Source organism: Pseudomonas sp. DSP3-2-3 (assembly GCF_049898225.1).
GTDB lineage: Bacteria > Pseudomonadota > Gammaproteobacteria > Pseudomonadales > Pseudomonadaceae > Aquipseudomonas.
In genome coordinates this window covers 1-48,550 of record NZ_JAFCXH010000035.1, presented here as the reverse complement: position 1 = coordinate 48,550, position 48,550 = coordinate 1, and the positions used below count along the sequence as shown (strand labels likewise).

General features: G+C 58.4%; 37 protein-coding genes, 1 tRNA gene, 1 rRNA gene and 1 pseudogene. 21 read left to right on the top strand and 19 right to left on the bottom strand.

Annotation, left to right across the window (positions count from 1 at the left end; all coding sequences use genetic code 11):
* Positions 1-218: 218 nt before the first annotated feature.
* The 3 genes from ACP7E4_RS26750 to ACP7E4_RS26740 form a co-directional block, all read right to left on the bottom strand.
* Complete coding sequence (locus ACP7E4_RS26750) at positions 219-1,496, bottom strand: MFS transporter (RefSeq protein WP_426118793.1); 1,278 nt, start codon at positions 1,494-1,496, stop codon at positions 219-221.
* Between the two features lie 664 nt (positions 1,497-2,160).
* The gene (locus ACP7E4_RS26745) at positions 2,161-2,835 is read right to left on the bottom strand and encodes a response regulator (protein WP_426118748.1); all 675 of its coding nucleotides are present in this window, start codon (positions 2,833-2,835) and stop codon (positions 2,161-2,163) included.
* A gap of 23 nt (positions 2,836-2,858) precedes the next feature.
* Positions 2,859-3,569 (bottom strand): Crp/Fnr family transcriptional regulator, encoded by a 711-nt coding sequence (locus tag ACP7E4_RS26740; RefSeq protein ID WP_426118749.1) that lies wholly within the window; start codon positions 3,567-3,569, stop codon positions 2,859-2,861.
* An 85-nt stretch (positions 3,570-3,654) separates the two neighbouring features.
* On the opposite strand from ACP7E4_RS26740, the gene ACP7E4_RS26735 reads away from it, so the two are divergent.
* Entirely contained in the window at positions 3,655-4,179 is a 525-nt protein-coding gene (locus ACP7E4_RS26735; RefSeq protein ID WP_426118750.1) for a DUF962 domain-containing protein, read from the top strand.
* 106 nt (positions 4,180-4,285) lie between these two features.
* On the opposite strand, the gene ACP7E4_RS26730 is transcribed toward ACP7E4_RS26735, so the two are convergent.
* The 6 genes from ACP7E4_RS26730 to dibA all read right to left on the bottom strand — a co-directional run bounded on the left by ACP7E4_RS26730 (position 4,286) and on the right by dibA (position 10,671).
* Entirely contained in the window at positions 4,286-5,272 is a 987-nt protein-coding gene (locus ACP7E4_RS26730; RefSeq protein ID WP_426118752.1) for a sulfate/molybdate ABC transporter ATP-binding protein, read from the bottom strand.
* Between the two features lie 3 nt (positions 5,273-5,275).
* Complete coding sequence (cysW, locus tag ACP7E4_RS26725) at positions 5,276-6,148, bottom strand: sulfate ABC transporter permease subunit CysW (RefSeq protein WP_426118754.1); 873 nt, start codon at positions 6,146-6,148, stop codon at positions 5,276-5,278.
* Positions 6,149-6,161: 13 nt separating this feature from the next.
* Positions 6,162-6,983: a sulfate ABC transporter permease subunit CysT gene (cysT, locus tag ACP7E4_RS26720; RefSeq protein ID WP_020293747.1), complete on the bottom strand. Its 822-nt coding sequence runs from the start codon at positions 6,981-6,983 to the stop codon at positions 6,162-6,164.
* A gap of 221 nt (positions 6,984-7,204) precedes the next feature.
* Complete coding sequence (locus tag ACP7E4_RS26715) at positions 7,205-8,212, bottom strand: sulfate ABC transporter substrate-binding protein (RefSeq protein WP_426118756.1); 1,008 nt, start codon at positions 8,210-8,212, stop codon at positions 7,205-7,207.
* 181 nt (positions 8,213-8,393) lie between these two features.
* The gene (gene oscA / locus ACP7E4_RS26710; protein ID WP_020293745.1) at positions 8,394-8,576 is read right to left on the bottom strand and encodes a sulfur starvation response protein OscA; all 183 of its coding nucleotides are present in this window, start codon (positions 8,574-8,576) and stop codon (positions 8,394-8,396) included.
* A 163-nt stretch (positions 8,577-8,739) separates the two neighbouring features.
* Complete coding sequence (gene dibA / locus ACP7E4_RS26705; protein ID WP_426118757.1) at positions 8,740-10,671, bottom strand: phosphodiesterase DibA; 1,932 nt, start codon at positions 10,669-10,671, stop codon at positions 8,740-8,742.
* A gap of 156 nt (positions 10,672-10,827) precedes the next feature.
* On the opposite strand from dibA, the gene desA reads away from it, so the two are divergent.
* Both desA and ACP7E4_RS26695 read left to right on the top strand, forming a co-directional pair.
* Positions 10,828-12,012 carry a delta-9 fatty acid desaturase DesA gene (desA, locus tag ACP7E4_RS26700; protein WP_426118758.1) on the top strand — a complete coding sequence of 395 codons (1,185 nt, stop codon included), beginning with the start codon at positions 10,828-10,830 and terminating at the stop codon, positions 12,010-12,012.
* Positions 12,013-12,148: 136 nt separating this feature from the next.
* The gene (locus tag ACP7E4_RS26695; protein WP_426118760.1) at positions 12,149-13,141 is read left to right on the top strand and encodes a GGDEF domain-containing protein; all 993 of its coding nucleotides are present in this window, start codon (positions 12,149-12,151) and stop codon (positions 13,139-13,141) included.
* A 111-nt stretch (positions 13,142-13,252) separates the two neighbouring features.
* Here ACP7E4_RS26695 and ACP7E4_RS26690 read toward each other — a convergent pair whose 3' ends face one another.
* The 3 genes from ACP7E4_RS26690 to gabD form a co-directional block, all read right to left on the bottom strand.
* Entirely contained in the window at positions 13,253-14,554 is a 1,302-nt protein-coding gene (locus ACP7E4_RS26690) for an HDOD domain-containing protein (RefSeq protein ID WP_426118761.1), read from the bottom strand.
* A 159-nt stretch (positions 14,555-14,713) separates the two neighbouring features.
* Positions 14,714-15,994, bottom strand: coding sequence for a 4-aminobutyrate--2-oxoglutarate transaminase (gene gabT, locus ACP7E4_RS26685; RefSeq protein ID WP_065835214.1), 1,281 nt, complete (start codon positions 15,992-15,994; stop codon positions 14,714-14,716).
* A 138-nt stretch (positions 15,995-16,132) separates the two neighbouring features.
* The gene (gabD, locus tag ACP7E4_RS26680; protein WP_426118764.1) at positions 16,133-17,575 is read right to left on the bottom strand and encodes an NADP-dependent succinate-semialdehyde dehydrogenase; all 1,443 of its coding nucleotides are present in this window, start codon (positions 17,573-17,575) and stop codon (positions 16,133-16,135) included.
* A 339-nt stretch (positions 17,576-17,914) separates the two neighbouring features.
* On the opposite strand from gabD, the gene ACP7E4_RS26675 reads away from it, so the two are divergent.
* Positions 17,915-17,991: transfer RNA gene (locus ACP7E4_RS26675), tRNA-Arg, on the top strand.
* 150 nt (positions 17,992-18,141) lie between these two features.
* Here ACP7E4_RS26675 and ACP7E4_RS26670 read toward each other — a convergent pair.
* Positions 18,142-21,642 carry a glycosyltransferase gene (locus tag ACP7E4_RS26670; protein ID WP_426118766.1) on the bottom strand — a complete coding sequence of 1,167 codons (3,501 nt, stop codon included), beginning with the start codon at positions 21,640-21,642 and terminating at the stop codon, positions 18,142-18,144.
* Positions 21,643-22,008: 366 nt separating this feature from the next.
* Between ACP7E4_RS26670 and ACP7E4_RS26665 the strand changes: the two genes are divergently transcribed.
* From ACP7E4_RS26665 to ACP7E4_RS26635, 7 genes are all read left to right on the top strand, one after another.
* Positions 22,009-23,265 (top strand): M20/M25/M40 family metallo-hydrolase, encoded by a 1,257-nt coding sequence (locus tag ACP7E4_RS26665; protein ID WP_426118768.1) that lies wholly within the window; start codon positions 22,009-22,011, stop codon positions 23,263-23,265.
* A 748-nt stretch (positions 23,266-24,013) separates the two neighbouring features.
* On the top strand, positions 24,014-24,298 hold the full coding sequence (locus tag ACP7E4_RS26660) for a DUF3077 domain-containing protein (protein WP_426118769.1): 285 nt from the start codon (positions 24,014-24,016) through the stop codon (positions 24,296-24,298).
* 769 nt (positions 24,299-25,067) lie between these two features.
* Complete coding sequence (locus ACP7E4_RS26655) at positions 25,068-26,465, top strand: cytochrome c (protein ID WP_426118770.1); 1,398 nt, start codon at positions 25,068-25,070, stop codon at positions 26,463-26,465.
* 16 nt (positions 26,466-26,481) lie between these two features.
* Entirely contained in the window at positions 26,482-27,024 is a 543-nt protein-coding gene (locus ACP7E4_RS26650; RefSeq protein ID WP_426118771.1) for a sugar dehydrogenase complex small subunit, read from the top strand.
* Positions 27,021-28,655 (top strand): GMC family oxidoreductase, encoded by a 1,635-nt coding sequence (locus ACP7E4_RS26645; protein ID WP_426118774.1) that lies wholly within the window; start codon positions 27,021-27,023, stop codon positions 28,653-28,655. The genes ACP7E4_RS26650 and ACP7E4_RS26645 overlap by 4 nt, the downstream gene beginning before the upstream one ends.
* A 181-nt stretch (positions 28,656-28,836) precedes the next feature.
* Positions 28,837-29,568, top strand: coding sequence for a hypothetical protein (locus ACP7E4_RS26640; protein WP_426118775.1), 732 nt, complete (start codon positions 28,837-28,839; stop codon positions 29,566-29,568).
* Between the two features lie 407 nt (positions 29,569-29,975).
* A complete protein-coding gene (locus ACP7E4_RS26635) occupies positions 29,976-31,322 on the top strand; it encodes an MFS transporter (RefSeq protein WP_426118777.1) in 1,347 nt (448 codons plus the stop codon).
* Positions 31,323-31,481: 159 nt separating this feature from the next.
* On the opposite strand, the gene ACP7E4_RS26630 is transcribed toward ACP7E4_RS26635, so the two are convergent.
* Complete coding sequence (locus ACP7E4_RS26630; RefSeq protein WP_426118779.1) at positions 31,482-33,104, bottom strand: acyl-CoA synthetase; 1,623 nt, start codon at positions 33,102-33,104, stop codon at positions 31,482-31,484.
* Positions 33,105-33,732: 628 nt separating this feature from the next.
* Between ACP7E4_RS26630 and ACP7E4_RS26625 the strand changes: the two genes are divergently transcribed.
* The 4 genes from ACP7E4_RS26625 (at position 33,733) to ACP7E4_RS26610 (ending at position 37,299) form a co-directional block, all read left to right on the top strand.
* Positions 33,733-34,428, top strand: a complete 696-nt coding sequence (locus ACP7E4_RS26625) for a sulfotransferase family 2 domain-containing protein (protein ID WP_426118781.1) — start codon at positions 33,733-33,735, stop codon at positions 34,426-34,428.
* The gene (gene cysC / locus ACP7E4_RS26620) at positions 34,421-35,068 is read left to right on the top strand and encodes an adenylyl-sulfate kinase (RefSeq protein ID WP_426118782.1); all 648 of its coding nucleotides are present in this window, start codon (positions 34,421-34,423) and stop codon (positions 35,066-35,068) included. Before ACP7E4_RS26625 ends, cysC begins: the two co-directional genes overlap by 8 nt.
* Before the next feature lie 141 nt (positions 35,069-35,209).
* Entirely contained in the window at positions 35,210-36,340 is a 1,131-nt protein-coding gene (locus ACP7E4_RS26615; RefSeq protein ID WP_414705896.1) for a mechanosensitive ion channel family protein, read from the top strand.
* Between the two features lie 140 nt (positions 36,341-36,480).
* The gene (locus ACP7E4_RS26610) at positions 36,481-37,299 is read left to right on the top strand and encodes a mechanosensitive ion channel family protein (protein WP_426118783.1); all 819 of its coding nucleotides are present in this window, start codon (positions 36,481-36,483) and stop codon (positions 37,297-37,299) included.
* A 51-nt stretch (positions 37,300-37,350) separates the two neighbouring features.
* Here ACP7E4_RS26610 and ACP7E4_RS26605 read toward each other — a convergent pair whose 3' ends face one another.
* Positions 37,351-38,838: a YdgA family protein gene (locus tag ACP7E4_RS26605; protein ID WP_426118784.1), complete on the bottom strand. Its 1,488-nt coding sequence runs from the start codon at positions 38,836-38,838 to the stop codon at positions 37,351-37,353.
* Between the two features lie 313 nt (positions 38,839-39,151).
* Here ACP7E4_RS26605 and ACP7E4_RS26600 point away from each other — a divergent pair, with 313 nt between their 5' ends.
* The 4 genes from ACP7E4_RS26600 to ACP7E4_RS26585 all read left to right on the top strand — a co-directional run bounded on the left by ACP7E4_RS26600 (position 39,152) and on the right by ACP7E4_RS26585 (position 42,401).
* Positions 39,152-39,844, top strand: coding sequence for an HAD-IA family hydrolase (locus ACP7E4_RS26600; protein ID WP_426118785.1), 693 nt, complete (start codon positions 39,152-39,154; stop codon positions 39,842-39,844).
* A gap of 480 nt (positions 39,845-40,324) precedes the next feature.
* Complete coding sequence (locus tag ACP7E4_RS26595; protein WP_426118786.1) at positions 40,325-41,518, top strand: PepSY-associated TM helix domain-containing protein; 1,194 nt, start codon at positions 40,325-40,327, stop codon at positions 41,516-41,518.
* Positions 41,515-42,075, top strand: coding sequence for a thiamine pyrophosphate-binding protein (locus ACP7E4_RS26590; protein ID WP_426118787.1), 561 nt, complete (start codon positions 41,515-41,517; stop codon positions 42,073-42,075). The genes ACP7E4_RS26595 and ACP7E4_RS26590 overlap by 4 nt, the downstream gene beginning before the upstream one ends.
* Positions 42,072-42,401 (top strand): hypothetical protein, encoded by a 330-nt coding sequence (locus ACP7E4_RS26585; protein ID WP_426118788.1) that lies wholly within the window; start codon positions 42,072-42,074, stop codon positions 42,399-42,401. The genes ACP7E4_RS26590 and ACP7E4_RS26585 overlap by 4 nt, the downstream gene beginning before the upstream one ends.
* Positions 42,402-42,447: 46 nt before the next feature.
* Here the strand turns inward: ACP7E4_RS26585 and ACP7E4_RS26580 are convergent, their stop codons facing one another.
* On the bottom strand, positions 42,448-43,413 hold the full coding sequence (locus ACP7E4_RS26580; protein WP_426118789.1) for a LysR family transcriptional regulator: 966 nt from the start codon (positions 43,411-43,413) through the stop codon (positions 42,448-42,450).
* Positions 43,414-43,515: 102 nt separating this feature from the next.
* Between ACP7E4_RS26580 and ACP7E4_RS26575 the strand changes: the two genes are divergently transcribed.
* Positions 43,516-44,721: an MFS transporter gene (locus ACP7E4_RS26575; RefSeq protein WP_426118790.1), complete on the top strand. Its 1,206-nt coding sequence runs from the start codon at positions 43,516-43,518 to the stop codon at positions 44,719-44,721.
* A gap of 1 nt (position 44,722) precedes the next feature.
* Here the strand turns inward: ACP7E4_RS26575 and lapD are convergent, their stop codons facing one another.
* Positions 44,723-46,669, bottom strand: coding sequence for a cyclic di-GMP receptor LapD (gene lapD / locus ACP7E4_RS26570; protein ID WP_426118791.1), 1,947 nt, complete (start codon positions 46,667-46,669; stop codon positions 44,723-44,725).
* A 23-nt stretch (positions 46,670-46,692) separates the two neighbouring features.
* Positions 46,693-47,388 (bottom strand): cysteine protease LapG, encoded by a 696-nt coding sequence (lapG, locus tag ACP7E4_RS26565; RefSeq protein WP_426118792.1) that lies wholly within the window; start codon positions 47,386-47,388, stop codon positions 46,693-46,695.
* 229 nt (positions 47,389-47,617) lie between these two features.
* On the opposite strand from lapG, the pseudogene ACP7E4_RS26560 reads away from it, so the two are divergent.
* Positions 47,618-48,345, top strand: a pseudogene (locus ACP7E4_RS26560) (GntR family transcriptional regulator).
* A gap of 103 nt (positions 48,346-48,448) precedes the next feature.
* On the opposite strand, the gene rrf reads toward ACP7E4_RS26560, so the two are convergent.
* Positions 48,449-48,550 (bottom strand): 5S ribosomal RNA (rrf, locus tag ACP7E4_RS26555); the annotation flags it as partial.

Genomic DNA, 48,550 nt, shown 5'->3' with positions numbered 1-48,550 from the left:
CCCAATGTTGGCCAGAAGCCGATGATGCTTCCTCGAATAGGCCTTATACATAGATGCAACCGGGTAGCAGTGTTCAAAAGCAGGTTGAAAGTGTGGGCGAGTCCATACATAGGAGCGAGCTTGCTCGCGAAGGGCACTTCAGGTTGCATTCGGCAAATTTCCCGACCTGAGATATCGCTTTCGCGAGCAAGCTCGCTCCCACATTAATTACCGCGCTGTCACGCAGTCGGAAGCAGCGGCGCATTCCCTGGCTCGACAGCAATCGGCTCAGGCTGCTTCGGCAATTCCCGGGCAACGTTCCACACCACAATCGCAGCCACCACATCGAAGATGGCCAGCACTACGAACAGCGGGCTGTAGCCGATCTTCGTCACCAGCACGCCAAACACCAGGGTGAACGCCGCTGCGCCGAGATAGCCGAACATGCCGCCCATGCCGGTTGCGGTGGCCACTTCGTTTTTGCCGAACGAGTCCGAGGTGATCGAATACAACGCGCCGGAAAGCGTCTGGTGCGCAAAGCCACCCACACACAGCAACGCGATGGCGGTGTACGGGCTGTCCACCAGACCGATGCACGCCGGGCCGATCATGCAGGACGCGCCAAACAGCAGCACCAACTTGCGCGAAGTGAACAGCGAGACTTTGCAGTACTTATGGAAGAACGGGCTCAAGTAGCCGCCCAATACGCAGCCGACATCCGCCGCCAGGAACGGCAGCCAGGCGAACATGGCGATTTCCTTGATGTTCATGTGCCGTTCGGTCATCAGATACAGCGGAATCCAGGCGTTGAACGTCTGCCAGGCAGGCTCGGAGAGGATTCGCGCCGAAGCGATTGCATAGAAATTGCGGCTGGTGATGATTTTCTTCCAGCTGCCTTTCTGGGTTGGCACATCCTTGAGGTGCGATTCCTGGCCGCTGAGGATGTAATCGCGCTCGGTATCGCTCAAGCGTTTTTGATCACGAGGATGTTTGTAGAGCAGCAACCACAGGCCGCTCCACAGAATGCCCAGCGCGCCGACGATCAGGAACGCCAGCTCCCAGCCACTTTGCAGAATGGCCCAGACCACCAGTGGCGGTGCCAGCAGCGCGCCCACGGACGAACCGATGTTGAACCAGCCGATGGCCACCGAGCGCTCTTTGGCCGGGAACCATTCCGTAGTGGCTTTGACACCGGCCGGCAAGCCTGCGGCTTCGGTCAAACCCAACATCCCGCGAAAGATCGCCAGGCTCTGCCAACCTGTGGCAAACGCTGCCGCCGCACAGGCGGCAGACCAGGCCACGGCGAATATCGCGAAACCCATCTTGGTGCCGATGGCATCAATGATGTAGCCCGCCACCGGTTGCATCAGCGCATAGCAAACCTGCCAGGCGACGACGATATGCGAGTACTGCTCGGTGCTGATGCTCAACTCGCTCATCAGCGTCGGCGCGGCCACGGACAACGTGTTGCGCGCGAGGTAATTGACGATCAGGCCGGCCGTGACCAACCCGACCATCCACCAGCGTATTCCTTTGATTTTCATCTCTTCACCCTGTTGTTTTTGGAGTGGTGGCGAGCGTCTCCCGGTGAATACCGGGGGGCGTTTGTATTCAGTTATGAGTGACCGATTGCCGCGCGCGAGTCGACCGCGCCGAATGGGCGATGAATGAGGCGCTGCAGGGAAAATCCCACCCGAGGGTGAAGAAAGGGACGTTCATGACGTTGTTACCATTTGTATTATTTTTATGGTGGACGAAAGCCGATTTCGCCTAGTCATCGTATGACTTGAGTGATTTAAAGACACATCCTGTAACAATGTCAACAGGAGAAAACCGGGGTACGACTATTGGCTATAGGGTTTTGGGGGGTTGCGGAGGGGAAGGATTTGGTGACGACGTTATACGACGACTAATGACTGAGCGGTCATGATTGATGTAGCAAGACCTGCTCCCCCCGCTGGAGATTCTATGTCCGGGGGCAACCGCCAGGCGCCAGACGTATTGTCTGAACCGACGCCTTCCCGGCTAAAGCCGGCCCCACTGTGGGACCGGCTTTAGCCGGGAATACGGCATTCCAGTAGACGCAAATGCATTGGCTGTACGTCCAGATCCGTTGGAGATTCTATGTTCGTGAGCAACCCCCAGACATGAAGTTTGGGGTGTACTCCGTTTGGTTTTTCATTAGCGCAAATCAAACGCTTCCAGCACTGCCAGCTGATAGCCCACGTCACCCACGGTATGGATCAGCTTGGGCAGGTAGCGTTCGTCGATCTTCGAGCGCAAGCGATGCACGGCGACGTCGATGGGGCGGGTGTCGCCAGCGAAGATCTGGGCTGCGATAAGCGTGCGGGAAAGGACATCGCCTTGGCGACTGGCGAGCAATTGCAGTAAGGCGAATTCGTTTTCACTCAGGGAAATCCGCTGCCCGCCCCGGCTGACGCGCTGCCGGGTCATGTCGATTTCAAGGTCGGCAATGCTGTAGCTCGCGGCATCGCCGGTCGGCCCGCGACGCAACAAGGTACGCACGCGAACCAGCAAGTCATCGAAAGTGAACGGCTTGAGCAGATAATCGTCGGCACCCAGTTCCAGGCCGCGCAAGCGATCTTCGATGGCGTCGGCGGCGGTCAGGAACAACACCGGCGTGGTACCGCGCTGACGTATCAGTTTCAGCAATTGCCAGCCATTGAGGCCCGGCAACATCACGTCGAGGATGATCAGGTCGTAGGTTTGCTCTTCGACAAAGTGCCGGCCGTCCAGGCCATTAAGCGCCACATCCAGGGTAAACCCCGATTTGGAGAAGCCTTCAGCCAGGTTGTTTGCCGTCTTGGCATCGTATTCCACTAACAGCAGCCGCATGACTCACCTCGTTGTCTGAGCCGTCAGCATAACGATTTGGCACGCATGAAGTTGGCTGCCTTGCGTAATTTCACCACATCGAAGATTTCCACCCGGTCCGCATCGAGCCGCAGGATCTTGCGCGTGTGCAGTTCCTGAAGCACTTCAAGCAGCGCCGGACGCGACAAAGCCGCTGTGCGCATCGACTGTATATCGTCCAGCGTGATCAAGCGCCGAGCGTGGCTCATGGGGCCATAACCTTCGGACAACAGCAGCAGCCGCCACGCGACCCGCGCCTTGGCGGGCAGTAGCTTGATGCGTTCGGAATGCAGCAGCGTCAGGCCCAGTTTCTGACTGAGCAACTCGGCAAAAAAACGCCAGTACGCTGGGTTTTTTTCCAGGATATCGATCAGCACCGCATGGGGAATATGCAGAAAAATGCTGTTGCCCTGGGAATACGCGTCATGAGTGCGCGACAGGCCGTCAAACAATGAAACCTCGCCAAACCAGTAAGGCATGCGAACCTCTTCCAGCCTCGGCGCCAGGCGCTGATCCACAACGCTGCCCATGCGAAACCCGCCTTCGAGCAGTACGTAAAAACCACAAGGCGCGTCGTCTTTTTCAAAGAGCAATTTGCCAGGGGTTCTGCGGCGCTGCCGTGAAGCGTTCAACAGGCTATCCTGCAAATCGGCGGGAAGATTGGCGAACCAATAGTCGGTCATCAATCGCGACCGCCATGCAGCTCCGTTTGACATGTTTTCGCTTGCTCCCTGTGACGCCAGATATTTTTTATGGCCGAAACCGTAGCAAACTCCGAGCGTCAGCCAAAGAGGAAAAATAATGAAAAACCTCGTCGATCACCTCAGCCAATACGCGTCCTACCATCGCGATTCCCGAAATATTGTCAGCCATTTCATCGGTATTCCGCTGATCGTTCTGGCGGTTGCGGTCCTGTTGTCGCGGCCTGGCTGGCTGTTGGGCGGTTTGTGGCTGTCGCCGGCAGCGCTGGTGAGTCTGGCGTCGGTGATCTTCTATCTGCGTCTGGATGGTCCGTTCGGCGTGGTGATGGCGGCATTGCTCGGACTATGCGTTTGGCTAGGCGCGCATCTCGCGCAGCAGTCGACCTTGATCTGGCTGAGCGCGGGCGTCGGGATGTTTCTGGTGGGATGGATCATCCAGTTCATCGGCCATTATTACGAAGGCCGCAAACCGGCGTTTATCGATGACGTGACCGGCTTGATCATCGGGCCGCTGTTTGTCGTGGCCGAGCTGGCGTTTTTGCTGGGGCTGCGCAAGCCGTTGCAGCATGCAATCGAGGAAAGGGTTGGGGTGGTGCGCAAGCGCACGTTAAAGCCAGTTATCTAACCGACCCAGTGGGAGCGAGCTTGCTCGCGAAAGCGTCAGATCAGGCGATACAGATGTCGACTGATAAATCCATTCGCGAGCAAGCTCGCTCCCACCGTTCGCCGACTTAAATATTCGCCACTTTCTGCCAGACCTTCGGCTTGAAGAACAGCGTTTCGCCACGCGTCAGGCCGACCAGGCTGTCGTGATCCTTGACCACTTCGGCTTCGATCAGCTCGCTCTGGCCTTCCACTTTCAGGGTTACCCGAGTCGTGGCGCCCAGCGGACGGATATCGCGCACCAGCGCAGCGTGGTGGTCTTCCAGCTCATGCCGTGACAACGACACTTCGTGAGGGCGGAACAACACCTGATCTTCGCCCAGGTGCAGGCGATTGGAGTCGCCCAGGAAGTGGTAGACGAAATCGCTGGCCGGGTTCTCGTAGACTTCGCCCGGCGAGCCGATCTGCTCAATCACGCCTTTGTTCATCACCACGATGCGATCCGCCACTTCCATGGCTTCTTCCTGGTCGTGCGTCACAAACACCGACGTCAGGTTGATGTCCTCGTGCAGGCGCGCCAGCCAGCGGCGCAGCTCTTTACGCACTTTGGCGTCCAGCGCGCCGAATGGCTCGTCGAGCAACAACACTTTGGGCTCTACCGCCAGCGCGCGCGCCAGGGCAATCCGCTGACGCTGGCCGCCCGACAACTGCTCCGGATAGCGATCAGCCAGCCAGTCCAGTTGCACCATGTTCAACAACTCATGGACCTTGACCGCGATCTGGGTTTCGTTGGGGCGCTGATTCTTGGGTTTCATACGCAGGCCGAACGCGACGTTGTCGAACACCGTCATGTGCCGGAACAGCGCGTAATGCTGGAACACAAACCCGACGTTACGATCACGCACGTCATGGCCGGAGACGTCTTCGCCGTGGAAGACGATGCTGCCCTGATCCGGAGTTTCCAGACCGGCAATGATGCGCAGCAAGGTGGTCTTGCCACAGCCGGACGGGCCGAGCAACGCCACCAGCTCGCCACTCTGGATGTCCAGATTGATGCAGTTCAGGGCCTTGAAGGCGTTGAAATTCTTGCTGACATTACGGACTTCGATCGACATGAATTATTCCTCCGCCGCACTTTGGCGCAGACGGTTAATGCGCGCTTCGCTCCACTGCTTGAGCAGCAGGATGAACAGCGCCAGGATCAGCAACAGGCTCGCCACCGCAAAGGCTGCGACGTGGTTGTATTCGTTGTAGAGGATTTCGACGTGCAGCGGCAGGGTGTTGGTGACTCCTCGAATGTGCCCGGAAACCACCGACACCGCGCCAAACTCACCCATCGCCCGCGCGGTACAGAGCACCACGCCGTAGATCAGGCCCCATTTGATGTTCGGCACTGTGACGTACCAGAACATCTGCCAGCCGTTGGCGCCGAGCAGACGCGCGGCCTCCTCTTCCTGCGTGCCCTGCTCCTGCATCAGCGGGATCAGTTCACGGGCCACGAAAGGCACGGTGACGAAGATGGTTGCCAGCACGATGCCGGGCAGCGCGAACACGATCTGGATGTCGTGATCCTGCAACCACGGCCCGAACAGGCCTTGAGCGCCAAACATCAACACATAGACCAGACCGGCGATGACCGGCGAGACCGAAAACGGCAGGTCGATCAGTGTCACCAGCATGCTTTTGCCGCGAAACGAGTACTTGCTCACGCACCAGGCCGCGCTGACACCGAACACCACGTTGAGCGGCACCGAAATCAATACAGCGATGACCGTCAGCTTCAGGGCTGACAAGGCATCTGGTTCGAGAATCGCAGTAAAGAACGCGCCCAGGCCGTTTTTCAAACCCTGGGACACCACGATGAATAGCGGCAAACCGAGGAACAGAATGAACACCAGCCAGCACAGGCCAATCAGGATACGACGCGACACCGCGCTGCCACGACGGGCAGCATTGGCGGAGGCGGCGGCTGAAACAGATGAATAGGACATGCTCTGCGCCTCCTCAGGATGGGGTTTCAATGCGCCGCTGCAGCAAGTTGATCAGCAGCAGCAGAATGAAGGAAACCACCAGCATCATCACGCCGATAGCCGTCGCGCCGGTGTAATCGTACTGGTCGAGCTTGACCATGATCAGCAGCGGCAGGATCTCTGTTTTCATCGGCATGTTGCCGGCGATGAAGATCACCGAGCCGTACTCGCCGACGCCGCGGGCAAACGCCAGGGCGAAACCGGTCAACCAGGCAGGCAACAACGCAGGGACGAGGATGTGGCGAAACACCTGCAACGGACGCGCGCCCAGGCATGCGGCGGCTTCTTCGACTTCCCGGGGGATGTCAGCCAGCACCGGTTGCACGGTGCGCACCACGAACGGCAGCGTCACGAAGGTCAGCGCCAGAGTAATACCCAACGGCGTGTAAGCAATCTTGAAACCCAGGTCCGCGGCAAATTGCCCGACCAGCCCGGTCGGCGTGTACAACGCGGTCAAGGCGATACCGGCCACGGCAGTCGGCAAAGCGAACGGCAAATCAATCATCGCGTCGATGATCTTGCGACCGGGGAAGGTGTAACGCACCAACACCCAGGCCAGCAACACGCCGATCAGGCCATTGATAACCGCCGCATAGAACGCGGTGCCGAAGCTCAGTTTGAGCGCAGCCAGCACGCGAGGCGCGGTGATGATTGCCCAGAATTGATCCCAGGTCAGCTGCGCGGCATGGATAAACATGGCGGCCAGCGGAATCAGCACAATCAGACTGAGGTACACCAAGGTGTAACCCAGCGTCAGCCCGAAGCCGGGTATGACGGGGGAGGTACGTCGCGACATAAAAGTCCTTGGTTGACACACGGAACCCGCAAACGAATGCGGGTCCTTTGTTCAGCTAATTGTGTGTGTTGGTGAGACCGCTTTTGTGCAGGCTGTGTGGGACCGGCTTTAGCCGGGAAGACCACATTGGCCTTAGCACACATGTGTTGAATGTACCGACCTCTTCCCGGCTAAAGCTGGTCCCACAGAAGCCGGTCCCACAGGCCCTCACAGGTTTTGCATCACTGCGCCTGATAGATCTGGTCGAACACACCGCCGTCATTGAAAAACCTGGGTTGAGCAGTTTTCCAGCCGCCGAAGTCTTTGTCGATAGTCAGCAGGTTCAGTTTCGGGAACTGCTTTTCATATTTGGCGGCGACTTCAGCGTTACGCGGACGGTAGAAGTTCTTCGCGGCGATTTCCTGGCCTTCCTTGCTGTACAGGTGCTTCAGGTATTCAGTTGCGATTTCGGTGTTGCCTTTCTTTTCAGCGTTCTTGTCGACAACAGCGACAGGCGGCTCAGCCAGAATCGACAGCGAAGGTACGACGATGTCGAACTTGTCCGCGCCGCCGTCTTCTTTCAGCGCCAGGAACGCTTCGTTTTCCCACGCCAGCAGCACATCGCCCTGACCGTTGTTGACGAAGGTGATGGTCGAGCCGCGAGCGCCGGTGTCCAGCACAGGCACGTGCTTGAACAGTTCTTTTACGTACTCGTTGGCCTTGGCTTCGCTGCCGCCGGTCTTCAGGCCATAGCCGTAGGCCGCCAGGAAGTTCCAGCGCGCACCGCCGGAGGTTTTCGGGTTAGGCGTGATGACCGAAACATCTTTCTTGATCAGATCACCCCAGTCCTTGATGCCTTTAGGGTTGCCCTTGCGCACCAGGAACACGATGGTCGAGGTGTACGGCGTGCTCGCATCCGGCAGGCGGGTTTGCCAGTTTTCCGGCAAGCCTTTGCCCAGTTTGGCGACCTCATCGATGTCACCGGCCAGGGCCAGGGTCACGACGTCAGCGCGCAGGCCGTCGATCACCGAGCGAGCCTGCTTGCCCGAACCGCCGTGGGATTGCTTGATGTCGACCTTGTCGTCCGGATGAGTCTTTTTCCAGAAGCTGATGAACTCGGCGTTGTAGTCCTGATACAGCTCACGCGTCGGATCGTACGACACGTTGAGCAGCTCGTAATCCTTGGCAACAGCGGAACCGGCAAACACGGCACTGGCGAGTGCGGCCAGCGCATAACGGCGAATGGACATGGATCAAGCTCCTGGAAATTCTGGTTGTGTTGGTTTTTCTAGTTTTAATGTGGCGGCGATTGGTGTTTGTGCGAGCGAGCTTGCTCGCGAATTGGGACTGTCAGACGCCAGGTTGGCTGCCTGATCTGACGCTTTCGCGAGCAAGCTCGCTCCCACAATGGATCTTGGACAACGAGGCTATTCAGCTCGGCTTGGTACCCGGATTCTGTAAACGGAACTTCTCTTTACGCTCGATCTGCACGACCTGTGCGTTGTGAACAGTGATTTCAACCGCTCCGAAACGCAGGTCGCGCAGCGCACTCTGAATCTCGCGCAGAATCGCCGCTTCGTCCTGACCGTCAACGCTACGCAGAGATGCGCTCATGATCGTGCTCCTTGAATTGAGAGGCCTGCAGTACCGGTTCTGGGCCCGGACTGCTTGTGGCATGGAGGCAATATTAGAGACGCGCGGTTATTCTTAAAAAGACTATTTAAGAATCTATATATAACCAAAGTGAATTTAGGTTAAAAACCGAGGCGCTGGAGGACTAGATGACAGGCTCGCGAACCCCCGGAGCGCGCAGCCAATCGATCTGCTCGGCCGGCATGGGGCGCGCAAACCAGTAGCCCTGGCCTAACTGACAACCGTTGGCCAGCAGGAAACTGGCCTGCTCGGCATGCTCGATGCCCTCGGCCAACACCCGCATGCCCATGCTTTTTGCCAGGGCGATGATCACCCGGACAATCGCGATGTCGTCTTCATCACTGGGCAGCCCGGCGACGAATCCTTGATCGATTTTCAGCTTCTGCACGGGCATCCGCTTGAGGCGCAGCAAGGATGAATAGCCGGTGCCGAAATCATCGATGGACAGGCTCAGGCCCAGGCCGCGCAGCCGGTGCATCTGCTCAATGGCTTGCTCTGGATCTTCCATGACCGCGCTTTCGGTGACTTCCAGCTCCAGATAAACCGGGTCCAGACCGGTTTCAGCCAGAACCTTCGCCACCTGGCGCTCCAGGTCGCCGCGACTGAACAACCGGCTGGAAACATTGACAGCCACAAAGGAAATCGCCACGCCCGCCGCCAGCCAGCGGGTCATCTGATAGCAGGAGGTCTTCAGCACCCAGGCATCAATGTCGGCGATCAAACCGCTTTGCTCGGCGATGGGGATGAATTCCCCCGGCGGCACCAGGCCGCGCTTCGGATGCTCCCAACGCACCAGCGCTTCGACGCCGATGATGCAGCTGTCTTGCAGATTATGAATGGGCTGATAAAAGACGCGCAGCTCCTGATTCTCGATGGCGCGGCGCAGCTCGCTGGCCAGTTGCACCCGTTGCTGGGCGTGGGCGGTCAACTCTTCGGTGTACAACGCATACCCTTCACGGCCGTCGCTCTTGGCCTTGAACAGTGCGGAATCGGCGTTTCGCAACAATTGTTCAGCGCTCAACGCATCACTGGGAAACAAACTGATGCCCACACTCGCGCTGATAAATAATTGCTGCTCATTGACCAGAAAAGGCGCCTTGAAGCCGTCGATAATCTGCTGCGCATAGCTGGCGGCCTGCACCACTTGCTGGCAGTTTTCGATCAACAAGCCGAATTCATCACCGCCCAGACGCGCCAGGGTCAGGGTTTTATCGAAAAAACCTTCAAGACGCTCGCCCACGGCCTTGAGGATTTCGTCGCCGACGTTATGTCCCAGGCTGTCGTTGATGTGCTTGAAATGATCGAGATCGATCAGCAGCAGCGCGCACCCGCGTTTGCTGGAACGAGCGGATGCCAGCGCCTGGCTGGTGCGGTCGATGAACAGCAGGCGGTTCGGCAGCCCCGTCAACGCGTCGTAATGCGCCAATTGCAGCAGCTCATGCTCAGAGCGCTTGATGGCGGTGATATCGGAAAAAACCGCAACAAAATGTTTTATCTTGCCGTTGTCGCCCTTGATGCTGCGGATGCTCTGCCATTGCGGGTAAATCTCGCCGCTCTTGCGCCGGTTCCAGATCTCGCCGCTCCACTGCCCGGCACTGAGAATCGAGCGGTACATCTGCCGGTAGAACTCAGGGCCATGCCGGCCTGACTTGAACTTGCTCGGATTCATGCCCAAGACTTCGTCCTGCTGATAACCGGTAATCTGCATGAAAGCGCGATTGACGTGGACGATGAGCCCCTCGCTGTTGGTGACCACGACGCCTTCGTGGGTGCTGTCAAACACCGCCGCCGCCAGGCGCAAGCGGTCATGATCTTCACTTTGACGGCGCAACTTGTCGTCAAAGCCCATGCATTTCAGCAGTCGGCCGCGCGCAACAAATACCAGAACGGCACTGGCCAAAACCCACGCGTAGCCGCTTATCTGCTGCGCGAAGGCCAATTGCGCGGGATTCTCGATGATATCCGGCAGCAGATAGTCGCAGAATGCCAGCCACAGGACGGATACCAGTCCGTACAACAGGGCCGCACACAGGGCGTCTCGGGAAGATTCAGTCATAAGAAAACGAAAAGCCTTACGAAAGGTAGGATTATAGAGTAAGAAACATCTGGCGACTCTTATCTGAAAGGCTGACTGGTTTTATCTGACGGCTAAGTGATAATGCGCACTGCTACTTTTTTCTTCACGCGCGTCACTTCGAGGGCAACACAGCCTATGTGGTACAACGGTCTGCTCGATCTTTCCGTCTGGCAGTTGGTGGCAGTCACTCTGGCGATGACCCATGTGACTATCGTCGGCGTCACGGTTTATCTGCATCGCTACTCGGCCCACCGCTCGCTGGAGCTGAATGCAGGTCTCAAACATTTCTTTCGTTTCTGGCTGTGGCTGACCACGGCGCAGAATACCCGCGAATGGACAGCTATCCATCGCAAGCATCATGCCAAATGCGAAACGGTCGATGACCCGCACAGTCCGGTCATCAAAGGCTTGTCTACCGTGCTGCGCAAAGGTGCGGAGCTGTATCGCGCCGAAGCGGAAAACCCGGACACCTTGCGCATCTACGGGAAAAACTGCCCGGAAGACTGGATCGAACGCAATCTCTATACCCGCTTTCCGCTGCTGGGCATCACCATCATGGGCGTTATCGACCTGATGCTGTTCGGCGCGCTGGGCATCACCGTCTGGGCGATCCAGATGATGTGGATTCCGTTCTGGGCCGCTGGCGTGGTCAACGGACTTGGGCATGCCGTCGGCTATCGCAACTTCGAATGCCGCGATGCCGCGACCAATCTGGTGCCGTGGGGCATCATCATTGGCGGCGAAGAGCTGCACAACAACCATCACACCTACCCCAACTCAGCCAAGCTGTCGGTCAAGAAATGGGAATTCGACATGGGCTGGGCGTGGATCAAAGTGTTCAGCGCCCTGCATCTGGCCAAAGTGCAGCGGGTTGCGCCCATCGCCCATCGGGTTGAAGGCAAAGGCAATCTGGACATGGACACCGCGATGGCGATCCTCAACAACCGCTTCCAGATCATGGCCCAGTACCGCAAGCTGGTGATCGGCCCGCTGGTGGCGCAGGAACTGGCCAAGGCCGACGCGTCGGTACGTCATCAATTCCATCGCGCCAAAGCGCTGTTGTCCCGGGAAACCAGCCTGCTGGACGACAAGCATCACCTGCACATCCAGTCCATGCTGGAACACAGCCAGGCGCTGAAGGTGATCTACGAAAAACGCCTGGCCCTGCAGCAGATCTGGCTCAAGACCAGCAGCAATGGGCATGACATGCTTGCGGCGATCAAGGACTGGATCCATGAGGCCGAAGCCAGCGGCATTGCCTCGCTGCGCGACTTCGCAGATCAGCTCAAAACCTACTCGCTACGTCCTGCCCACGCCTGACACCGTTGATCGGCGCGCCCTTCTCGGACGCGCCTTTGCGGAACTTCACCCCTTAAAATCACTCTGAACATCAGCCCATAACCTTCGTGGGAAATGTTGTGGCTGTGCGCCGCACTTCTTCTTGAGATGCAGTGCCATGGACAACCAGAACCCCGCTCCCCCCGCCTCGACTGTCGACATGCCCCCTGCAGCGGAAACACTGCTGGCGTTGATGCATGCCCAGGCAGAAGTCGCGCGCCTGAGCGAACGAGAGCAATTGTTCAGTTCGCTATTGGTCAGCGTTAACGCGGTCTTGTGGGCGTTCGACTGGGCGACTCAACAGATGATTTACGTCAGCCCGGCCTATGAACGGATTTTCGGGCGCTCGGCCGGCTTGCTGCTGGCCGATTACGGCGAGTGGCGTGACAGTATTTATCCGGACGACCTGAATTACGCCGAACGCAGCCTCAACGAGGTGATCGAAAAAGGCTCCATCGAAGATCGCGAATACCGCATCATCCGCGCCGATGGCGAAATACGCTGGCTCAGCGACAAATGTTTCGTCAGCCATCAGGCGGACGCCGGGCATCGCTTGATCGTGGTCGGCATTGCCGAAGACATCACCGAAAAGAAGCAGCTGGAGAGTGAATTACAGCGTCTGGCCACCACCGACGTGCTCACCCAGAGCAGTAACCGTCGGCACTTCTTCGAATGCGCCCAGCGCGAATTCGAACAGGCACGCCTCAACGGCACGCCACTGGCGTTCCTGCTGCTGGATATCGATGACTTCAAGCTGGTCAATGACACTTACGGCCACCAGGAAGGCGATCTGGTGTTGCAGCGCATCGCCGAGTGCGGCCGAGGAACGTTGCGCCGTGGTGATCTGTTCGGGCGCATTGGCGGTGAGGAATTTGCGGCGGTGTTCCCCGGCTGCGCACCGGACATGGCCAAACAGATCGCCGAACGCCTGCAACGGGAAATCCAGCGCCTGAGCTTCCAGCGTGACGGCGTGACGTTTGGCATCACCGCCAGCCAGGGTTTGACCAACCTGGGCGACGCCGATCAAAGCCTCGAAGCCCTGTACGGCCGCGCCGACGCCGCCATGTACCAGGCCAAACGCCAGGGCAAAAATCAGATCGTGTTGGTGTAACAGACGTCAAACTGTTGGAGCGTGGCTTGCCCGCGATTCAGGCGTCTCGGTGGAGACTCACCGCGTTAACGTTCTTCGCAGGCAAGCCTCGCTCCAACGCAATCCACGCAATCAGCCCTGCCCCGGCTCATCGGCAACTTCCGCTTCCGGCACAGCCTCCACCAGCATCACAACAGGCGCCAGCAGGCTTGGATCGGTGACGCCAGTCAGCTTTTTGCGCAGCCGCTGCAAGTCCGCAACGTTCATCTTCAGCAATCTGGCAGGCTTGGTCTTGAGCAAGGGCGTAACGCTGTCATCGTTGCCGAGCCGCGCCATCTGCCCAGCCAGGTTCATCACCAACACTTCCCGGGTGTAAACGCCGGTGTTGTATTGGTAAACCGCCGCAATCAGTTCTCGCAGCTCAAGGGGCAAACGCCAACGCCTGCGCAACGCAGAACCGAACGCTCCCGCATATTGCTCCAGTGATTGCCTGATCTGCTCATCATTCAGTTCGCCGCCAGCCTGCAACCATTCCTGCAGGCAACCCACCACAGCCAGATCGCCCAGCACCTGTAACAACCCGGCGCAAAAACAGCGTTCTGCATCCACCTCAAGCATGCGCGCCAGAATGCGTCCGTATTCAGCGGTACGTTGCGACAACGTCCACAGCTCACTGGCCTTGGCCAGCAGCGCGTCATTGGTCAACACCGACGTGCGCTTCTTTTCCAGCCCGGAAACGATGTCGGCGCCCTGCACACCACCCAGAACAGCCAAGGCTGCGGGCAGTGTCTGCACCGGCGTGCCCAGATGCTGCTCCGCGCTGTTGGCCGCCGCGATGAGCACCGCCGTGATATGCGGGTCGTTGCGCAGCTCCTGCTCCAGCAAGGTGGTATCGACGCGCGCGGCGACCTTGCTGAGTTTGATCGCCGTCGCGACATCCACGAACAAAGGCGCACCGTCGGTGGTATCACGACGTTGCTCCAGAAACCTGGCGAGTGTCGCACCAGGAATCAACGCCGGAACCGCATTCGGCATCGGACACACCAGCAACAGGCGCTCAAGGCGCAGGCGCAGCCCTTCGGTATTCAGGGGCTTGGTCAGGTAAGCCGTCGGCGCCAGCGGCACGGCCTCACGGACACTGGCGCTGTCGCTGCGATTACTGATCAGGATAAAAGGTATGACTGGCTTGCGCTGTAACCCGCGGACACCGCGCAACAGGCTCAAACCGTCGATGACAGGAAGTTCTCTGGCAGCAATCACCAAGTCAGGCAGCTGCTTTTTTATCCATTCGGCAGCCTGCTTGCCATCGGTGCAGATCTCAAGGTCGATATCAGCGCGCACGCTCAGGAGCAACTCACTCAGGGTTTCGCGAACCCAGGGATCGGATTCGGCAATCAATACGCGAGGTACCGCGGGTAAATCTACAACTGTCATCAGCAGTCTCCGACATCGATGCGTTCACCTTAGCCAATGCATCCGTTTGGAGATATACCCCAAAAGCGTTATCTGCCCCCTCAAAACGCAAAAAAACCCGCCGAAGCGGGTCTTTTTTGTCCATTTGGTCACATTTTAATCAATGCGACCCCGGCGCTCTCACGCCAGTTCAGCGAAGCACTCTTCAAGAATTGCCAAGCCTTTATCCAGTTGCTCGTCCGGCGAAGTCAGCGGTACCAGGACTCGCAAAACGTTGCCGTAAGTGCCACACGACAGCAGGATCAGCCCCTTGTCGCGAGCCTTGGCCACAACCTGCGCTACAGCCGCAGCGTTCGGCTTGTGGGTGTCGCCGTTTTCGAACAGTTCCAGCGCGATCATCGCGCCCAGCGCCCGCACTTCACCGATCACCGGGTACTTGGCCTGAATCGCCTTGAGGCCCGTCACCAGACGTTCGCCGACAGCCTTGCAGCGATCCAGCAGGTGTTCTTCTTCGAACACTTGCAATACCGCCAGCGCAGCCGCGCAAGCCACCGGACTACCGGCGTATGTGCCGCCCAGGCCGCCCGGAGCGATGGCGTCCATGTATTCAGCCTTGCCGCACACACCGGCCAACGGGAAACCGCCAGCGATGGATTTGGCGAAAGTGGTCAGGTCAGCGCTGACGCCCATCTGTTCCATGGCGAAGAAAGTACCGGTACGACCGGCACCGGTCTGCACTTCGTCAGCGATCAGCAGGATGCCATGCTTGTCGCACAACTCGCGCAGGCGAGCCATGAACGCCTTCGGCGCCACATAGAAACCACCTTCGCCCTGAACCGGCTCGATGATGATGGCAGCGATGTCGCGCGGCTCGGCGTCGTTCTTGAAGATGCGCTCGATGCTGGCGATGGAGTCGTCGACGCTCACGCCGTGCAGCTCACACGGATAGATCGCGCGGAAGATGCCGCCTGGCATCAGGCCCATGCCGGCCGAGTAAGGCACGACTTTGCCGGTCAGGCCCAGGGTCATCATGGTGCGGCCGTGGTAAGCGCCGGTGAACGCGATCACGCCGGTACGCCCAGTGGCGGCACGGGCGATCTTCACGGCGTTTTCAACCGCTTCGGAACCGGTGGTCACCAACAGGGTTTTCTTCTCGAAATCACCTGGCACCTTGGCGTTGATTTTTTCGCACAGCTCAACGTACGGCTCGTAAGCCAATACCTGGAAGCAGGTGTGGGTCAGCTTGGTCAGCTGCTCTTGCACGGCGGCAATGATTTTCGGGTGCAGGTGACCGGTGTTCAGTACCGCGATACCGCCAGCGAAGTCGATGAATTCACGACCTTCAACGTCGGTCACGGTAGCGTTCTTGGCCGAAGCAGCGAAGATCGGGTGGATCTGGCCAACACCGCGTGGAACAGCGGCTTCGCGGCGTTTCATCAATTCTGCGTTTGTTTGACTCATGGTTTCCTCATTCGCCGCTCATCGGTCGGCGTTGGTCAAGGATTAAGCAGTCGGGGTGGGTTGCAGCAGCATACGATGATCGACTGCTGCAACTTCCGGCTACCGGATGGAATTGCGTGTGAAGCTACTGCGCGGGCGTTAAACGCTCAGGCACAGGTATTTGATTTCCAGATAATCTTCGATGCCGTACTTGGAGCCTTCGCGGCCCAGGCCCGACGACTTGATCCCGCCAAACGGCGCGACTTCGTTGGAGATCAGACCGGTGTTGATACCCACCATGCCGTATTCCAGCGCTTCAGCAACACGGAACACGCGGCTCATGTCGCGAGCGTAGAAGTACGAAGCCAGACCAAACTCGGTGTCGTTGGCCATCGCAATCACTTCAGCTTCATCTTTGAAGCGGAACAGCGGCGCCAGCGGGCCGAAGGTTTCTTCTTTGGCGACGGCGGCATCCTTCGATACGTTGACCAGAATGGTCGGCTCGAAGAAATTGCCTTGCATGCTGTTGCCACCCAGCAGCACTTTCGCGCCTTTGCCGACGGCGTCAGCAATGTGCTCCTTGACCTTGTTCACGGCCTTTTCGTCGATCAGCGGACCGGTCGTGGTGCCCTCTTCCAGACCGTTGCCGATCTTCAGCTTGCCCACCGCGGTTTTCAGCTTCTCGGCGAACGCGTCGTAAACGGCGTCCTGCACATAGATGCGGTTGGCGCAGACGCAGGTCTGGCCGTTGTTGCGATATTTGGAAATGATCGCGCCTTCAACGGCCTTATCCAGGTCCGCGTCGTCGAACACGATAAACGGCGCATTGCCGCCCAATTCCAGCGATACCTTCTTGATGTCCTTGGCGCATTCGGCCATCAACTGACGACCGATTTCAGTCGAGCCGGTGAACGATAATTTGCGCACGATGGGATTGCTGGTCAGCTCGCTGCCGATATCGCCAGCGCTGCCGGTCACCACGCTGAACACGCCAGCCGGGATGCCCGCACGCTCAGCCAGTTCAGCCAGGGCCAATGCCGAGTAAGGCGTCTGCGACGCAGGCTTGAGGACCATGGTGCAACCAGCGGCCAGCGCCGGACCGGCTTTACGGGTGATCATTGCTGCCGGGAAGTTCCACGGCGTAATGGCCGCCGTCACGCCAATTGGCTGCTTGAGCACGATCAAACGCTTGTCCGGCTGATGGCCCGGAATCACATCGCCATACACGCGCTTGGCTTCTTCAGCGAACCACTCGATAAAGGACGCCGCATAAGCGATCTCGCCCTTGGCCTCGGCCAGCGGCTTGCCTTGTTCGAGCGTCATCAGGCGCGCGAGGTCGTCCTGATTCTCGATCATCAGCTCAAACCAGCGACGCAACTTGTTGCCGCGCTCTTTGGCGGTCAGCGCACGCCAGGCCGGCAGCGCCTTGTCAGCAGCTTCGATGGCACGACGGGTTTCGGCAGCGCCCATTTTGGGCACAGTGCCAAGAATTTCGTTGTCAGCCGGGTTGTTGACCTTGATCGTCTGACCACTGTCCGCGTCCAGCCAGACACCATTGATATAGGCTTGTTGGCGGAACAGTTTCGAGTCTTTAAGCTGCATGTCGGCCTCCTAAACAGCACCGCGCAAGAGGCGGAGCAATTATTGTTGTGCAAAGGCGCCTCGAACGAGACTGCCGTCAGGAAATATTCGCCGGGCTCCGCAACGAAGGGTCGCCAAAAGTGCGGGAGAACCGGACAAGAGCGTTTGAAATCTCAAACGAATCCTAGGGACTGCTGGGGTAAAGGACAATAGGCTGTTCGAAAAAAAGAACGCATTTGCCAGATTCCTGCAGATTTTCTGATAAACGTCATCCACAGCCGCAAAAACGTGCGAAATCAACAACAGCCTCTCGCCAGCATGGACGCATGCCAATCAGATGAGTATCATGGCGGCCGCATTGCACCAGTAGCTCAGCTGGATAGAGTACTGCCCTCCGAAGGCAGTGGTCATGGGTTCGAATCCCGTCTGGTGCACCAAATTCGATGTCAGGACGCGTAAGCAGTTCTGAGACTTTCAAAGCCCGCCTTGTGCGGGCTTTGTTGTTTCTGGTCTCCAGTCCTTTGTGGAAGAGGACTTGTCCTGGTAGACACCGGGGGATGCACGCTGCGAAACGCTGGCATTTTTGTTCAATCCACCAACCACGCATTTCGCCACGCAAACAGGTGTTCGTCCTTGAGCATCCAGTTGTCGAGTACCACGCTGCGCAGGGCATCTCCGGCGCTGGCGTTGGCGTCGGGTTCAGCGAGGTGTTCGCGAATGGCGGCGATCCAGTCTTTCGGCTTGTTCCTGACCCTGGTCACCGGGAAGTCACCGTGATAACTGAGGATGTCCGAGCAGATCACCGGGAAGCCACAGGCACCGTATTCCAATAGCCGTAAATTGCTTTTGCAGACGTTGAAAACATTGTCTTTCAAAGGCGCCAACGCCAGGTCCAGGTTCAAGCTGGCCAGGCGTTCCGGGTATTTCTCGATGTTCACGCCCCTATGGAATTCGTGGACAAAGGGACGCAGCGTCGGTGGGCACATGCCCATGAACACCCATTCCACTTCCCCTGCCAGTTCACGAACCACTTCGGCGAGGACGTGCAAATCATCGGCGTGGCCCGAACCGCCTGCCCAGCCGACCCGAGGCTTGCGGCCTTGTTGGCGATGGCTGGTCAGGTCGCTCCACCACGGGCTTGGCAGGCGATTCTCCACCACGCGAATGTCGGCATTAAAACCTTTCAGCGCATTGGCCAGCGGTTGCGTCGACACCACCAGTCGGTCGCACAGACCCACGGCTTTCTTCAAGCGCTTGGCAATATCCTTGGGAAGCAGTTCGCGGCCCGGGTTGCCGGTGGGCATGTCGAGAATGTAGTCATCCAGTTCGTAAACCTTGAAGGCCCTGGAGAACGCCTTGGTGCTCTGCATCAACTCCAATTGAGGCGTCGTGTACTGTCGCTGGTAAATGATCGTGTCCGGCGCCAGGCGTTCCAACTCTACGGGTTGAAGCCCCCAGTCGCTCATCGCGCCGTCGACCAGCTGCGCGGCTTTCATCGCAGCGAAGGGCTGGCGCACTCGATAATGTCCGCAGCCGGAAAAGTCGCCGGGATAGCACAGTGCAAAAGGCAAAGCGCGACTGGCGAACGGTTGCCAGCCAGCCTCGCTGCGGCAATTGGGGGCGAACCCACTGCCTTCCAGGGTCAGGTTGCGGTTGTAGGCCGGGTCGTTGGCGAGCAGCGGCAGCCAACGCTGGTACATCACCGCTTGTTCGCGCTTGAAGCGTTCGCGCTTGGCTTCCTGCCTTGTGGTGTCGACCTTGTGCTGGCTCACGCTGGATTCATGCATGAGCAGCGCATAAGGCGTCCAGACAATCAGTCGCCCGGCCTGGCCGACTTTCAGGCACAGATCTACGTCGTTAAAGGAAACCGTCAGGTCGGCTTCGTCCAATCCGCCCACCTGATGGTAGAGCTCGGTGCCGATCATCAGGCAGGCGGCGGTCACCGCGCTGTAGTTCTGGTCAACCTGCAAACGGTGAAGGTAGCCGTTGGACTGCATTGCATCGCGCAGGAACGGGTGGTCTGCGACACCACGCAAGCCAAGTACCACGCCCGCATGCTGAATAGTCCCGTCGAGGAATAACAACTTGGCGCCGACTATCCCCACTTCCGGCCGCTGGGCGTGATGGAGCAGTGCGTCAAGCCAGTCGCCATCAATGACGGCGGTGTCATTGTTGAGCAGCACCAAGTATTCGCCAAGGGCCTGACTGGCGGCAAAATTATTGATCGCCGAATAGTTGAACGGGTGGGGGTAACGCAGGATGCGCACCTTGGCGTCGTTCAAGCTCTCCACGCCCGTGAACCAATCCCGGGCTTCGGCGGTTTCACTGTTGTTGTCGACGATGATCAGTTCGTAATTCGTGTAGCGGGTTTTCTCCATGATGCTTTCGATGCAGCGGATCAGCATCGGCAGGCAGTCCTTGGTGGGTATCACGATGGACACCAACGGCTGCCCGGCGTGTTGGTAAACCACGCGGTTGATCATCGACAAAGGCCCGACACGCAGTTCATGAGCCACGCCCAGGCGCTGCAAGTGCGCCTGAACTATCGCCGCGGAGTGCGCGCTGACCTGGGGTTCGCCGAGCCACTGGCCGAAGTTGATTGCCTGATGCACCAGCACCTCGGCAAAGTGCCCGACGGTGCCCAGCCCGTGAGTTTCAATCAGTCGATAGAGCAGGTCATGGGGCGCCAGTTCGGCGAAGGCGGGATTGAAGCCATCCACAGCCAGCGCGGCCTCGAGACTGAAAGCCAGGGCTCGGCCAACATACGGATAGCTGCGCAACAGATCCAGGTTCAGGTCCGGCTTGAATACCGGGTCCTGGCAGCCGGTTGCGGTCAGCGAATCTTCATCGCTGTAGCAAGCGCTGATGCCAGGATTCAGGGCGATGCCTTCGGCGAGCAATAGCAGCGCGTGGCGATCAAGTTGGTCGCCGCCGCGCAGCAGGTAGCACCAGTCGACCTGGATACCCTGCAGCAACTCATTAAGCTGGCTCGGCCAGGATTCAGCCAGCGGTAGCCAGACCAGGTTGTCGGCCGGCGTCACCCCAACCGGTTCGGTATTGGACAACACCACGATAGCCGCCGCCCGATAAAGCTGGCGGTCGATGCTCTCCAGGCTGGAGCGCAACAACGCGATGTCACCGGTGGTATCGGTCAACACCAACATCACGTCCGGTTGCAGCGGCCAACTCGCAAGTCGCGCCGGCAAACCTTCCCGCTCGGCAGCAGCCAGTTGCCGGGTGTCCAGCCAGCGCCGATACAGATCGATATTGCGCTGCTGTTGGCCAGCATCCGCCAGCATGCCGAAAAAGCGTTCCAGGGCATATGCCAGGGTGCCTTCAAGCTGGCCGTCTTCAGTTTCGAAATCCTTGCCCGTCAGGTGCATCTGCTCCAGGGGAGCCAATGCCTCGGTACGCATAAAGAACATCGTGCCGACAAAAAAATGCGCATCGTCGATTGCTCGCGGGTCAAAGCCGGCACGCTCGGACAGGGTGACCAAATGTGTGCGGGTGCTTTGATCAAGGTTTTCGCTGACCGGCAGCCAGTACTTGTCGCTGCCGAGCAATGGATGGCGCGCCGGGTCGGCAAGATGTTCCACAGATTGGCGGAAGCGTACGGGGCTTAGCAGCTCATCGAAGAGGTCATGGGCCAAGGAGTTCGCCACGCTCAGGCGCACCGCGCTCTGGGTATGCAGCTTGAGCAGTGTGTGAATGTTATCGGCACGTAAAAATGGCAGCACCTGCAGGAATGGCAAAACATCCCTCCCGTGATCGGGCACCCGGTACAGCGAATAACTCAGCCCACTGGCCGCCAGCTGTGCACGCACCGTATCGTCACGGCCGGCCACGCAGGTGACGTAAAGGTGCAGGCGTTCATGCAGGTCAATCAGACGGACCAGAATGTCTCGCAGCACATCGGGGTGATACGCATGGATGACCACGCCAACTGGCGGCTCGCCGTCTTCGAAAAGTGGCTGCTGCACGACCAGCACTTCACACGCCTCGGCCAACGAGCCTGCGCTGCTGTCTGCGCCGATGGGCAGCGTTTCAGAAGCCAGGTAAGCATCTTGGCCAGATGGGGTATTTGTCATGTTCACACCAATTTGAATAACCACTGGTAAAGAGCCAGTCGGCTGAAGGGCAAGCGCGTTCAGGAAGTTCTGGATATAAGCTTGCAGCGGGTGTTTGTCGGGGGACCGGCACTGTATCGAAATCGATTTCGGCGTGATGCAGCCCATTGAACAGCAGCCGGTGAAAATGCCCCGGCACCCAACCGTCAATGAAATGTTGCTCGTTGTTATCCAATAAGAGGCCAAGCAGGAAGCGTTCCAACTTCGAGCATTGACGCCAGTAGCGATTGCACTCGGATCGTCAGCCGACGATCATTTTCAGATGCGCAACGTCGCGAGAATCGTTAGGGTGGTTTGGATCAATCCAGCCCATTCAAGGACCGACTCATGCCGTTGATATTTTCGCGCTCTGCCCTCGCCTCCGCTCTGGCGCTTGCTGTCACTTTTGGTGGCGGCTCCCTCGCTCAGGCGGCGACTCCCGACAAACTGGTTCAGGCTGGCGCCGAGCAATCCAGGGAGCCGGCGCTGAAGCTGTTGGAGCAACTGGTGAATATCGATTCCGGCTCCGGTTATGAGCCGGGTCTGAGCAAGGTGAGCGCAATTGTCGTCGAGGAACTGAAAAAGCTCGGTGCGACCATTGAGACTTTTCCCAATACCGCCCCGGACAAAAGCAATCATGTAATTGCCACGCTCAAGGGCACAGGCAAAGCGAAAATATTGCTCATGGCGCACATGGATACGGTGTTCAAGGAAGGCTCGGCGGCTGCACGTCCTTTCCACATCAAGGACGGACGCGCTTATGGTCCGGGCGTCATGGACGATAAGGGCGGCATTGTTGCCGGCATCTACGCGCTGCAGATTCTGAAAAATCTGAATTTTACCGACTACGCGCAGATCACCTTCCTGTTGGACGCCAGCGAAGAAACCGGTTCGGACGCAGCAACCGACCTGATCAAGAAAACCGCCAGGCAGCACGACGTGACATTGAACCTGGAGCCAGGTCGTCCGGCCGATGGGCTGGTCGTCTGGCGCAAAGGCAGTGCGACCGCAGTGGTCGACGTGAAGGGCAAAGCCTCCCACGCGGGCGTCGCACCGGATCTGGGCCGTAACGCGGCGATGGAAGCGGCGCACCAGATCCTGCAGCTGGGCAAACTGGGCGATGCCGAGAAGAAGACTACGATCAACTTCACTGTCATCAATGCTGGCGACCGCACCAACGTCATTCCTGATCAAGCCACCGCCAAGGCCGATGTGCGTGCTGCGGTGCCGGAAGAATTCGACCGGATCGAGAAGGATCTTGCGCGAGTTTCGGCGGACAAACTGATCCCGGAAACCGAAGTGTCGACGAAACTGATTCGTGGCCTGCCACCCATGCCGCAGACCGCCGAAAGCGACAAACTGGTGGCTATCGCCCAAGGCATTTATGGCGAACTGGGCCGCACGCTGACCATCGAAGGCAGCGGCGGCGCAGCCGATGCGAGCCTGGCCGCCAGTGTTGGCGTGCCTACGCTGGATGGTTTCGGCATCGTCGGCGGCAACATCCACACGCCCGAAGAATACGCAGAAGTCGAAAGCGTCTCGCCACGGATTTACCTGCTGACACGCATGATCATGGAGCTTTCACGCGCCACACCTAAGCAGTGATTGAGCGGCGTTTGCGCAGGGAGCAGTGGCTACTGCGCAGACGCTGAACATAGCATTTGGGCTGTTCGTTACTGGAGCGGATGGCGTAACGCGCTGGCGAATTCAGAGGCGCGGGCGGATGTACCGGCCTCTTCGCGGGCAAGCCTCCAACGGATCTACGCAACGTTCGCGATAGGACATACAGCCGATGCATTTGCGTCTACTGGAATGCCGTCTTCCCGGATAAATCCGGTCCCACAAAACCAGCGCGATCTAGTGGGACCGGCTTTAGCCGCGAAGGCGTCGGTTCAGACAATACATCTGCGGCGCCTGGCGGTTGCCCTCAGACATAGAATCTCTAACGGAAATTGCGCAGTTTCTGTAGGAGCGAATTCATTCGCGAGGCGGTTTTTTGAGTTTGGAAGTGGGCGGATGTACTGGCTATAGATCGATTTACAGAATCGCCTGACAGCCTCCGTCTGCTTCGCATCCTTGTTGCTCCGGGGTCAGAGCTAATAGAGTTCGCCGGTCGCTGCAAACGTAGCGACCGGGCTTGGCGGCCCATACAGATATAGGCGAAACAAGCGCCCCGCTTTAAGATTGCAGGCGCTTTTTTACGCGTGTGGCACCGTTTAATGACGGGTTGCACGGGGACTCTTCCGAGAGTGCCGGGTCCTATATCTCCGGTCCGCCAACCCTGTGCAATCCGTCACCTTTTCCCGCTTGGCGGCGGGAAAACGACGGTTCATCAAGATATAGGAGCTTACCGATGACCATCCTTAATCAACCGCAAACCCTCGGCACCGTCACCTTCTCCACCTGCGGCGAAAACAACCAGCCGCTGTTCCGCATAAATCCCGAAATCCGCATCGAATCCGCCCTGGAACAGGCCTCAAATCTGTTGGCCTGTATCAGCGAAATCAACCTCGACGCAGCGCTGGGCGATGCAGGAAAACAAAGCGTCTGGGCGGCTCATTATTTGAGTGAGATGGCGAAGGCGATTGTTGATGACGCGTTGGCGAGTAGCGCAGCGGCCCGATGCGTCGAAGGTTGATCGCCTGAGCCGATGACGTCGACCAGAGCAATGCCACTTTTGTAGGAGCGAATTCATTCGCGAAGCGATTTATCCGTTTTCGCAGGACCAGCGCCTCGCCAACAAGTTGGCCCCTACGGTATTGCAGCTGCCCACCGTCTCGTTGGCGAGGCTTGCCCGCGAAGGCGGTGTTTTGAGTTCGGAAAAATGGGCGGATGTACCGGCCTCTTCGCGGGCAAGCCTCCAACGGATCTGGACGTACAGCCGATGCATTTGCGTCTACTGGAATGCCGTCTTCCCGGCTAAAGCCGGTCCCACAGTGGGACCGGCTTTAGCCGGGAAGGCGTCGGTTCAGACAATACGTCTGGCGCCTGGCGGTTGCCCCCGGACATAGAATCTCCAACGGAATTTGCGAAGTTCTTATAGCTTCCGTCTTGACCCTCACCTCACCAACAACCTGATTTCCACAGCTCTCCCTCAAAACAAATGGCACAAATGTTCAAAACCTCCATCCATTCGAACTCTTCAGTCATCGTACATCTAGGCCAGACGGGCTGCGGGTTTCAGCTGGGAAGCCCGTTCTAGAGCCCTGCGTGACAAGTGCATCAGATAGCACTTTGCCTGTTTTAGATGTTGCCGAATGTTTCGCGATGTGAAACATTCCCCTCGTTTTGTGCGACACCCTGTCGCATGCGCTGAGCCGATGCCACCGTGGGCGTTGGTTCTGACCAAGCGCGTTAGCCGAATCCGAACCTCGAAAAGCCAGGCCGCAACTGCCTAAGGTAAACAAATGTCACGTTACGCTCGTGAAGGACGAGGCCTGCCCAAGGCCTTTGCTGGATTGCTGTGCCTGCTCGTCTGCATGGCGGGATCGGCCTTTGGCCAGGAACTGGAGGCCACGGCTTCTGCCGGCAAGCGTCTGGCGGTCGCCGCCGACTGTGTCGCCTGCCACACCGCGCCCGAAGGCAAGCCTTTTGCGGGCGGTTATCCGCTCAGCTCGCCGATGGGGGTGATTTACTCGACGAACATTACCCCGTCGAAAACGGCTGGCATCGGCAACTATTCCAACGAGCAGTTCGCCCGCGCGGTGCGTGACGGCGTGGCGGCGGACGGCACTCATCTGTATCCGGCGATGCCGTACACGTCCTACGCGAAGATGACCGATAGCGATATCGCTGCGTTGTACGACTACTTCATGAAGGAAGTGCAGCCAGTCGACACGCCTTCGCCGAAGACCGCGCTGGCGTTCCCGTTCAACATTCGTGCTTCGATGATTGGCTGGAATCTGCTGTTCCACAGCGACGCCCGCTTCAAGCCGGACGCGAGCAAGTCCGCTGAAGTGAACCGTGGGGATTATCTGGTCAACGCCCTCGCCCACTGCGACACCTGCCACACGCCGCGCAATTTCCTGATGGGCGCCGATAATGGCAAACCACTGGGCGGCAGTTCGCTGGGCAGCTGGTACGCGCCGAACATCAGTTCGGACAAGATCAGCGGTATCGGCGCCTGGTCCAACGAGGAAATCGTCGCTTATCTGCGCACCGGTCACGTGGCTGGCAAGGCGCAAGCGGCTGGGCCGATGGCCGAGGCGATCGAGCACAGCCTGCAATATCTGGGCGACAGCGATTTGAAGGCGATTGCGGCCTATCTGCAGCAAACGCCAGCGGTCAAATCCGGCGAGAACAAAGCTCGTCACGAATTCGGCGCGGCCTCCACCGATGAGCTGACCTTGCGCGGCACCAAGCCAGAAGACAATCCGGGCTGGCATATCTTCAGCGGCACTTGCGCCAACTGCCACCAGGCCAATGGCCAAGGCACCCAGGAATACCCGTCGCTGTTCAACAACACCGCCACCACGCGCGCGGACAACCTGATCGCGACCATCGTTTACGGTGTGCATCGCACCGTTGATGGCGTTGCTGTGGACATGCCGGCTTTCGGGCCTGACGCGCTGTTCACTGATCGCCTCAATGACCAACAGATTGCCGACGTCAGCAACTACGTGCTGTCGCGCTATGGCAATTCAGAGCTGAAAGTCACGGCTGCCGATGTCGCCCAGAGTCGCGAAGGCGGCCCCAAGGCGCCGCTTGCCGTGCTGGCCAAATTCACGATCCCGGCAATCATTCTCGTATGCCTGCTGATCGGCCTGGTGGTGTGGATGTTCGCCCGCCGTCGCAAGGGAGCTTGAGCAAATGGATACCTCAATGAGCAACAAGCAGACCGCGACTGAATCTGCAACGCCAATGGGCTTGTCGCGCCGCAACCTGCTGCGCGGCTCGGTAACGCTGGGCCTGATGACGCTGGTGGGCAGCGTGCTGCCTTGGCAATCGGTGCTGGCCGCCGATGCGCCGACCGCCGATTTCATCGCGCTTTCGCAGTTTCTGGTCAGCCGTCCGGCCAACCCGGTTCTGGCGTCGCGCTATTACGCGGCTCTGGCCCGGCGCGCGCCGAACTTTGCCGGGAACGTGACGACTCTGAAGCAGTTGATCGCCGATAAGCAGCTCAAACACGTCGATGAGTATCTGGCGCTGCCCGACGCCGATCCGTCGCTCAAAGCCACGGCTGTCAGCATCATTTCCGCCTGGTACCTGGGCATCGTCGGCGAAGGCGCTGACGCGGAAATGGTCAGTTACTCCGAAGCCATGATGTACCAACCGACCCACGCCACGCTGATCATCCCCACTTACGGTGGCGGCCCGGCTACATGGGGCGCAAAACCAGCAGATACAAAGGATTCCAGACTATGAGCAACGCTGATTTCGACGCCGACGTGGTCATCATCGGCTCCGGCGTCATGGGCGGCCTGATCGCCAGTGAGCTGTCCAAAGCGGGCAAATCGGTGATCGTGCTGGAAGCCGGTCCTCGGGTTAATCGACGCGACGTGGTCGAAACCTTCCGCAATGCGCCGATCAAATTGTCCCTGGCCAATGCCAAGCTGCAAGGTGCCGGCTCGCCTTATCCGAGCCTGCCGCACGCGCCGTCCACCTATGGCGATTACCTGCAACAAGTCGGCCCGGTGAAATACAACACCTCGTACTTGCGCGTGGTGGGCGGCACCACCTGGCACTTCGGTTCGTCGCTGTGGCGCATGCTGCCCAACGATTTTCGCCTGAATTCCTTGTACGGCCGTGGCCGCGACTGGCCGATCAGTTACGACGAGCTGGAACCGTTTTACGCCCGTGCCGAAACCGAGCTGGGCGTGTCGGGCGTGGATGGTCAGGATGAAAGTGGTCAGGGTGGCGCGGCTTATCCGCCACGTTCGATTCCGTATCCGATGGAAGGGCTCAAACCGAGCTACATGTTCAAGCGCCTGACTGAGCTGCTGGGCAAAGGCGGCTACAACGCGATTCTGGAACCCAACGGCCGCGCCACTCGCCCTTACGGCAAGCGTCCGCCGTGCGCGGGCAACAACAACTGCAACCCGGTGTGCCCGATTGCCGCCAAGTACGACGGCTCCATGCACATCGACGAAGCCGAGCGCCACGGCACGAAAGTGCTGGAGAACTCGGTGGTGTACAAAGTCGAAGCAGGCGACGATGGCAAGATCACCGCGATCTGGTACATGCGCCCGGACAAGTCCCAACACAAACTGACCGCGCGCTATTTCGTGCTGGCCGCCTACGGCATCGAATCGCCGAAGCTGTTGCTGATGTCCACGTCCGATAAATACCCGAATGGCATCGCCAACTCGTCGGATCAGGTTGGTCGCAACCTGATGGACCACACCGGCATCAGCATGAACGTGATGACCAAGGAAGACATGTGGCCCGGCGAAGGTCCGACGCAGTTGCTGGTGTATCTGAATAGCCGCGACGGTGCGTTCCGCAAGGATTATCCCGGCTACAAGATCAAGGTGCGCAACACGGTGCCGACTTCACAGATCACCTCGACGCTGATCTCCAAGGGCGTGCTGGGTTCGAAACTCGACGAGCAGATTCGTCTGCAATCGGCGCGCTCGCTGAACTGGGCAGTGGACTTCGAAACCCTGCCGCTGCCGGAAAACCGCGTCACGCCGAGCAAGACCAAATTCGATGCGATTGGCTTGCCGGTACCGGAGATCTACTACAGCGTTCCGGACTACTGGCACGCCGGTAAAGAGAAGGCGCTGGAAGACTTCAAGCAGTTCGCCAAACTGCTCGATGCCGACATCCTCAGCACTGACGTCGGCTTCCAGAATCGCCAGCACATCATGGGCACGACGATCATGGGCGACGACCCGAAGAACTCCGTCGTCGACCGTGACTGCCGCACCCACGACCACCACAATCTGTTCATCGCCGGCACCAGCGTCATGCCGTCGTCGTCCTGCGTGAACCCGACCCTGACCGGCGCCGCGCTGAGCCTGCGGGTGGCGGATGCGTTGTTGAAGGAGGTTTAAAGGTCCGTTGGAGCGAGGCTCGCCCGCGAACGGGACGACTCGGACTTGCAGCACACCGCGTTAAGCTCTTCGCGGGCAAGCCTCGCTCCAACGAATCAATGCGATACTGGCAATAAGCCTCTATCCGGTCTAACCTTTGCCCCGAAGCGCAATGGATGCGCGGCCTATCAAGGACGGCTGTATGGACACGAGCAAGGATGACCCTGATTCATATGAGCGTTTCAGCGCTGATGATGATCTGACTCCGCGTGCGCGCCGACGTCGCCCGACGAATGCGTCCAACCTTTTGCGCAATGTCTTCGCGCTGCTGCTGTTTGCGACGGTCAGCGGCTACCTGTTCAGCCGCCACATCCCGGTTCCGCAGCTGATCCCTCAGGCTCGCATCGCGCCCGGCCCTTCCGCCGTCTCCAGCCCCGTGCCACCGATCTATACCGCCGACGCCCTGCTCCTTCCCAAGCCCTTGGCCGAGTGCATCAAGCCGGACAATATCATCGACGAAGCTGTTGCCACTTGCCGCTATGGCCAGTTCCCTCGTGCCAGCCAAAAAGAAGTCGCTCAGGGCATGGTTTCCGCCTCATACCTGGCCAGCTACAAGGCCGAGCAACAGCCAGCGCGCACCAAACGCGTGATTGCTCAGAACGTTGAGAGGGACACCGTTTGGCAATGGGACGGCAAGCGCACCTACGCTGCCCAATGGACGGTTATCGACGATCGCATCGACGGCACCAGCGTCTGCGCCAACTATCGGCGCGGGTCGATTGAATACCGGGAATGCCGCAAAGGCGCCAAAGTGTATTTCCGGGAAAAATGCCGGGAATGGTCGGCGCGTGCAAGCAAGGACCGCGCGGATTTCAGTCTGGCGATCAAGCAACGTTTTTGCAGCGCCGCAGACGGCTTCAATCCGTTGAGTTGAGCCTTGCAGACGTCTGCCTTGCGCGTTAGAGCTACGTACATCACCCTCAATGTGATTTTTTCTTCACTTTTTTTCGAAATCTTTTGTAACGGCTTAGCCCCCAAAAACAGGGCGCCATGTCCATACGAGTGCGACATCCGGTCACAGGTGGCGCTCGCTCATGCGGTTGCCACCATGACTTTCACATGGGATAAAAGAAAGGCAAAAGGGCTCGAAAATCTATAAAAAACATAGATTCATGGGTCAATAAAGTCGTATTCCGGCGATCCTGCATCCGATAAAAGTCCGACCGTTCTGCTCGCTCACTTGCGAGCTGCGCGTTGGTCAATCCTGCCTATCAACCTCATCGAGGCCATTCATGCGGCGTCACCAAACGCCGTGCTGTACCCAAAAGAAGGACCGGGAAATTGAGCGATCAATCCACTCCGAACACCGCACTCGCCAGATTCTGCGCTAAAACCGGCATTCCCTATCCCATGTTCTGGGGCTTCGTTGGCCTGTTGATCTTCATGATCGGCGATGGCGTCGAGCTCGGTTACCTCTCCCCTTTTCTCAGCGAACGCGGCATGCCCGCCGATGAAATCGCCATGGTGTTCACCACCTACGGCATCACTGTTGGCATCTCGTCCTGGCTGGCTGGCGCACTCTCGAATATCTGGGGCCCCAAGCGCGTCATGCTGCTCGGCCTGATTATCTGGAGCGCCTTCGAAGTCTTGTTCCTGATCTATGGCCTGCAAGAACTCAGCTACTCGATGATCCTGCTGACTTACGGCCTGCGCGGTTTCGGTTATCCGCTGTTTGCTTATGGCTTTCTGGTCTGGATCGCCGCCGCCACGCCGTCGCGCAAAATGGGCATGGCCGTGGGCTGGTTCTGGGTGGCTTATGCCGCCGGTTTGCCGACCCTGGGTTCGCTGGTGGCAAGCATCAGCATCCCGCTGATTGGCGCGATGCAAACGTTCTGGCTGTCCTTCGCCCTGGTGGTTATTGGCGGTGTGATTGGCCTGGTCGGCATGCGTGAAGCTCACGGCATGCAGCGTCTGGCGCCCGAAGGTGAAAGACCGATGGTGTCGATGGCGAAAAACATCACCATTATGTGGAAAGTACCCAAGGTGTCTCTAGCCGGTCTGATACGTGTGATCAACACGTCGTCGATGTTCGGGTTTCTGGTGGTCATGCCGGGCTTCTTCATGCACACCGTCGGTTTCACCCTCGAAGAGTGGCTGCGCCTGCTGACCATCGTTTTCGTGTTCAACATCATCGGCAACCTTGGCTCAAGCGTCATCAGCACCCGGTTCGGCTATCGCAACACCATCCTCTGGCTGGGCGCAGTCGGCAGCACGATCAGCACGCCGCTGTTCTTCTTCATGCCGCAAGCCTTCCCCCATGACTTCCTGATTGCCTCGGTATTCGGTGCCTTCTACGGCCTGACGCTGGCCTGCTTCGTGCCTCTCTCGGCACTGGCCCCGGCCCTCGCCCCGCAGAACAAGGCCGCAGCGCTCTCGGTATTGAGCTTGGGTGCAGGCGCATCGACCTGGGTTGGCCCGGCCGTGGTTGCGATATTTCAAGACAGCTTTGGCCTGGAAGGCGTGGTCTGGGCATTCACCGGGTTGTACGCGCTGAGTGCCGTGATGACCGCGTTCCTGCAAGATCCGGAGCCCGTCTGGGAACCCAACCTGACCAGGATCAAACGCAAAATCCGCATCAGCATCCCGCGCCTTGATAAACGCTGGGCGCATGCGAGTGACAGCAAGTAAAGAGTTGCAAGAAATCCCACGTGGGACCGGATTTATCCGGGAAAAGGTCGGTACATCCACTGCATTTTCCTCGTCAGGAATACCGCCTTCCCGGATGAATCCGGTCCCACGGATCCTCGTCAGGCCAGATGGATAGGTGTGGTCGCTCCCACAAAATCGTCAATCGCCCTTCGCCCACTCCCTCAATAAATACTTCTGGATCTTGCCCGTCGAGGTTTTTGGCAGGGCGGCGAAGACCACGGTTTTCGGGACTTTGAAGCCTGCCATGCGTTCGCGGCAGAACTGGATGATTTCCGCTTCGGTAACGGCTTCATGGCCGGGTTTCAGGGTGACGAAAGCGCAGGGTGTTTCGCCCCATTTTTCGTCGGGCTTGGCAACCACGGCCGCTTCAAGGACGGCGGGATGTCGATACAGCGTGCTTTCGACTTCGATGGTCGAGATATTTTCGCCGCCGGAAATGATGATGTCTTTGAGCCGGTCACGGATTTCCAGATAGCCGTCCGGGTGCCAGACCGCCAGGTCGCCGGAGTGAAACCAGCCGCCATCGAAAGCCTGCTCGGTGGCTGTCGGGTTACCGAGATAGCCCTTCATCACCGTGTTGCCGCGCATGTAGATTTCGCCAATAGTCGTGCCGTCTTTTGGCACCGGTTGGTGGGTCAACGGATCGGCGACCATCACCCCTTCCAGGGTCGGGTAGCGCACGCCTTGGCGGGCCTTGATCGTGGCACGGTCGTCGGCGGCCAGTTCTTCCCATTCGGCTTTCCAGGCGCAAACGGTGACCGGGCCGTAGGTCTCGGTCAGGCCGTATGCGTGGGTGATGCAGATGCCCATAGCTTCGACCGACGCGATGACTTTAGCCGGCGGCGCGGCACCCGCGGTCATCGCATGCACCGGATGCTCGAAGCTGATATCGGCAACGTCCGGTAAATTCGCCAGGCCATTGAGCACAATCGGCGCGCCGCACATATGGCTGACGCGATGCTCGCGGATCAGGCTGATGATTTTCTGCGGGTCGACCCGGCGCAGAAACACATGGGTTCCGGCCTGGGCAGTGATGGTCCACGGGTAGCACCAGCCGTTGCAATGGAACATCGGCAAGGTCCACAAATACACGGGATGCAAACCCATGCCCCAGGCCATCTGATTACCGATGGCATTCAAAAACGCACCGCGATGGTGATACACCACGCCTTTGGGGTCGCCGGTGGTGCCGGATGTGTAGTTGAGCGAGATAGGTGCCCATTCATCCTGCGGCCATTGCCACTCGAACTCGGGATCACCATCAGCAAGCAGCGTTTCGTAGTCCAGATCGCTGAGCTGCTGACCCTGGCCGTATTCAGGATCGTCAACGTCAATCAGCAACGGCGGGTTGTCCAATAGCGCCAGGGCGTCGCGCACCACCGCGTGAAACTCGCGGTCGGCGATCAAGACTTTGGCCTGGGCGTGCTTGAGCATGAAGGCGATAGTCGGTGCATCCAGGCGCACGTTCAGGGTATTGAGTACGGCCCCAAGCATGGGCACGCCGAAATGCACGTCGAGCATCGCCGGAATATTCGGCAACATCACCGCTACCGTGTCGCCTTCTCCTACGCCGCGCTGGCTCAAGGCCGAAGCCAGTTGTCGGCAGCGCGTGTAGGTTTGCGCCCAGTTGCGCCGAATCGCGCCATGGATCACCGCTGGATAATCGGGATAGGTCGCGGCGGTCCGCTCGATAAAGCTCAGCGGCGTCAGCGCGATATGGTTGGCCGGGCCCTTATCGAGCCCCTGGTGATAAATGGACATGTCAGCACCTTGGCGAATTATTAGCTCTGAACCCTTCACGCAAGATGAAGGGCCGGTGGTTTCAATTGATTGCTCTCCCACGTTATAGCTTGCCTGCCATCCGCTGCGCTGGCTCCTTTGGGTCAATTGCGCTTTTAGACCGTTTGTGCAGCCCCAACGTCGCCAGCTATAGCGAAAGGCTTACACGAGCTGATGGCGATTGGCTCTGTGCGCACCTCGCCGGGAAGCCTAAGATTGGATCCAACAACTGATGCGCAGGACGCGCACAGGATCAAGGATGATCGACCATGGCCCGGAGGGCTTACCGACAGGATGTTGGAATGGTCTTGAAGAAAACCCGCCTCGGCGGGTTTTTTGTTGTGCGCGGGAAAGTTCGTTCGCGCGTAGATCCCGTTGGAGCGAGCGGCGATCCGACTTGCCCGCGAAGGGCTGGTACATCCGCCCATTTCCAAATTTAAGGAAACTTCGCGGGCAAGCCTCGCTCCTACAAGTATCAACTTGCTTACAACAAGAACACAATCAACTAACAATCCAATGTCAATGTAAATAATATGAAAAGTCGTTCATCCAAGACTGAGTAAGTTGTACGCTTGCGACTTCCTAACTGTATCGCTTCAGGTCATTACTTATGAACCGCCTCCTCTGGAAGTTGATTCCAAAGACGCAGCGCGAACTCTTGCTTGAGCGTCTTCCGGTCATTGACCGACAAGTCGTGAACAAGACATTGTCCGGCAAGAACCGCTTCCCTGCGGAGTTCGACGCGCTGGAGTGTGTGTTCATCCACGTCCCGAAATGTGCCGGCAGCAGCGTGGCCACGGCCTTGTTCGGCAGCACGCCGACGGGGCATATGCCGCTCTACTGGTACGAAAAACAGTTTAACGAGCGCTTCCAGAACTATTTCAAGTTCGGTTTTGTACGCGATCCGTTACAACGCGCCTGGTCGGCTTATATTTACTTGTTGAACAACACGCAAGACCGGGACAAGGCCGCCCAGGCGCTGGTCAGCCGCTACGACAGCTTCGATGATTTCGTCCATCATTGGCTGCGCACGGAAAATATAACTAAACAGATACATTTCACGCCCCAGCATTACTTTCTACAAGATGCCATGGGCCATCTGAATGTGGATTTCATCGGACGTCAGGAAACCCTGAAGGAAGATTTTCGCAAGTTGTGCATTCATCTGCACGTCAAAGCCGAACTGCCTCATATCAATCGCTCTTCGGCCCCCGACAATCAATTCATTCAGTTTTGCTCTCCCGCCACCCGCCGTCGCGTGCGCGAGGTCTATGCCCGTGACTATGAGTTGTTCGCTTATGACTGAGCGCAAACCGCTGATCATTGCGCCGAATCTGTTGGTGAATCAGATGCAACGTGAAGACATGAAGCAGCAGCATGCCTGTTGTATCTGGCTGACGGGTTTGTCTGGCGCCGGTAAATCAACGCTTGGCATCGAGCTGGACCGCACCCTGCAACACAATGGTTTGCACAGCTATTTGCTGGATGGTGATCGATTGCGCCAGGGAATCTGCCGGGATCTGGGCATGAGCGATGCCGATCGCCACGAAAACGTGCGGCGCGTCGCCGAGGTTGCCAGGCTGATGGTGGATGCCGGACTGATCGTGGTTGTCTGTGCGATTTCACCCTTCCGCGCCGACCGCGATGCCGTGAGGTACGCTCTGGCCGCCGGTGAGTTCATTGAGGTGCATGTCAGCACGCCCTTCAGCGAATGCGCACGGCGGGACACCAAAGGGCTGTATCGCGCCGCGCAGCAGGGCCGGATCAAGAACTTCACGGGCTACGACAGCCCGTATGAAGCGCCGCTGCAACCGGAGTTCAGCGTGGATACCAGCGTCGATGATTGCCAGGCCTTTATCGATCAGATCGTGGCCGGGCAATTGGGCGACATGGCATCACCTGCGTTTCGCGAAGCGACCCAGGTGCTATCGCGCAAATCTTTCTGAGCCTGATGGGCTGGGGAACGATCCCGAGCCGCAGGGCTCACATTTTGCAGGCAGCTATCGCCATCGAGGTCGGCGGACGGCTTTAGGTCAACTCCAGAGTCTCCGCTCGACTTAAAGTCATTTCTGCTGCGAGTACCATCGATGGAACACTTGTTGCCCCAGAGCTGGCTGGAGCTTTTGCCCCTGCCGTGGCTCAGAACCGTTATCGTCGCCTGCTTCGCCGTACTGGTCGCTCTGTTGATTCGCTGGGTGGCGTTCACCGTATTGCGGCGCATTGCCAATTCATTCGTGTTGCCTCAACAACTGTTGCATCGCGCGGCAAACCCGACCGTGTGGCTGCTGCCGCTGCTGGCCCTGCAGACGGTATGGACTGCGGCGCCCGACGATCTGCTGATGATCGCGACGGTGCGCCACGTCAACGGCTTGCTGGTCATCGCCGGCTTCACCTGGCTGGTGCTCAGTTGCGTCAATGCCGTGGGCGAAGCCGTGGCGATTCACAATCCGCTGGATATCGAGGACAACCTCAATGCGCGGCGGATTCAGACTCAGGTCCGGGTGTTGGTGCGTTGCGTGAACGCGCTGGTGCTGCTGTTCGGCACCGGGCTGATTCTCATGAGTTTCCCGGCGGTGGCGCAGATCGGCACCAGTCTGCTGGCCTCGGCCGGTCTGGCTGGACTGGCGGCGGGTTTCGCCGCAAAACCGGTGCTGGGCAATCTGATTGCCGGCCTGCAAATCGCCATTTCCCAACCGATCCGCCTGGATGACGTGGTGATCGTCGAGGGCGAATGGGGGCGCGTCGAGGAAATCAGCGGCACCTACGTGGTGATCAAGATCTGGGACGAACGGCGCATGGTGGTGCCGTTGCAGTACTTCATCGAAAAGCCTTTCCAGAACTGGACCCGCGCCACCTCCAGCCTGATTGGCTCGGTGTTCGTCTGGGTGGATTACTCGCTGCCGGTGGAAGAGCTACGCGCCGAGGTGCAGCGCATCTGTGAAGACATTCCGCATCTCTGGGATGGTCGGGTTTGCGTGCTGCAAGTCGCCGACACCAACGCCAAGGCGATGCAGTTACGCGTGCTGTTGAGTTCTGCGGACTCCTCGCGCAGTTGGGACGCACGCTGCCATATGCGCGAACGCCTGATTGCGTTTATCGCCAAACAGTACCCGCAAAGCTTGCCGATGCTGCGCACCGAAATTTCCTCGCGCAATGTGCGTCCTGAGATCGAGGGCCATGAAACCCCAACGGAGGTACCACGTCAGCCGCCGGTTTAGGCAGTGGACAACGCTCCAACGGGATTCTCGCGGATTTGCGCTCTGTGCTGGCACTTTGCTTCCTGTCAGAAGTGACAGTAGCGAGCAAGCGTCATTTGGGGCGATGCTGCCGATGCAGCAAATTGGCATGGAGCGCCATCATGGACGATCTGAACTTCATCAATATCGGCACCGATAAAATCACTGCGCTATTTGATGTGGCGATGCGATACGGGGTGGTGATCCTGCTCAAGATAGTCACCGCGATACTGCTCTGGATCGTGGGACGCTGGTTGATCGGGGTCGTCGTCAATATGGTCCGCACTTCACTGACCCGGCAAAAATTCGATCCAACCGTGCTGCGCTACCTGGGTTCGTTTATCACTGTGGTGCTGAACATTTTCCTGGTCATTGCGATCCTCAGTTACTGCGGCATCGAGACCACCAGCCTTGCGGCATTGCTGGCGGCCGTGGGCCTGGCCATCGGCATGGCGTGGTCCGGGCTTCTGGCGAATCTGGCGGCAGGCGGGTTCATCATCGTGCTGCGCCCGTTCAAGGTCGGCGACCTGATCAGCGCGGCGGATGTGACAGGAACGGTCATGGAAATCGGCTTGTTCGTCACCTCGATTAACACACTGGATAACGTGCTGACGATGGTGGGCAACAACAAGGTTTTTGCTGGCAATATCGTCAACTTTTCCAGCAACCCGTTCCGGCGCATGGAGTTGACGGCAACGCTGCCCGCCTCAGTGGACGAGCACGCGGTTATTTCAACGCTCAAGCAACAGATCGGCAGCATTCCCGATGTGCTGGCCAATCCGGAAGTGGACATCAATCTCTCGGCCATTTCCGCAGACGCCTTGACCCTGTCGGTCAGACCTTATTGCCACAACGACCATTACTGGGCGGTGTATTACAAGTCCGTGGAAGTGATCCGGGACTTGCAGCGCAACATTTCGAAATTCCAGACTGCTGGTTGAGGCGCGGCGAGATCGGGGCTGATGCTGATCGCTCAGCCCTGACGTCGGGGTTTATTGACCGGACATCCCGCCAACCTTGCCCATGATCATCGCGACAAACTGCTGCGGGGTCATTTTGACGCCGTTGAAGTCCACGATGTTATTGGCGTAATGCAGGTCGGAGATCACGTTGTCGCCATCGACCTTGGCCAGTTGCAGCACCACCGCCATACCGCCGACCATGTCGCTGGCAGCCTTGGCTTGCTCGGCAATCGCGGCAGCATCGGTCAGACCGGCAGCGCGCGCTTGCAGCGTGGCAAGATCCTGGATCATTGGCTTGGACAGCACGACTTTGGCGTCCAGCTGGCCAATGCTTTTTGCCGCAACAGCGGACGAAGGCTGATCAAGTGAGCCCGGATCTGCCAGATCGACAGCAACCCGCACATGGCTTTCACCGTTGGCGGTTTTCAGCGACAGCTTCTCAAGCTCGACATGCGGCTTGCCAGCCAGCAGCTTGGCCATTTCTGCATCCAGCAACTGTTGATCAGCAGGCAGCAGCGCCAGTTGCAGAGGTTCACCCGCAGCGGCGGCGGCCTGTTGTTGCGGCAGGATTTTGGTCTGGTACAGCTGATACAGCGCTTGCGTGGCCACGACATCGAAGTTGCTGACTTTGAATGCCAACTGCGCGGCGCCCACATCGTTGCCCTGATAGTTGATCATGCCGACGTTGTAATTGACCTGTGCTGCAAATTTGCCGTCGTCTTCCTGCGCCAGGTTGGTGTTGACCACATCCTTGAACAGCATGGGCGGCTGACCGGCAACCTGAGCCAGTGCGCTGGCGATTTTCAGATTGCTGTGGCCCAGGTAGAAACCGGATTTTCCCTTGGTGCCGCCGCTGTCGAACGTCAGGCCCTGCATACCCAGGACGACCTGGCCGTCGGGGCCGGTAACGTCCAGTTTCAGGTTGTCCATGTTGCCGGTGAGCTTGACCTTCTCGGCATCGGCGCTGGCGTCCACATCGACGGCCAGCCCGGAGAAGCTGAACGTGCCATCCGTATCGTTCATTTCCAGCGGTGACAGGCTCAGCCTACCGCTGACTGCGCGGTCGTAGCCGACACTCGCGTAACCCGTGACCGGCGCGGCGCCTTTGCTCATGGCAAACCACTTTTCAGCGCTCGGACTTTTTTCCATCTCGAAGTTGCTCTGCGCCATGACCGGCAGCAGTTTCAGCGACTTGATACGAGAGAACGGCAACGGGCCATGCTCGATGCGATCCACGAACAGGAACTCGGCGCTGGTGCCATCGGTGGACAGGTTTGGATCCTGAACAACAAAACGGTAATGCGCGGTACTGCTGAATACATGGCGATCAATCGAGAGCAGCTCGATGGTCATGCTGCTGTTGCTGCCGGTCAGGGAATTCTTCAGCTCTTGGTTGGCGTTCTGGATCGAGTCGCGCAGTACGCCTTCGAGCCGGGTGCCGGTGTACCAAGCGCCGCCAGTGGCCAGGGCTCCTGCGACGACGATGACGCCTACTGCGATGCCTGCTGATTTATTCATGTTCGACTCGAGGATGTCCGTTTCTGGATGTTGAAAGAAGTCTTCCCTGAACCAGGGCGGGTTTTGATGGCCTCAGACATGCCAAGCAAAATCATGCGTCGCCTCGGTGAAAAGTTGCGAGAGATTATCATCGACGGCTTGTAACGGCCCAGCGATGTTGCCCTGTTATGTGTACGAATGCTCCTTTTCGACAGGGGTTGGGCAGCCACATGGCTATTTGGTTGCAGCCACTCCAGATTCATACGCGGGTAGCAATAGCCTTCCTACAGACGTTAGGCTGACGTCAGGTTTGAAAAAAACAGGATTCGAGAACATGACTGAACTGCAAAGCGAGCGAGGCCCGATCAAGGCCGTAATTTTCGATATGGACGGCTTGTTGCTGGATACCGAAGGTATTTACACCGAGGTCACCCACCTGATTGCCAGCCGCTATGGCCGCACGTTCGACTGGGCCGTGAAACAGCACACCATCGGCCGTGGCGCGCGGGACTTTGCCGGGTTCGTGATTCAGGAGCTGGAGTTGCCGCTGTCGGTGGACGAGTTTCTCGACACCCGCGCGCCCATGCTCGACGAGCGCTTCCCCAAGGCTGCGGCCATGCACGGTGCCGAAGCGTTGGTGCGTCATCTGGCGCAGAACAACATTCCCATCGCCGTGGGCACCAGTTCTTCGATCCACTACTTCAAGGCCAAAACCGAACTGCACCGCAGCTGGTTTGAGCTGTTCGAAATCGTCGTCACCGCCGACGACCCGGAAGTGGGCGCAGCCAAACCCGCGCCAGACATCTTCCTGGTTGCCGCGCGCCGTCTGGGCATCGACCCGGCCGATTGCCTGGTGTTCGAAGACTCACCCTTTGGCGTGACCGCTGCCAAAGCCGCCGGCATGTATGCCGTGGCGGTGCCTGATTCACATATGCCAGTCGAGCAGTATGAACATGCTGACTTGCTGCTGGGGTCGCTGGCTGACTTCCCGCTTGAGGTCTGGGGATTGCCGGGAATGAAGGCTTAAACCGCCCGGGTCTTGTTGGAGATTCTATGAGGGCAACCGCCAGGCGCCGCAGATGTATTGTCTGAACCGACGCCTTCCCGGCTAAAGCCGGTCCCACTAGATCGCGCTGGTTTTGTGGGACCGGATTTATCCGGGAAGACGGCATTCCAGTAGACGCAAATGCATCGGCTTTATGTCCTATTGCGAACGTTGCGTAGATTCTTTTGGAGGCTTGCCCGCGAATCAGACGCCTCGGTGGACCAAAAGCACCGCGTTATCGTTCTTCGCGGGCAAGCCTCCAACGGGCCCTGCTTTCACTAATCGACGGGGCCTCCTACGGGTTTATCTTGCCGCGTGACGCCCCCCATGTAACATTTGCTTGCATCTTCGTCGTCGTTTTTTCGCATCTCATCCGTCTTAGTGGTATGCCCAAAATTTATTGGGACCGGCCTTGTCCGTTTTTTCGGACCGGTTGTCACTCTCAAGACAAGATTGCGCCCCATGTCCAAAAAGTCGCGTTCGCGTATCTGGTTTCTGGTTCACAGCTGGCTGGCTCTGCCCATCTGGTTCTTTGTGTTGATCGTGTGCGTGACCGGCACGCTGGCGGTGGTCAGCCAGGAAATCGTCTGGCTGGCGCAGCCTGAGGTGCGTGCGTCCAAACCTTCGGATGACGCCCCACTGCTGACCCTCGGCGAGGCGGTTATAGCCGTCAACAAGGCGCGCCCGGAACTGGTGATCAGAAACATCGTGCGCCCGGATGAATCACACTTCGCGCTGACCGCCAGCGTCAGCAATCCCGATGGCACGCTGACCACGCTGTACGTGAACCCCTACACCGGTGTCATTCAGGGCAAAGCTGCAACGTTCAACTTCCGCGGTTTCACCCGGGCGCTGCATGGTTGGTGGCTGGTGCCCTTTACCAATGGTTTCAGTTGGGGCTGGTATCTGGTGTCGTTCCTGGGTCTGCCGATGTTGCTGTCGCTGATTACCGGGCTGGTGGTCTACAAGCGTTTCTGGCGGGGTTTCCTGAAACCCAAGCTGCGTTTCAATCAAGGCTCCCGGGTTTTCTGGGGGGATTTCCATCGACTGTCAGGCATCTGGTCGATCTGGTTCATTGCGGTGATTTCCATCACCGGCACCTGGTTTCTGATTCAGGCGCTGCTGTTCGACAATCGCATTTCCATCTCTTCCGAAGGCGTGCCGATGTTTGTCGCCCGAGAAGAGGTGCCGATTTCGCCTTCCGGTGAACGGCCACCGACCTTCAATCTTGATCAGGCCATCAACGTCGCTCAACGTGAAGTGCCAGGCCTTGAAATCAGCTTCGCCGAGCTACCCGGTACCGCTTATGCGCCGCTGACCGTGGGTGGACGCGGCTGGTATCCGCTGATGTTCCAGACCGCCGAGATCAACCCGTACAACGGCGCAATCATTGGCCAGCGCCTGCTTGCGGACAACTCGAAGCTGGAATTCGTGACCGAATCCATGCGGCCACTGCATACCGGGGATTTCGGCGGGATCTGGATCAAGATGATCTGGTTCGTGTTCGGTCTGCTGCTGAGCATGATGGTGCTCAGCGGCCTGCTAATCTGGAGCAAACGCACAGCGCTGGCTACCGTCGCATTGCTCAAGCGCCCAGAGCGTGACATGCAGCGCCTGAAAGCAGTGAACGCCCTCAGAAAGGAACTCAACTCATGAGCCGGACCGCCACCGCCAACAGGAAAAAGCCTGCCCCGCCCACCACTCGACTCGGACGTTGGTGGCTCAAGTGGCGTTTCCATCTGAATATCCTGCTGCTGCTGATTCCGCTGGGCTTCATGCCGGCGTACTTCAAGAACGCCGCTTTCTTTCGCGGTGATGCCGGGCTTGGCGAACGGATGATCGGCGATATTCAGGTCGGCCCGTGGAGCCTGACGCTTGCTGAAGTGCATGACGAAGGCCCCGAGTCGGACGGCCCGGCGGGTTTCGTCAAGGAATTCAATGCGGCGCTCTGCCAGGCCTGTATCAGTCAGGTGAAGGTCGGCTACATGCGTGTAGGCAAACCTCGCAGCCTGCGCGCGGCCGGGGCGATTTTTGAAGGCAGTCCGTACCGGATGGGTGCAGAAGTGCCAGTGCCGACAACGACCCAAGCCGAGGATCAGTTGTGGATAACCCTGGAAGGTTGGGACGGTTCGGTGCATCAGAAAGCTATTCCGCTCAGCGAAGCCTCGCCGAAGACAATCGAGTGGCTGGCCAAGAATGGAGACAAACCATGATCCGCTTGAACCCATTGCGTCTGCTCGCTCTCGCCAGCCTGATCGGCCTTGGCAACAACGCCTACGCCCACGGTCTGGTGTGCAAGTGTGAAGAGTTGCCCGACCAGCAAGTGCGCTGTGTTGGCGGCTTTTCCAGTGGTGACGGCGTGCCCGACGTGACCGTGGATGTCATCGACTACAACGAACGCATCCTGATCCCCGGCAAATTCGGCCCTGACTCCACGTTCACCTTCAAACGGCCAAAAGGCGAGTTCTACGTATTGATGGATGTGGGCGCAGGGCATGTTCTGGAAGTCGATCATTTGCAGATCAAGCCAGCGCTTTGAATTTGTTGGAGCGAGGCTTGCCCGCGAACATAGAATCTCCAACACGTTATTCCAACGCCTTCAAATCAACCCCCAGCGCCGCGGCGAACGCTTTGACCAACGGGCTGCGGGGGGCGTTGTGGCGCAGGATCATGTTGAGGTTGGTGCGAATGTTGATCAGGTCGGGACGCAGCGCGCGCAACACGCCGTCACGGACCAGCCGTGCAGCAAAATGCTCAGGCAGAAAGCCGATGAAGCGCCCGGTCATGACCAGCATCGCCACTGCTTCAACCTGGGAAGCTGTGGCGGACTGACCGTCGAGGGTCACGAAGTTGGCCTTGTCGCCATGCAACGCATAACGATGATTGACCACTTCACAGCCGCGCAGCACATCGACATCGATCTCGCGCTCATCGACATCGAAAAGCGGATGACCCAGTGCGCAGTAGGCGTTTGAGGTTTCCTGATAAAGATCGAAGTAATCGAACTCCTCCCGACGCTGATAAACCGGGACAACACCGACGATCAGCCGCCCTTCGACGATCCCGCGCTCAATGTCATCCAGCGGCGAGGCATGCAGGCGTAATCTGACCTTGGGCGCTTCGTCATGCAGCACGCGCAACGCGGCAATCAGCGGCGAGTTGGGGTCCTGGAACGTGTTGTCGATCACCCCGATGTTCAGGTCTCCGGTCAGCTCATTCTGCGCAGAACTAAGGCGGTCGCGAAAACTGTCCACCGAGGCGAATAAATCGATGGAGGCCTGATAGACCAGCTTGCCCTCTTCGGTCAGACAAAAGCCTTCCCGACCACGGGTGCACAGGCGCATGCCGAGGCGAATCTCCAGATCGGAAATCTGTTTACTGATGGCGGCGAGGCCAACGTTGAGCTCATTTTGCGCAGCGCTGAAACCGCCCGCTTCGACCACCGCCTTGAACACCCGCAAAAGTTTGAAATCCATACCGCTGAGCGACAAAGGAGGGCGGTTTCCGGGCTTGGGGGGCAAGTTTCCAGAACCGGAAAGTGGAGTGTCCATAAAGCTGATTGACCTCAGTTGCCTTTTTCCACAGGCTGCGAGCCACGATACGAACATAGCCAACGATGATTGGCAACTTCACCTCAAGGACATCAACCTCGCGTGGCCACTTACTCTCTCGTTATCCGGCGTTTGATGATCTGCTCGTTGACCATCGTCGTCAGCCGGGCGATTACCAGTCCGTTGCTGACATTGTTTCTGAGCACGCGATTGGGGCTGGATCAACAGGATGTCGGCTTGCTGATGGGCATTGCGGTGTTCCTGGCAACCTTGCTCGGGCTGTATGGCGGCTACATCATCGATCGCCTGGAAAAACGCAAACTGCTGATCGTGGCGATGTTTTCCAGCGCGATAGGTTTCACCTTGCTGACCTTCGCCCACGACGTGTACCTGACCACGCTGACGCTGGTGATCACCGAAACGGCATCGGCATTGTTCCTGATCGGCTCCAAAGCCATCATCAGCGAGAACCTGCCGATTGGCCTGCGCGCCAAAGCCTTCTCCCTGCGCTACACGCTCACCAATATCGGCTATGCCACCGGCCCGATGCTGGGCGTGATCATCGCCGGGTACTGGCCGCTGGCGCCGTTTTTTATCGCCAGCGCCATCGCCTTCGGCAGTCTGTTCCTGATGATTGGTATTCCGCCCACCCAACGCAGCGACGGGGTCAAACCGCAGAGCTTTCTCAGCACGCTGCGCACGCTGAAAAACGACCGAACGCTGATCCTGTTCACCAGCGGCAGCCTGCTGAGCACGATCGTGCATGGGCGGTTTACGCTGTATCTCTCGCAATTTCTGCTGGTGACCCAAACGTCGACATCGGATGCCTTGAAGATTCTGTCCGCCATGCTGGCCTGCAACGCAGTGACGGTGATTTTGCTGCAGTATCAGATCGGACGCTTTCTCAAGCGCGAGCAGTTGCCTTACTGGATCGTCGCGGGCACCGCGTTGTTTGTGGTCGGCCTGCTGGCTTTCAGTTTTTCCCACAGCATGCTGGCGTGGTGCATCGCGATGTTCGTTTTCACGCTGGGCGAAATGATCATCTATCCCGCCGAGTATCTGTTCGTCGACACCATCGCACCCGAGAACTTGCGTGGCAGTTACTACGGCGCGCAAAACCTGGCGGCGTTTGGCGGCGCATTAAGCCCGGTGATTTGTGGCTATTTGCTGATCAACACGCCAGCGCCGACCATGTTCTATGTCCTCGCCGGACTTACCGCCATGGGCGGCATGCTGTGTTTCTGGAGTGGACGCAGCGTGGCGCTGGTGCCCGATGTCCAGGACTTGGCGGATCAGACTTCCAACTGATTCACTGCCACGGCGCAGGCTCCCCGAAAAGTTGACCCTGCGCCGCCTGAATGCCCATCTCACGAATGACGCGCAACTCGCCCTCGGTCTCGATACGCTCGGCAATCAGCGGCAGATCGATGCTGTGGGCGGCGCGCTGCATCGCCTCGATAAACAGGCGTTTTGGCACTTCCACATCAATGTTGCGGATATAGCTGCCGTCGATTTTCAGGTAAGCGAGCCCCAGGCTTGAGAGGTCGCCAATCATGCTGAAGCGGCCGCCAAAGTGCTGCACCGCCAAGGCATAACCCAGCTCATGCAGGCGCGTGGTCAACGCTTGCAACCCGGCTTGCTCAGACATGCGCCGGGCGTCGATTTCAAGGGTTAGCCGCGAGGCGGCCGAAGCATGTCGACGCAGCAGCTCAAAGGCTTGCTCACGGGTGGCCGAATCCTCCAGCGTGGTGCCCGAGACGCTCAATGCCAGCGGTTTGTGATGCTGGGCCAACTGTTCGAAAACAGACTCAAGCATCAGCAGATCCAGCCTCGACGACCAGCCGAAGCGTTCAACCCAAGGCAGGAATCGACCGGCCGACATGAGCTGTCCGTGTGGGTCACGCAGCCGCGCGAGCACTTTGTGATGCAGTACCTGCGTGGAATCACGAGTGTCCACCACCGGCTGGAAAAACAGCTGAAAACTGCGCTGAGTCAGCGCCTGATCCAGCAAGCGATACCAGGCGTGATGGTCGTCTTCGGGGCTGGATACCGCGCTGCGCGGTGCCATGCTCCAACCCGGATCGTGCTGGTTTTCCGCCTCGACCAATGCCTGGTCCGCCAGCCCGATCACAGTTGAAGGGGTGTCGCCCGGGCTGAATGCCGCCAAGCCAATCGACGCGATGGGTGTGACATCAGAAGCGCCGGTTTCCTGCAGGCTGACCAGTCCGCTTCGCAGCTTTTGAACCAGCAGCAACGCATCTTCGCGGCCCATGCCCGGACCCAGCACGGCGAATTCACCGCCCCGATTACGCGCGAGCAAGTGACGCGTCTGAAGATGGGCAGCACAATGGCGCGCGAGCAGATCGCTGATCGCCAAGAGCAGCGAGTCGGTGCGATTGCCACCCAGACGCTCATTCAATCCTGCCATATCGTTGACCCGCAACAGCAGCAGATAACCCGGGCTGGAATCCTCTCGACAGGTCAGATACTCCGCGAGCTGCATATCGAAATAACGCCGATTACCCAGCCCGGTCAGGCTGTCTTGCCAGCACTCGACACGCAGCTGCTCGGTTCGCTGCGTGTTCTCGACAAACAGCGCTTGAAGCTTGTCGACCATCAGGTTCATGGCCTGAACCACCCGGCGCAATTCCGGGGTGCCGGGCAGCGCTGAGAGACTCAGGAACTCGCGACGGGCGATGGCATTGGCTTGCGCAACCAGGTAATCCAGCGGTCGAAGCCGGCGTTTGAGCAACAGGCCACCCAGCACTGCGCTGAGCAAGCCACAAATCAATAACCAACCCAGGCTGCCCAACGCGCTTTGCCAGAGCTTCTGCACAGCGAACAGGGGATGGCTGACCACTTCGACCCGTGCCGCCTGCTGCCAGCCGCGACTGATAATTGCACTCCCACCGGCAGGTTCCAGCGCAATCAATTTGATAAACCATGTGGGCACAGCGTTGGTATTGGGTTGCGCCTGGCGCTGGACCAGCGATTGCCCACTGGCTACGTCCACGACCTTGATGCTTGTGTAATACCCGCTGTCGAAAATCGCTGAAGCCATCAATTCGACCATCGCTGGATCATCGATCACCGGCGTTAGCGACAGCGCCAATGCTGTCGCCGCATCCTGGGCATGGGAGTGCAACTGGGCGACGTATTGGCTACGTGAGCTTTCCAGGCTGATCAAAAAGCTGCCGCTGAAGGCAATGACCAAAAACAGGCATATGGCGATCAATAGCTGTTTGAACAATGACATCGGCGCTCCTTGCTCCGGGCAGACTATCGTTCAGGTTCTGGCGGAAAGCCTTCGGCTCGCATTTTTTTCAGTACATCCTGCCAACGGGACAGACGCTTGCTATCGCCTGCCCTTGTATTGCCGGAACCACCCGGGAGCCATACACCTTCGCCGTTAAATGCATACACCGGCAGCAGATCCGGGCGCTGGCTTGCGGGCGTTATCACCTCAATCAAACTGTCCAGAACAAGGGGGTCGCCAGTTGGGGTGGCGTAATAGGTCAGCACCATATGGGCGCGATTGAGGCCTAGCGCCTTCACGTAAGTAATCAGCAATTTTTCACTGGGTACGCCCAGGCGCCGCAAGCTGAAGTATTTGGCAATTGCATAGTCCTCACAATCTCCCGCACCCTTGAGCAGCGATTCCACCGGCGTTGCCCAGTAGTCCGGCTGGTGCCACAACTCGCTATCTTCTCGATAATGCAGCTGGCGGTTGAAGAACCGATTGACCAGGTTCAACTGTTCCAGCTCGCTGGACTGCCTGCGTGTGCTCATCAGATTCTGCCAGGCGTCGATGCGCTCCCGCCCTTCTCCCAGCGGCCCATACAAAGCTTCGGCACGGTGGCTGATGACAGCAAAATCCCAGTCAGCATGAACCGCGCCGATGAAGCCCAAGGCGACCAGCACGAGCGCGATACAAGGCCCGCAGCCAAGTTGATCAAACGCCAATCGTGCCGCCATGCAGTGATTCCGTGTGGCTGGCCATTAGCGCTTGATGGTGCAGTTTCGTTCGGAGAAAAACAATGGCGCGGTGAGATCATCTTCTCGATAGATTGGCGACCGTGCGAAGGATCAACCGCGTTGCAAACGCGCCATGAAACGACTAATCCTTTGGCAGAGTTTGACAATACGTTGAGCTGTTCTAGTGTCAATTGGATCCATCCCGTAGCTCTCTCAAAGAAGTATGGTGATGCGTAATCTCGATAGACAAAGCTTTCTGCGCGGACTTCTCGGCGATGAACAGCCTCCAGCGCATCTGGCTAGAGCAGTTATCGAAGAAAGGTTGCGCAACGCTATCCTCGATGGTCGCTTGCCCGCCGGCATCGCGCTGCGTCAGCAAGAGCTGGCGACCTTGTTCGGCGTCAGTCGCATGCCGGTGCGCGAAGCACTGCGTCAGCTCGAAGCGCAGTCTTTATTGCGTGTCGAGACGCACAAAGGGGCCGTGGTCGCATCGCTGATCAATGAAGATGCCATGGACGCCTACGCGTTGCGCATTCTGTTGGAATCCGAAGCGCTGCGTCAGTCGATCCCTTTGCTGGACGAAGACGATCTCGCCCTGGCACGTCGTTGCGTGGAGCAACTGGAGATCGAAACCGATTACAGCGAAATGGGCAGGCTTAATCGAATCTTCCACATGGCGCTGTATGCCAAGGCACACAACAAGCGACTGATGATTCTGGTGGAACAAGGCCTGAGTGAGGAGGAGCGATTCCTGCGCTTTAATCTTTCGGCGATGGGCTTTCAAAAGCTGCCTCAGAAAGACCACTGGGATCTGTTTGAGCTGGCCAAAGACAAAAAGGTGGAGCAAAGCTCGAGCATCACCTCAATCGCGCCATGGAAGCCATCACCCGGTATCTCAGTAGCCGACCGAGTGCCAAACCGGCAAGACCGCCTGAAACAAAAAAGAGTAATAGCTGACACGGACGCGACTTGTGCGCGTCTGGCATCGCGTCACCGTTATTCGGTGCGCAGAAAAACAAAACCCCCGAACGCGTAAGCGATCGGGGGTTCTGGAATTCAATCTTGACGATGACCTACTCTCACATGGGGAAACCCCACACTACCATCGGCGATGCATCGTTTCACTGCTGAGTTCGGGATGGGATCAGGTGGTTCCAATGCT

What these genes read in the sequence shown, in the direction of transcription:
- ACP7E4_RS26750 (WP_426118793.1), bottom strand. Translation starts at nt 1,496, where the DNA reads ATGGTCGGGTTGGTCACGGCCGGCCTGATCGTCAATTACCTCGCGCGC.
- ACP7E4_RS26745 (WP_426118748.1), bottom strand. Translation starts at nt 2,835, where the DNA reads ATGCGGCTGCTGTTAGTGGAATACGATGCCAAGACGGCAAACAACCTG.
- ACP7E4_RS26740 (WP_426118749.1), bottom strand. Translation starts at nt 3,569, where the DNA reads ATGTCAAACGGAGCTGCATGGCGGTCGCGATTGATGACCGACTATTGG.
- ACP7E4_RS26735 (WP_426118750.1), top strand. Translation starts at nt 3,655, where the DNA reads ATGAAAAACCTCGTCGATCACCTCAGCCAATACGCGTCCTACCATCGC.
- ACP7E4_RS26730 (WP_426118752.1), bottom strand. Translation starts at nt 5,272, where the DNA reads ATGTCGATCGAAGTCCGTAATGTCAGCAAGAATTTCAACGCCTTCAAG.
- cysW (WP_426118754.1), bottom strand. Translation starts at nt 6,148, where the DNA reads ATGTCCTATTCATCTGTTTCAGCCGCCGCCTCCGCCAATGCTGCCCGT.
- cysT (WP_020293747.1), bottom strand. Translation starts at nt 6,983, where the DNA reads ATGTCGCGACGTACCTCCCCCGTCATACCCGGCTTCGGGCTGACGCTG.
- ACP7E4_RS26715 (WP_426118756.1), bottom strand. Translation starts at nt 8,212, where the DNA reads ATGTCCATTCGCCGTTATGCGCTGGCCGCACTCGCCAGTGCCGTGTTT.
- oscA (WP_020293745.1), bottom strand. Translation starts at nt 8,576, where the DNA reads ATGAGCGCATCTCTGCGTAGCGTTGACGGTCAGGACGAAGCGGCGATT.
- dibA (WP_426118757.1), bottom strand. Translation starts at nt 10,671, where the DNA reads ATGACTGAATCTTCCCGAGACGCCCTGTGTGCGGCCCTGTTGTACGGA.
- desA (WP_426118758.1), top strand. Translation starts at nt 10,828, where the DNA reads ATGTGGTACAACGGTCTGCTCGATCTTTCCGTCTGGCAGTTGGTGGCA.
- ACP7E4_RS26695 (WP_426118760.1), top strand. Translation starts at nt 12,149, where the DNA reads ATGGACAACCAGAACCCCGCTCCCCCCGCCTCGACTGTCGACATGCCC.
- ACP7E4_RS26690 (WP_426118761.1), bottom strand. Translation starts at nt 14,554, where the DNA reads ATGACAGTTGTAGATTTACCCGCGGTACCTCGCGTATTGATTGCCGAA.
- gabT (WP_065835214.1), bottom strand. Translation starts at nt 15,994, where the DNA reads ATGAGTCAAACAAACGCAGAATTGATGAAACGCCGCGAAGCCGCTGTT.
- gabD (WP_426118764.1), bottom strand. Translation starts at nt 17,575, where the DNA reads ATGCAGCTTAAAGACTCGAAACTGTTCCGCCAACAAGCCTATATCAAT.
- ACP7E4_RS26670 (WP_426118766.1), bottom strand. Translation starts at nt 21,642, where the DNA reads ATGACAAATACCCCATCTGGCCAAGATGCTTACCTGGCTTCTGAAACG.
- ACP7E4_RS26665 (WP_426118768.1), top strand. Translation starts at nt 22,009, where the DNA reads ATGCCGTTGATATTTTCGCGCTCTGCCCTCGCCTCCGCTCTGGCGCTT.
- ACP7E4_RS26660 (WP_426118769.1), top strand. Translation starts at nt 24,014, where the DNA reads ATGACCATCCTTAATCAACCGCAAACCCTCGGCACCGTCACCTTCTCC.
- ACP7E4_RS26655 (WP_426118770.1), top strand. Translation starts at nt 25,068, where the DNA reads ATGTCACGTTACGCTCGTGAAGGACGAGGCCTGCCCAAGGCCTTTGCT.
- ACP7E4_RS26650 (WP_426118771.1), top strand. Translation starts at nt 26,482, where the DNA reads ATGAGCAACAAGCAGACCGCGACTGAATCTGCAACGCCAATGGGCTTG.
- ACP7E4_RS26645 (WP_426118774.1), top strand. Translation starts at nt 27,021, where the DNA reads ATGAGCAACGCTGATTTCGACGCCGACGTGGTCATCATCGGCTCCGGC.
- ACP7E4_RS26640 (WP_426118775.1), top strand. Translation starts at nt 28,837, where the DNA reads ATGGACACGAGCAAGGATGACCCTGATTCATATGAGCGTTTCAGCGCT.
- ACP7E4_RS26630 (WP_426118779.1), bottom strand. Translation starts at nt 33,104, where the DNA reads ATGTCCATTTATCACCAGGGGCTCGATAAGGGCCCGGCCAACCATATC.
- ACP7E4_RS26625 (WP_426118781.1), top strand. Translation starts at nt 33,733, where the DNA reads ATGAACCGCCTCCTCTGGAAGTTGATTCCAAAGACGCAGCGCGAACTC.
- cysC (WP_426118782.1), top strand. Translation starts at nt 34,421, where the DNA reads ATGACTGAGCGCAAACCGCTGATCATTGCGCCGAATCTGTTGGTGAAT.
- ACP7E4_RS26615 (WP_414705896.1), top strand. Translation starts at nt 35,210, where the DNA reads ATGGAACACTTGTTGCCCCAGAGCTGGCTGGAGCTTTTGCCCCTGCCG.
- ACP7E4_RS26610 (WP_426118783.1), top strand. Translation starts at nt 36,481, where the DNA reads ATGGACGATCTGAACTTCATCAATATCGGCACCGATAAAATCACTGCG.
- ACP7E4_RS26605 (WP_426118784.1), bottom strand. Translation starts at nt 38,838, where the DNA reads ATGAATAAATCAGCAGGCATCGCAGTAGGCGTCATCGTCGTCGCAGGA.
- ACP7E4_RS26600 (WP_426118785.1), top strand. Translation starts at nt 39,152, where the DNA reads ATGACTGAACTGCAAAGCGAGCGAGGCCCGATCAAGGCCGTAATTTTC.
- ACP7E4_RS26595 (WP_426118786.1), top strand. Translation starts at nt 40,325, where the DNA reads ATGTCCAAAAAGTCGCGTTCGCGTATCTGGTTTCTGGTTCACAGCTGG.
- ACP7E4_RS26590 (WP_426118787.1), top strand. Translation starts at nt 41,515, where the DNA reads ATGAGCCGGACCGCCACCGCCAACAGGAAAAAGCCTGCCCCGCCCACC.
- ACP7E4_RS26585 (WP_426118788.1), top strand. Translation starts at nt 42,072, where the DNA reads ATGATCCGCTTGAACCCATTGCGTCTGCTCGCTCTCGCCAGCCTGATC.
- ACP7E4_RS26580 (WP_426118789.1), bottom strand. Translation starts at nt 43,413, where the DNA reads ATGGACACTCCACTTTCCGGTTCTGGAAACTTGCCCCCCAAGCCCGGA.
- lapD (WP_426118791.1), bottom strand. Translation starts at nt 46,669, where the DNA reads ATGTCATTGTTCAAACAGCTATTGATCGCCATATGCCTGTTTTTGGTC.
- lapG (WP_426118792.1), bottom strand. Translation starts at nt 47,388, where the DNA reads ATGGCGGCACGATTGGCGTTTGATCAACTTGGCTGCGGGCCTTGTATC.